Genomic DNA, 55,587 nt, shown 5'->3' with positions numbered 1-55,587 from the left:
TGGCGATTGTGTATGTCTCCCACCGAATGCCCGAAGTATTTGAAATTGCAGATAAAGTGACAGTGTTACGTGATGGAAATAAAATTGCGACAAAGCCTGTGCAGGAGACGACCCAGAGTGAACTGATCAGCATGATGGTCGGGAAGGCGGTGGACGAGCTTTATCCGAGCAAAACGAAAGCGATCAGTGAGGACGTTGTGCTAGCAGTGCAGGATCTGGAAATCACCCCTCGCCATCAGGTGAGCTTTGAGTTAAGGAAAGGTGAGATCGTTGGTCTGTTCGGTCTGGTGGGGGCAGGTACCCACAATGTCGCCCAGCGTTTGTTCGGCTTAAAAAGAGGCGGAGGAACAATCAGCATTAATGGGAAAAAGGTAAAAATCAGCAGGCCAAAACAGGCAAAGAAGAATGATATTGGCTATGTGCCGCCTGACCGTCATCGTCATGGTCTCGTAAAGGAAATGACTGTCCAAGAAAATTTGACGCTAACCATCCTCGAAAAATTATCTTACTATTCGAAACTGAACAAAAAGAAAGAAAAAGAAATCATTCAAACATATATTCAGGATTTGCAAATTAAAACACCACACGAGAAACAGGTCGTCAATTTACTCAGTGGAGGAAATCAGCAGAAAATTGTTCTTTCAAAATGGCTCGTCACCCATCCAAAGATTTTAATTTTGGAGGAGCCGACGCGTGGGGTTGATGTCGGAGCAAAAGCGGAAATCTATGCACTGATTCAAAAGCTGGCAAATGAAGGGATGAGTATCCTCTTTATCTCGACTGAAATGCCAGAGGTCATAGGGATGAGTGACCGGATTCTCGTGATGCACGAAGGAGCAATTGTGAAGCAATACAGCTATGGCGAAGTCGAGCAAAATGAGCTTTTGGCGATTGCTTCGAGCCCGGGCGGAATTGAGGTGAAAACAACATGAAAAGAATTATGAGCATTCATGAGGCACCGATTATCTTGTTTACATTGATTGTCTTTTTCATCTTTACGACCCTCTCTCCCAACTTTCTACAAATGTCGAACTTGCAGACGATTCTCCTGCAAATTACGATAACGGGAATTATTGCGATTGGGATGACAATGGTCATTTTATTAGGAGGGATGGATCTATCCGTAGGAGCGGTGCTTGCCCTTGTCGCGACTATTGTTGGTCTGCTGGTGAATGCGGGAGTGAATATGTGGCTCGCTGTCTTACTCGGTATTGTGGTAGGGGCATTATGTGGGGCTATTAACGGCTTCATTATTACGATGTTCAATATTCCGGATATTATCACGACACTGGCGACAATGTATATTTTTCGTGGCATTGCTGTATTCGTTAGCGGTGGCGTGTGGGTGACCAACTTTCCAAAGGAATTCGAATTTCTGGGACAGGGAAAATTACTCGGCATTTCTTTTCCGGTGCTTGTCCTGTTTGTCTTGGCGTGTGGCTTTATCCTGATCCTCGGATTTACGAGATTCGGCCGACGAATCTATGCGATTGGCGGGAATAAGAATGCAGCCCGTCTTTCCGGGATGGCGATGAAGCGGACAAAGTTTTTTGTCTATTTGTACAGTGGGATGCTCAGTGCGGTTGCCGCGGCGATCTATGCTTCAAACGTCGGAAGCATACAGGCGTCCACTGCCGCGTTAAATATCTCCTTTGATGTGATTGCTGCCGTTTTAATTGGCGGTGCGAGCATTTTCGGCGGAACTGGTACAATCGTCGGCTCGATGTTTGGTATTTTATTGCTCGGCATTATTCAGAACGGTGTGATCATCAGCCAGTTTTCTCCCTATTGGGTTGATGCGATTACCGGTTTGCTAATCATTGTCGCGATTATTATTAATTCATTAAAGAGGTGGAAGGATAGCTTGAAACTGGAGGGTAAGCTCAAATGATCACGATAATGAAAAAAACGATCCACCCTTTCGTCAATAATCAAATTGTGATATTGTTACTGCTTTTAGTTGGACTGAGTCTTTTCTTCCGCCTTCAGTCTCCGTACTTCCTGACACAGGGAAATATTTTCAACATTTTAAGCCAAATTGTTGAAATTGGACTGATTGCAATTCCGATGACCTATGTGATTATTTCAGGAAACATGGATTTGTCGGTGGGCTCGATTATGGGATTAGCCGCTGTTGCTTTAGGGATGTTTCATACGATGGCCGGTCTTGATATTTGGCTTAGTGTGATCCTCGCTCTTATCGTCGGGATTTTATGCGGGGCTTTAAATGGATTGCTCATTGCCAAGTTCAAAATGCAGGCAATCGTTGTCACCATCGGAACAATGGTTATGCTGCGCGGCTTCATTTATGTTCTGACTGAAGGAAGGCCGATCAGCGGCTATCCGCCGGAATTTTACTTTTTAGGACAAGGTCAGCTGGGCGGTCTCCCGTTTAATACGATTGTACTCGTTATTGCCTTTGTATTAGCGTATTACCTCATACGTCAGACGCGCTTCGGCCGCTATACGTATGCGCTAGGGAACAACGAAGAGGCTGTTCATTTTTCCGGAATTAACGAAGTTCGAACTCGCTTTATCATTCTAGTCTGTAATGGCTTCTTTGCTGCTCTTGCCGGGGTCTTTCTCGTTTCACGCCTTGCTACGGCAGAAGCGACAACTGGAAGCGGGATTGAGCTTTCTGTCATTACAGCCGTTTTAATCGGTGGTACCCATATTTTCGGCGGAAGAGGAAGTCTGGTCGGAACAATGATCGGTGTTGTCATTATCGGTGTATTAAATAATGGTTTGAACTTAATGGGTGTCTCAAGTTTGTTCCAAATGGTTATTTTAGGGTTGTTTATTCTAATTGCTGTAAGCAGGCAAAAATCATAAACGAAATGAGGAAGAAAAAATGAAAAAATGGTTAGTTGCTAGTCTATCAATCTTTACTGCTTTTACATTAGTAGCGTGTGGGTCTGAGGATCAGCCAAGTCCGGCAGAAGAAGGCGCCGGTGAAGAGGTGGCAGAGGGAACAAACTCTTTCTTTATTAATCCGAAATCAATTGGTCCGGCTTATTTTACAGCAGCTGAACGAGGTGCTGAACAGGCTGGGGAAGATCTAGGTGTGGAAGTTATTTTTAACGCTCCAACGGAAACGAGCTCTTCTGATCAAATTAATATGATTCAGGACATGATGATCCGGGAAGTCAGTGGGATTGGGATTTCACCGAATGATGGAGAAGCGGTTGTCCCGGTCATTGGGAGAGCGATCGAACAGGGGATACCGGTTGTCACATGGGACAGTGACGCGCCTAATTCAGAGCGGGCGTATTATGTCACACCAGCGACTGATGCAGAATTAGGAGAAGCATTTGCAGAAGAAATTGCTAATCAGATTGGCGGAGCCGGAGATGTGGCATTTATGGTTGCAGGATTGGGCTCGACAAACCAAATCGATCGTGTCGATGCGGCGGAAGCTTATTTTGAGGCAAACTATCCGGACATCAATATCGTCACTGTAGTAGCAAGCGACGACGATCAGCAACGTTCTTATGATAATGCACAAAATCTGTTAAATACGTATCCAGAGCTTGATGGAATTGTCGGCTTCGCCGGTGGAGAGCCTCCGGCAGCTGCCCAGGCTGTTGCTCAGGCGATTCAAAATGGCAGTATCGAAGCTGGTTCGATTGCAATCACAGGTTTTGCCGTCCCTAGCTTAGTTGAAAATTACATTGAAGAAGGGATCATTGAAAAGATTATTACATGGGACCCGGCCATGCTTGGTTACGTTTCTGTATATGTTTTAAATGAATTAGCGAATGGAAACGAAATTCCGGAAGGTGAACTGGAAATTGCGAATATCGGCAGCGTCAGAGTGGAAGGACAGAACATCTTTACTGGAACGATTGATTTAACAGAAGAAAATATCGGCGAATTTGATTTTTAATCCGGAGGTGATGAATGATGGAAACGATTCAGGTCGAACCGCTTACAGATTCAAGCTTTGAACCATACGGGCGCTGCTTCGAAATCCCCGACGCCCCTCCTTCAAAAGAAGGAGAGGGGTGGGATTGCTGGAGTTATCTTGCGAATATGGAAGCCACAACCCGCGTCGGGGTCGGGATGGTCAGAACGCAGAAAAGAGAGCTGATTGTCGATTCAATGGAACGGCATGTCAGCCGTGAGGAAATTTTGCTTCCTTTGTATGATGAGATTATTCAGCCGGTCGGATTATATCGTGATCTTGCAGATCCTGAGGAAGCACCGGATATTCAAACAGTGAAATGCTTTCTCTTAAAGCCCGGTCAAGGCATTATAATCGGAAAAGGAATTTGGCATAGTCCGGCCTATCCGGTAAACAGGGATACTGATTATTTATTTATGATCGAGAACAAAAAGGATGCTTTCGGGGATGAAATGATCAACCCGTGGGAGAGGTTCATCGGTGAGCGGAAATTTAAAATGAGAGTATAGAAAAGAGGATGTCATATGAATGAAAAAGAGAGAGTGCTAAGTTGGATTGATGAGCATCACGATGACATTTTGACGACGTTAAAAGAACTCATCAACATTCCCAGTGTCAACCCCTGGTTTGGAGAAGCGACAGAGCTTTCGGACGAAAAAGGGGTGCAGGCGTATATTGCAGATAAGATGAAAAAGCTTGGGGCAGAAGTAGAGCAATGGGAGCCAAATGCGGATGCTTTGCGTGAATATGAAGGAAGAGCAGGCTACTATCCAGGAAGAGACTTTACGAACAGACCGAACCTTGCGGCGACCTTCAAAGGAGAAGGTGATGGAAACTCTCTGCTCCTGTTTGGACATATTGATGTCGTGAAGGAAGGATCAAATTGGACGAAGCCGGCATTTGCCGCCGAAATTAGTGATGGTAAACTATATGGCCGCGGTGCTGTCGATATGAAGGGTGGCGTCGCCTCCATGATCTCGGCGGTAGAGGCTTTAAAAAAGACGAATGTGCCATTAAAAGGCGATGTAGTAGTCGGTACCGTTGTTGACGAGGAAGCCGGCGGGATGGGCGCTCTCGATTTTATCGCCCAGGGCTATCGCACTGACGGATGCATTTTGACAGAGCCGACCTCGCTGCAAATTGCGCCATTATGCCGCGGCATCTTATGGGGGAAGCTGATTATCAAAGGACGGGCTGGTCATATTGAAATGCCGAAAGCCGACTGGAAAGATGGCGGAGCAGTTGATGCGATTGAGAAGGCTAAGCTGGTGATGAAAGGGATTGATGAGTTAAATGAAAAATGGAGTGTGGAAAAAACACACCCACTTTTGCCCATCCCTTGTCAAATTTATCTTGCTCAAATCCAGGGCGGTGAATATCCAACGGCTTATGCGAACCGTGTTGAAATTACGTTTAATGCGCAATACTTGCCATCTGAGAGGGATGCCAATCTTCTTGGTGGCAAGGTGAAGGAAGAAATCGAGACCTTGATGAAAAAAGTTGCGGAGCAGGATTCCTGGTTACAAGCCAATCCAGTTAAAATTGAATGGCTGATTGATGCCGATTGTGCTGAGACAGACAGTGAACATCCATTTGTTCAACAGTGTGCTCATTCCCTTGAGCAGTTGGACAGAAAACCCGTTATCGAAGGGCTTTGTTTTCATACCGATATGGGCTGGCCGGTGAACGTGGGCATTCCGACGATTAACTTCGGCCCAGGGGACCCGCGAATGGCTCACCATAGTGATGAATTTGTTCCGGTCGACGAAGTGATTGAGGCGACGAAAGTGATTGCGCTGACGATGATAGACTGGTGCAAGGTGAAAGAAGAAAGCGACTAACAATAAAGGAGTTAAACAAGATGAAACTATTATTTATTGGTGAATCATGGGTGATTCATATGATTCATACGAAAGGTTATGACAGCTTTACTTCAACAAAGTACGAAGAAGGAGCGACACAGTTGCTAACTTGTTTAAAGGACGAAGGGATTGATGTCACTTATGTCCCGGCTCATGAGGTGCAGGTTCGCTTCCCGTGTACACTCGAAGAACTGAAAGACTATGATGCAATCGTGATCAGTGATATAGGAGCCAACTCATTCCTTTTGCAAAACAGCACCTTCTATCAGATGGAAATCGTCCCAAATGCATTGGAACTGATCAAGCAGTTTGTCGCAGAGGGCGGCGGATTGGCGATGATTGGCGGTTATCTATCGTTTATGGGCATCGAAGGAAAAGCGAATTACAAAAACTCTCCATTGGCCGAAGTGCTGCCGGTACTGATGGAAGATGGTGATGATCGTGTTGAAATGCCACAAGGTTTCCGGCCCGAGTTGGCTAAGAAGCATCCGCTCGTGGACGGATTTGGACAATGGCCAACCTTGCTTGGCTATAATCGCTTGAGCGCCAAAGAAAATACAGACATTCTATTACAACATGAAGCAGACCCTATTTTAGTGCTCGGCTCATATGAAAAAGGGAAAACGGCGATATTCGCCAGTGACTGCGCACCTCATTGGGGTTCCCGTGAATTTGTAGAGTGGAAGCATTACTCCACGTTTTGGGGAGGGTTGATGAAGACGTTGGTTAAATAGATTTTTGAATGAAGGAACAGCAGGCGGGAACAAAGCCGAGTGTAGGCCCGGGTCAAAAGGTGGAATCCACTTTTTGACCCGGGCTCTTTTCGCGGAGCTTTAAGCCCTTTGTCGAAACGACGGTTCTGTGCCATAATGATTTTGGACAAAGAGGTGACAACATGCAAAAGATTATGATTATCGAGGACGATCCGAAAATTGCCGAGCATTTGCAGTCTTATCTGCTTAAGTATGGCTATGATGTGAAAGTGGTTGAAGATTTTTTACGAGTATTGAATGCGTTTACCGAATATCAGCCTGATTTGGTGCTGCTTGATATTAATTTGCCGAGCTATGACGGCTACTACTGGTGCCGGCAAATTCGCAAGGAATCGATTTGCCCTGTTATTTTTTTGTCTGCGCGAATTGGTGAAATGGATCAGGTGATGGCATTGGAAAATGGAGGCGATGATTATATTACGAAGCCGTTTCACGCCGAAGTGGTGGTCGCCAAAGTACGAAGCCAGCTGCGCCGCGCCTATGGGGAGTATGCGGTGCAAAGAGAAGAACGGGTATTAACGAAAGAGGGGTTAACCCTTTATCTTGAGAGGCTGGAATTGACGGTTGCCGATAAGACGGCATCGTTATCCAAAAAAGAAGCGGATATTATTGAAAGCTTGCTGGAACGTTATCCGCGCATTGCCGGCCGGGAGGATCTGCTGGAGAAGCTGTGGGACGATCAGGCCTATGTCGACGAAAATACATTAAACGTTAATATCGCCCGAGTCAGGAAGAAATTTCAGGAACTGGGCTTGCCTGATGCTGTGGAAACGGTAAGAGGCGCGGGATACCGGCTAAACGTTTCCTCGTTAAAAGGAGAAGAGCAATGATATTATTCCTCAGAGAGCATTTTCTTCTGGTTCTTGTTCAAGTCATTCAGTCCGCTATCATCTTCGGCCTTTATTGGCTTGCTGGAAATCGCAATTTAAGTGTCGCCCTTTATGGGGTTTTTCTCGGCTTCTTTTTTTTAACGTGCTATTTGATTTATCACTACTACAGTCGCCGGTTGTTTTACAAAAGACTGAGCGAGTCGCTTTTATCGCTGGACGATTCCATCCGCAGTACGGAACAAAGCCCGATCTCCGTCGCGCTAGATACGTTGTTGAAAAATCAGTACAAGCATTACGAGACACAGATTAAAAAAGTAGAGCATCAGCAGGAAGAACATCTCAAGTATATCAATCAATGGGTTCATCAAATGAAAACACCTCTCTCTGTGATTGAATTAACAGCGCAAGCACTGGACGAACCGGATTCCTCAAATATTCGTGAAGAAACGCAGCGTATGCAGACGGGATTAAATACTGTACTTTATATGGCGCGGCTCCGCTCGATTGAGCAGGATTTTCATATTAAGCCGGTGTTATTGACCAAGATTGTCAATGAGGTGAACGGAGAGAATAAGCGGTTTTATATTCGTAATAAAGTCTACCCGAAGCTGGACGTGGAAAGTGAAGGAATCGTTGTCGAAACGGATGAAAAATGGCTGCTTTTCATCGTATCCCAGCTTATTCATAATGCGGTGAAATATTCGAGTGGCAAAAGCAATAACATCATCATTTCGATTTATGAGAGAGGGAAAGAGGCTGTCCTCGAAGTGAAGGATTTTGGTGTCGGGATTCCGGAAGTAGATAAAAAGCGGGTTTTTCAGCCTTTCTTTACCGGAGAAAACGGCCGTCTTTTTCGGGAATCGACAGGAATGGGACTCTATGTCACGATGGAGGCTGCGAAACACCTTGATCACCGGATCGAGCTGGAGTCGGAACAGGGCGAAGGGGCGACTTTCCGAGTTGTTTTTACGCCGACGCAAAACCTTACAAGCATGTAAGGAAAGTGAAAGCTGAATCAATAGTACGGGAGAGGGCAGCGGCGCTATACTAAATCACAGATCAAATGAATGGAAGCGAAAGGAGATTCTGTGATGCTGGATGTGAAACAAGTAAGTAAAATCTATGATGGCAAAATGACATACCGCGCGTTAACAGATATTAACCTAACAATTGAGACAGGAGAATTTGTCGGGATCATGGGTCCGTCAGGCAGTGGAAAAACGACGTTGCTGAATTTAATTGCGACCATTGATGAACCGACAGCCGGCGAGGTGCTGATTGATGGGAAAAATCCTCATCAGTTAAAAAAAGATGAGTTGGCTAAGTTCCGCCGTCGTGAATTAGGCTTTGTCTTTCAAGAGTTTAATCTTCTTCATACATTAACGGTAGAGGAAAACATTGTCCTCCCGCTAACATTGGATGGACATAAGGTGAAGGACATGAAGCAGAAGGCGGCTGAAATTGCTGAAAAGCTCGGGATTACCGGTATTATGAGCAAAAGAACCTATGAAATTTCCGGTGGGCAGGCACAGCGGGCGGCTGTGGCGAGGGCAATGATTCACACGCCGAAATTGCTGCTTGCGGATGAACCGACGGGCAATCTTGATTCAAAATCATCGAAGGATGTCATGAGCATGCTGGAATCAATCAATCAGCAGGAGCGGACGACGATGATGCTCGTTACCCACGATCCTCAAGCGGCGAGCTATTGCAACCGCGTCGTCTTTATCCGTGATGGTAAGTTGTATTCGGAAATTCACCGCGGCGAGAACCGGCAATCGTTTTTCCAAAAAATAATCGATACACTTTCGCTCATGGGAGGGGATGCACATGACTTTTCGCAAATTCGCGTTTAACAATGTGCTCCGCAATAAACGGCTTTATGCGGCCTACTTCCTGAGTAGCATGTTTACGGTGATGGTCTTTTTTACGTTCGCTATTTTTGCTTATCACCCCGCCTTGAGCGGCAGTGAGATGAATTCGAATGTCCAGCAGGGAATGAATATTTCCGCAGGGATCATCTATGTTTTCTCGTTTTTCTTTATTCTCTATTCAATGAGCTCTTTTTTACAGTCGCGCAAAAAAGAATTCGGTTTACTAATGCTCCATGGGATGGCGGTCAGGCAAATCCGCATGATGGTTTTTTTGGAGAACATGCTCATCGGCTTCTTTGCGACAATTGGCGGAGTTGGCCTTGGGCTCGTATTCGCCAAAGCGATCCTGCTCGTTGCGGAAAATATTCTCGTCATCGGGGACGAATTGCCGTTCTACCTCCCGACGCAGGCGGTTGGGTTAACATTCGTTTCCTTTATCGTGCTCTTCTTTGTCATTTCTCTATTTGTTTCTTATGTACTCCGGACTAAGAAGCTGATTGAATTAATAAAGGGTGCTAAAAAATCAAAGGGCGAGCCGGCAGCCAACCGTTTCTTGGTTATATGTGCCGTCGTTTTGCTCGGAGCGGGATATGGAGTTGCCTTGCTCGTAGAAGGCGTGGTCGTCCTGGCGGCGATGCTGCCAGTCATTATTGTCGTGACGATCGGAACGTACTTGCTATTTACGCAATTAAGCGTGTTTATCATTCGCCGCTTGAAAAAAAACGAAGCGATGTTTTGGCATAAAACGAATATGCTGTTATTTTCTGATCTTTCCTTTCGCATGAAAGACAATGCCAGGACGTTTTTTATGGTCGCGATGGTCTCGACCGTCGCATTCAGCGCGATGGGAACGTTGTACAGCTTCCAAAGTGTTTCTACGAGCTATACAGAAATGAGATATCCGAATACCTTTGCCTATTTGGAAAGTGATGAGGGGGATGTCGAGAAAGACATTGCCTTGGTAGAAACCGTGCTGGCTGAGGAAAAGGTTGAAACGGACAAGGCGCAGATGGTGCTTAGCTATTATGAAGTTGCTGGAGACCAGATTTTACTAGCGAGACAGTCTGATTTTAACCGCTTTGCCGAACTGATTGGTGAAGAGGAGCTTGAATTGGAAAATGGACAAATGATGGTCGTCGAATTTGAAGGGATGGCTTATGACCAAACAGAGGAACTGCTCGGCCAGACAGTACCTTTAGCAACGGGTGTTCATGTGACGGCCACTGATTCGATTGAATCGAGAGCGCTTCCGGAAGTCGATTCTTATTTTGTTGTAACGGATCATGATTTTTCGGAGCTTCTTCCTGCTCCGGTAGAGGAAAGAAGCTATCATGTCTGGCAGGCCGCAGATGGAGACCAGAGGATACTGAATGTGGCTGAAAGAGTGTATGAGGAGCTTCCGCTTTCCTCTATTTCCTCTGGAGATTACGAAGTGTATCAAACGAAAAGAGGCTATGCGCCGATCATGTTTGTCGGGCTGTTCATCGGACTTGTCTTTTTTGTGGCTGCCGGGAGCTTTCTCTATTTCAGGCTTTATATGGATGTGGCTGAAGATAAAGAGAAGTTCAGGGCGATTGCCAAAATGGGATTAAGTGTAACAGAATTGAAAAAGGTGCTCAGCCGGCAAACCGCCCTGCTGTTTTTTGCGCCGATCGTGGTCGCTTTGATTCACGGTGCTGTCGCGCTCACAGCTTTATCACATTTGTTTTACGAAAGCTTGGTCAGGGAATCGGCAATTGTCCTCGGCTCGTTCCTGGTGATCCAAATCATTTATTTCTTTATCGTCCGCTTCTTCTATACGAAACAAATTCAGGCGGAAATTACGTAATTTCGATGGGGAAAATATGATCATACGCCGAAAGGTAATGCTATAATGAAGGAAAACGTTCAGAGGGTAGGGAAAGTGTTGAAGAAAGTTTGGGCATGTTTACTAGGATGTTTATTTATAGTTTGCAGTGGCGCGGCTGCAGCGTATGCAGCACCGAAAGAAATCGCCGTGTTTATCGAGGCAGACCGCCATCAATTTGACCAGGCTCCAGTCATTGAGCAGGGAAGGACTCTTGTTCCTTTAAGAGGAGTCTTTGAAGCATTAGGGGCAACGGTGAAATGGAATCAAAAGGCCCAAACCGTAACCGCTAAAAAAGGAGACCAAACGATTGAGCTGGTGATTGGAAAGAAGCAGGGCAAACGAAACGGACAAGCTTATTTCCTCGATGTACCGCCAAAAGTAATTCATGGCCGGACAATGGTGCCGCTTCGATTTATTAGCGAAGCGTTAGGCTATGAGGTGAAGTGGGATTCGTCGATCCAAACTGTTTTTATAGGAACGGATGACGCTGCGATAAAAGTAATTAAACAGAAGCTGCAAAAGGAAACAGATGATGTAAGGGCATGGCTTGGGCAAAAGGATCCTGTTCTTGTGACTGACGAGGTAAATGGAAACGGCCAGGAGCCGGACGGCATTCTGTTTTGTGAAAAAAATGTCAAGCAAACGATGAAGCCTTTATGTTTATAGTATGAAGTCCAACTCCGGAGCGGACATCCCGCTTACCGTTGAGGCAAAGCCAACAGTGTACCTATCCTGGTCGCTGTTGGCTGTTTTTATTTTGACATCGTTTCTTTCAAAGAAGGATCGGCTTCATTGAGGAATTTTCATGAAATTTATCATTCAAAAATAGGTAGAGGCATAAGATAGAAAACCGTCATTTTCATATCTATATAAGGAAAAGAAAAAACGTAAGGTGAGGGATGAATGGATGGCGATGGGAGAAGGCACAAGGCCGGAATACGAATATACAGTGAAAACGTCCCATTCGAAAGCGTGGATTGAACAGGCGAAACAGGTAATGCCTGGCGGGGTAACGGCCAATATTAAGCATTTTGCGCCCTATCCACTTGTGATGAAAAAAGGCAAAGGAGCCTTTATTACGGATGTCGACGATCGACAATACGTCGACTATTTACTTGCTTACGGGGCATTAATGCTCGGGCACGGTCATCCTGAGATGAAACAGGCGATAGATGAGTTGCTCGCAGATGCCGGAACATTCTTGTTTGGTGCCCCGCATCCGTTGGAAGTGACGTTTGGTCAGGAAATTCAACGGCTTTATCCGAGTATCGAGCGGCTCCGTTACACGAACTCCGGAACCGAAGCAACGCTTTTAGCCGTGCGGCTTGCGAAGGCCTACACAAATAAAACGCGGCTTGCCAAGTTTGAAGGGCATTATCATGGGGGATACAATGACGTTCTTTACAGCGTCAATCCGCCGCTTTCAGAAGCCGGACCGGCAGATGTCCCCTGCGCTGTCCAGGAATCGATGGGCATTCAGGAAAAGGAGCGAGAAGCGCCGCTTATTTTACCGTTTAACAATCTAGCTGCCTGTGAGCGCTTATTGCGGGAACATCAGGCTTCGCTTGCGGCTGTAATCATTGAACCGTTACAGGGCGGATTTATCCCGGCGACACCCGGGTTTATCACAGGTTTACGAAACATAACGAAAAAGCTTGGCATTTTGCTCATTTTTGACGAAGTGAAAACGGGCTTTCGCATTACGCTTGGCGGTGCTGAGGAATGGTATCAGGTGAAGCCGGATCTGACAACGCTTGGGAAAGTGATCGGCGGCGGATTTCCGTTCGGCATTACAGGAGGCCGGAAAGAGATTATGGAGCTGACGTCTCCGGCGGCAGGAGCGGATCTGTTTGAGCAATCCGGTAGTCGCTTTTCACGGGCAAAGGATGTTGTTTTTCACAGCGGCACGTACAATGGTCACCCGCTAATTTTAGCAGCAGGACTAAAAACGATTGAAGTGCTTCAAAGAGAGATCGACAGTGTCTTTGCCGTTACCGATACGCTTAAGCAGGAACTGGAAGCTTTGTTTAAGCGAAAAGGAGTACCGATGAAGGCGGTTGGCACCGGTTCGATCTTTAATGTCGTCCTAACAGAACATGACATCCTCAATTATCGCGATCTTCAAGCGTCCGATCTTGCCATCCGGAAAATGATCGACCTGCTTTTGTTAAATGAGGGCATCTATACGAAGCCTCTGAATCGCTACAGTTTATCCACGGCGCATACGGAGCGGGAGGTGGAGCGGACAATCGCGGCGTATGACCGGGTTTTATCGCGGCTCGTGGGAGGGTGACGCAAAGGAGTGATGCCTGTGTTAAGCAATGATGTGTATAGACGGATTATGGAGCGGCAAGAAAACATGAGCAAATCACAAAAGAAAATTGCCGGTTATTTGGTTCAGCACCCGGATACTGCCCCTTTTTTGACAGCATCCAAATTGGCAAAGCATGCAGCGGTGGGCGAAGCGACGGTGATCCGCTTTGCGGTTTTCTTAGGCTACGAGGGCTATCCGGATATGCAGCGCCATTTGCAGGAGGCGCTGCAAAAGAAAATGACATCGGCCGAAGTGTTTGCCCGGACGACGGACCGGGATGAGCGGCCGGCCCACGCCTTCGCAGAAATTGTAACGGATGACATCGCTAATTTGCGGGCGACATTGCGGCAAATTGAGCCGGAACAGTTTGAGCGGGCTGTTGAGCGTATGATAGGGGCGAAGCGGATTTATGTCATTGCTTACCGCAGTGCGGCAAGTCTCGGACATTTTTTAACCTTTTATTTAGATCTCGTTTTACAAAATACTGAATTGGTTGAGCAGGCTGACGGTGTCTCAGAACATCTGCTTGATATTACTGAGGATGATCTTGTCATCGGCTTTGGCTTTGCCCGTTACACGAAACGGACGGTTGAAGTATTAAAATATGTCAAGCAGCGGGGAGCTAACACGATTGTCATTACCGATCACGCCCTATCTCCGCTCGTTCCATACGGCGACCACGTTTTGCTGGCGGCGACAGAAATCAATTCGTTCATCGATTCCTTTGCGGCGCCCCACAGCATTGCAAGCGCGTTGATTACGGCCGTTACGCGCTCAGAACACGAAAAAGTCCAGCTGCGGCTGCAGCAGCTGGAAGAGCTGTGGGCCTCTTTCGACGTATTTTATGAATAATGGAGATATCCTGGCGGTTCCTAATGCCATAGAGCTTGAGACAAAACTAGCTTTGGACCTACTGGCAATGGCTTCACACGCCACAAGCCCGTTGTGAGAAACGGGCTTTAAAAGATCGTGGCGGTTCCGCTCATTGCTTAGAGAGGCTGGGAAAAAGGTCAAACAACAACCTTTTGTCCCAGCCTTGTCATCCACCGCTTCCCCCTTTCTGCGGCTTTAAGCAGTTGCCTGCTTTTCGTCTTTCCCACGTTTCCGTAAAAGCTGGATACCGGCGATGGCAAGCACGACAATCAATCCAGCAATGGAAAGAAGCCCCGGGAAGATTAAGGCAACGCCGGCAATGAATAAGAAAATACGCTCCACTATGTTTGTCGTGTTCACGAAATAGTTCATCATCGCCGCGCTGACTGCGGCCATCCCGAGAAGCGCTGTTCCGAGTGCGATTGCGATATCCAGTACATTCGCGTCGACTAATAAGAGCACTGGATTATACATAAAGGCATACGGAACGATAAAAGCAGCAATCGCCAGCTTAACGGCAGTTGCTCCAGCTTTCATCGGGTTAGCTCTGGCAATCCCGGCCCCGGCATAGGCGGCGAGACAGACAGGCGGGGTAATATCGGCGACAATGCCGAAATAGAACACAAAGAAATGGGCGGCAATCAGCGGAACATTGTCAAACGCCATCAGTGCCGGAGCGGCCATTGAAGCCGTTACGACATAGTTTGCTGTCGTCGGTAACCCCATTCCGAGCAGGATGCAGGCGATCATCGTGAAAAACAAGACAAGCAGGAAAACGCCTCCGGCAAGGTCGATAATCCCTCCGGCAATTTTTCCTCCTAACCCCGTTGTCGTGACGATCCCGGCAATAATTCCGGCGGTGGCACAGGCGGCGATAACAGGTAAGGCGATTCGCGCCCCCTGCTCGAGCGTATCGATGATGTCACGAATACCCATTCGTGTATCTTTGCGGAATAAGCTGACGAAGAAGGCGGCGCCGATTCCAAAAAGAGCAGCCCGTGTCGGTGAGAAACCGAGGTAGAGCATAATGATGATCGCGGCGAGCGGCGCGAGCAAATCGAGCCGTTTGAGAATGCCGTTTAATGAAGGCAGCTGCTCTTTCGGTAACCCATGAATGCCTTGTTTCTTTGCTTCGAAATGGGTACCCATAAACACACCGGAAAAATAGAGAAGAGCAGGAATAATAGCAATTAAAATAATTTCCTGGTAGGGGATGGCCGTATTACTTGCCATAATAAAGGCCGCCGCCCCCATGATCGGCGGCATGATCTGTCCGCCGGTTGAGGCGGAAGCTTCTGCAGCGGCTGAAAATTCCGGCTTGAAGCCAGCGCGCTTCATCATCGGAATCGTAAATGAGCCGGAGCTGACGGTGTTGGCGACAGAGCTGCCCGTAACCATTCCTTGAAGTCCGCTGGCCGTGACGGCAGCCTTCGCCGTTCCACCTGTCATTCGTCCCGTCGCGCCAAAGGCCAGGTCATTGAAAAACTGGCCAATTCCCGTTTTTGTCAGCATCACCCCGAAAAAGAGAAAAAGGAAAATGAAGGTGGACGAAATGCGGATTGGCGTGCCAAAGATCGCTTCCGTATTAAAAAACATTAACGTCATGAGCCGCTCAAAATCAAAGCCGGCATGACGGAATTGGGCGACCGGAAAATGCTGTCCAAACAGCCCGTACAATAAGGCCGCCCCAGCGATAATAACAATCGGCAACCCGACCGCCCGTCGCGTCGCCTCGAGAACGAGCAGCACGCCGAGCGTGGCCACGATTATATCGACGTCACTGTAGCCGAGAATTTGCACCTGATTGCTTGTCAGCCGTTCGTATTCAAACACGATATAAAAGTTTACCGTTAGAGCAAGCAGGGCAAGGACGCCATCATACCACGGAACACCCGCTTTTTTCAGCATCGAACGCTTGAGTGGGTACAAAATATAAATCAACGATAATCCGCCGGCTAAATGGATCGCACCTTGAATGAGGCTGACATAGGCGCCGCGAAATGATGTATACAGCTGAAAAAGAGTGAAGGTGATCGCGAGGATCGAGACGACCCATGCCCATTTTTGCAGGTTCGTGCGGTAGTTTGATTCTTTATCATATTTCCGCAAAATTTCTTCAGCGTTTTCGACCGTTGCCGGTTCGAGCTGTTTTTCTTTCATTCAGCTTTCACCACCTTAATAGTCATGAAATGGATCGACTCTTGGAAAACGACAGGGAAGGAAGAAGAGGCAAAAAAAGACTGGACAGCGAGATGCCCAGTCTCTTTGCGCTCATCAGTCAATCAATCCCTGCTCTTGAAAATACGCTTCGGCACCTGGATGGAATGGCAGGCTTTCAGAGCCGAGCAGAACGTTGTCCATTGTCATATGTTCTCCTTGCGGGTGGGTGATGCTATCCGTATTTTCATATAATCCTTTCACGATCTCATAGCCGAGTTCTTCGCTTACCTGGTCAAGAGAACCGACAAGAATCGCATAAGCAGTAACTGTACTTACAGGTTCGTCAAGGAAATCATAAGCATCTGCCGCGATTTCATAGCCGCCGTAATCACTGTTCTCTTCAACATAGGCGAGCGCCTCTCCTTCAATTGGTAAAATGACAACCTCGCGTTGAAGGGAAAGCTCAGCTGTTGTGCTGTCCGGCAAGCCGAGAAGCCCGAAAGAAGCATCAAGCTGACCGTCCTGAATGCGGGCCGCGGCGTCGCCGAAGCCTTCTTCGAACGGCTCATAGTCGCCGTCTTCAATTCCATAAGCTTCGAGAATCAGACGAGCCGCTGACTGTGTCCCGCTGCCGGCTGGTCCGATCGCGACGCGCTTTCCTCTAAGGTCCTCTATGGAAGTGATTCCCGAGTCGGCCGTTGTGACGACCTGCATCACTTCCGGGTAAATATAGCCTAAGAAACCGAAGTTATCAACGACTGCTCCTTCAAAATCTCCTTCCCCAGCCATTGCTTCAATTGCCGGGATGTGAACCGTCATACCAAGCTGCATTTCACCGCGGAAAATTTGCCCGAGGTTGTCAACCGAGGCGCCGGAGGCCACGGCACTGACGTTAAATCCATCATAGTCGACGTTTGCATTTAAGACGTTGGCGATTTCCTGGCCGAGCGGATAATATGTACCGCCAGTACTCCCTGTTCCTAGCTGCAAGTCTGTTTCGTAGTCACCTGCCGGCTCCTGCTCTTCGCCTGTATCAGCTGTCTCATCACCTACTGGCTCTTGAGGCTCTGGCTCGGCCCCGCCGCCACATGCTCCTAAGATTAGTCCAAGTGAAAGAAAGCCCGCTGATAGAAAGCCCAGTTTTTTCTTCATCAAATTCCCCCTTTTTTCTATTTACTATTTCGTACGCGTTTTCCATCGCCTATATTCCCATTTTAATCTGAATTTTCTTATAATGTCAAAGAAATGGGAAAAGTTTTATGGGAGAAAATCCGACAATTTCCATATGCTGCAATTCCTTTCTTGTTTATAAGTATCAAATGAGCGAAGACGTTCATACTAACACTAACTTTTTTTAAAGGAGTGGGAAAATGGACAGACCCAAAAAAAATCGTTGGTTCATTGCGTTGTCCGCTATTTTCATTCATCTCTCAATCGGGTCTGTGTATGCGTACAGTGTTTTTCAAACACCGTTACATACTGAACTGGGTTGGGAAAGCACAACCGTGACGATCGCCTTTACGATTGCGATCTTCTTTTTAGGGATGTCAGCCGCTTTTTTTGGCAGATTTGTTGAGGAGAAAGGACCGCGTGTTTCCGCCTTTTTATCGGCTATTTTGTTCGGGTTGGGACTAATTGGGACAGGGATGGCGATAAATGTCGGAAATGTCTATCTCTTTTATTTGACGTATGGCGTTCTTGGCGGAATTGGGTTGGGGATTGGCTATATAGCCCCGGTATCGACATTGGTCAAATGGTTTCCTGACCGGCGCGGTCTGGCAACCGGGATGGCGGTGTTTGGGTTTGGAGCCGGGTCGCTGATCGCCAGTCCGGTAGCGGCCCAGTTAATTGAACGAATCGGGACGGCAAATACGTTCTTTCTTCTTGGCGCTGTCTATTTTGCTCTGATGGTTCTTGGAGCTGCCTACATTGTCCGACCGCCTGAAGGATGGATGATGTCCTCGCAAAAGGAAGAAGAGGCTGGCAAGCTCGTCAAAAGGGCGGACTTGTCGCAGTTGACTGCAAACGAAGCGATCAAAACAAAGCGCTTTTGGATGCTGTGGTGGATGATGTTTATTAATATTTCATCCGGCATCATGCTCATTTCTGTCGCCTCGCCAATGGCGCAGGAGAAAGTAGGGATCTCGGCCATCGCCGCGGCGGGAATTGTCGGCGTGATGGGCTTGTTTAATGGAGGGGGAAGAATTGCCTGGGCATCTTTCTCGGATTATTTAGGACGAGAAAACGTCTATCTCATTTTTTTCATCGTCCAGCTTATTTCATTTTTCATCCTGCCAACGATTACGAGCGCGGTTATGTTTCAAATCCTGATGTATGTAATCGTCTCGATTTACGGCGGCGGCTTTGCGTCGTTACCGGCTTTTATCGGCGATTTATTTGGCACGAAGCAATTAGGCGCGATTCACGGCTATTTGCTGACAGCCTGGGCTTTAGCAGGTGTCCTTGGCCCGATGGTCGTTTCGTTTATCCACACAACGACAAACAGCTATGATCAAACATTTTATATCTTTGCCGCTTTAATTGCCTCAGCTCTCGTCGTGACGATCTTTTTAAAGCGGGAGATTAAAGCGATTCGCGCAGGCAACAATGAACCACATGCTAGTGCGACGTGATTGGTCGGCTGGTCGGCAATTGCCAGCCTAGAAGAAATGAAGGGAAGGTGAGAAGATGTCTGCCAATACATTTCAAATCAAGATTAACGGGCAAGCGTACGAGGCGAAAGAAGGTCAATCCATTTTTGAAGTGGCGAAAGAGGGAAGTCTCTATATTCCGGGAATTTGCTCGTCTCAGCCCGATTTAGGAATCGGCGTTATTCAAACATGCGATACTTGTTTTGTCGAGGTCAATGGAGAGCTGAAGCGTTCCTGTTCAACGGAAGCCGCTCCGGATATGAAGGTTGAAACAACCTCGCCGTTCGCCAGAGAAGCCCAGCATGAAGCGATGTCAAGAATACTGGAGAATCATGAACTGTACTGCACGGTTTGTGACAATAACAATGGGAACTGTACCGTTCATAATACAGCTGAATATCTTGAAATTGAACATCAAAAATATGAGTTTACGCCAAAGCCTTACCCGCCGGATAACTCTCATCCCTTTTATCGGTATGAGCCTGATCAATGCATTTTATGTGGGTTGTGTGTCGAAGCCTGTCAAGATTTGCAGGTGAGTGAGGTGCTGTCGATTGATTGGAACAGAGAACGACCACGCGTCATTTGGGATGATGATGTGCCAATTGACGAGTCGTCCTGTGTTTCGTGCGGTCATTGCGTCACCGTATGCCCGTGTAACGCCTTAATGGAAAAATCGATGCTCGGAAAAGCGGGGTATATGACGGCGATTCCTAAAAACGTTCTTGAACCGATGATTGATTTGACAAAAGAAGTGGAGCCGAGCTACCGCGAGATTTTTACGATTTCAAATGTGGAAGCAACGATGAGAGAAGACAGGATTTCACGGACAAAAACAGTTTGCACCTATTGCGGCGTTGGCTGCAGCTTCGAGGTCTGGACAAAGGACCGTGAAATTTTAAAAATCCAGCCATCGCCTGAAGCGCCGGTAAACGGCATTTCGACCTGCATAAAGGGGAAATTCGGCTGGGATTTCGTCAACAGCAAGGAACGGTTAACGAAGCCGTTAATCCGCAAAGGAGAGAGGTTTGTTGAAGCGACATGGGAGGAAGCATTAACGCTGATCAGCTCAAAATTGACCGGGATAAAAGAGCAGTATGGTGCCGATGCGATGGGGTTTATTTCGTCCTCCAAGTGTACGAACGAGGAAAATTATCTTTTTCAAAAGCTGGCCCGTTCCGTCTATGGAACGAACAATGTCGATAACTGTTCGCGTTACTGTCAATCCCCGGCCACGGCAGGTTTAATGAGAACGGTCGGCTTGGGTGGCGATTCCGGAACGATGGAGGATATCGCTCAATCAGACTTGGTTTTTGTGATTGGCGCCAACCCGGCTGAATCACATCCTGTTCTGGCGACCCGGGTAAAACGGGCCCACAAACTGCATAATCAAACGTTAATTGTAGCTGATCTTAGAAAGCATGAGCTGGCTGAAATGGCAGATCTCTTTCTTCACCCGAAGCCATCCAGTGATATCGTCTGGTTAAATGCGGTGACGAAATATATCATTGAGCAAGGCTGGGCTGACGAAGATTTTATTCGGGCAAGAGTAAACGGCTTTGAGAAATTTGTGAAGTCGCTTGAAAAATTCACAATTGATTATGCTGTGGAACATACAGGGCTGACAAAAGAGCAGCTGATTGAACTGGCGACGACGATTTCCAAAGCAAAAAGCATGTGCATTTTATGGGCGATGGGGGTCACTCAGCATTTAGGCGGGACCGAGACAAGCACGGCGATTTCCAATCTGCTGCTTGTAACCGGAAATTATGGCAGACCGGGTACGGGCGCTTATCCGCTCAGGGGACATAACAATGTCCAGGGCGCCTGTGATTTCGGGACGATGCCGGCCTGGATGCCGGGCTATGAGCCGGTGGAGAGCGATGAAGTCCGGGCTCGTTATGAGAAAGCATGGGCGACCCCGCTTCCTAAAAAGCCGGGTTTGAACAACCATCAGATTGTCGAAACGATTCATTCCGGAAAAATAAAAGGGATGTATCTATTTGGTGAGGAAATGGGTCTCGTCGATTCAAATATTAATTACGTCCATGAAGCATTCGAGAAATTGGATTTCTTTGTTGTACAGGATATCTTCTTCTCGAAAACAGCCCAATTTGCCGATGTTGTCCTTCCGGCAGCGCCAAGCCTGGAAAAGGACGGCACGTTTACAAATACGGAAAGACGGATTCAGCGGCTTTATAAAGTGTTTGAGCCTCTTGGCGAAAGCAAGCCTGACTGGGAAATTTTTCAGGAAGTGGCCAACAGCTTGGGCGCTGACTGGTCATACAGTCATCCAAGTGAAATTATGGCCGAAGCCGCGAGTCTGGCTCCGCTTTTTGCCGGGGTCAGCTATGAACGGCTGGAAAATTGGCAAAGCCAGCTCTGGCCTGTGAAAAAAGACGGGACGAGCACCCCGCTGCTTTATGAGGATCAATTTCCTTTTGAAGATGGGAAAGCAAAGCTCTTTCCAGTTGAATGGCGCGAGCCGTACCACCCGGGTGAAGAATATGATTTGCATCTAAACAATGGACGGATGCTCGAGCATTTCCATGAAGGGAATTTGACCTACCAATCTGAGGGCATCACGCATAAAGTGCCTGAACCGTGGCTTGAAGTATCACCTGAACTGGCCGAGGAGCGCGGAATCGAGACCGGGGCGCTCGTCCGGCTCATTTCTCCATATGGAAAGGTTAAATTACGTGTATGGGTAACCGATCATGTGAAAGGAAAAGAGCTGTATTTGCCAATGAACACGAGGGAAGAATCAGAGGCCGTCAATCGCCTGACGAGCAGCTACCATGATTTCATTACCCATACGCCAAACTACAAAGAAATGAGCGTGCGGATGGAAGTCATTGAAAAGACCGGGGAGTCTCCTATTCCGAGACATAACCACCGCTTTGGCAACCGTCAGCCACAGCTTGGGGTAAATGTAGAGAAAAAGTGGAGCAGGGACGATTTCACCTCTATCCCTGACATGGTTGAAAGCGAGGGATTTGGCGATGGCCAGGAAAATCGAGCAAATTGATAAACGGGTGCCGGATCAAGTCGAAGTAAACGCCGAGGCACTAAAGATGCTGACGGAACGAATCGCTGAAAACGAACGCTCTATCACCGTTTTGATAGAGATAGTTGAGGAACTACATGAGGCCGGCATTCTTGATGCACTGAAAGGATTATTAAAAACGAGAGACAAGGTCGGCGCCCTGGCGATTCAGCAATTGAATCAGCCAGGGGCCCATCATATGATAAAAAATGGCATGAGCCTGCTCCAAACTGCCAGTCAAATTGAACCTGAACATTTGACAAGAATAATGAACGGCATGACAAAAGGGCTTCAAGCCATGGCAGAAAACAATAGCAATGAACCGCTCAGCATGTGGCAGATGATGAAAATGATGCGTGATCCGCACGTAAACGCCTCGCTTCAAACGATGCTTGGTTTTATGCAGGGAATGGGCCAAGAGCTAAATAAGAGAACCGTTCATTAGAAAGGAGCTTCCTCAATGATCACCGCGAAAATGATCGTGCAAAATATGAAAACCGAGCAGGACAAGCAGAAAGTCGATGCCGTGTTACACGACGTATGGGGCGTGAGACAAGTCGAAGCCGATCTGACAACAAAGGAAGTGCTAATTTCCTACAACGAAAACGCAGCATCCCTCCACGATTTTGAACAGGCGATAATCGACTGCGGCTATCAGCTCGCCCCTCAAGCAGAATAGCCGGAAAGGAGAGTGACAATAACGATGGCAAGAATTTGTGAAGTTTGCGGCCGGGTCGACAACAACAACCACGAAGACGACATCGATCACGACCTATTAGATGTATGCGCCTCCTGCACGAACGACCGGCAGCATCATAGTATGAGCATGGATGGGGAGGGGGAGTGATCGTTCATTATATTGCTTAAGAGCCGTCTTAAAAAGGAAATTCCCTCTTTGTTGAAATGGCTTCATGCTTAGTAAAAACTAATATTTTTATTGAATTGATTAAAAGTGTCGCCCCTCCTCACTCGGAGGCACTTCGTCAATTCCGCCGGGGTGGAAGGGGTGGCATTTGCAAATGCGTTTGATTGTGAGCCAGCCGCCTTTTAAGGCGCCGAAGCGTTGGATAGCTTCGATGCCGTAATGGGAGCAGGTCGGGTAAAATCGGCATGTTGGTGGTTTGAGCGGCGAGATTACTTTTTGATACATTTTAATGATAAGAAGCAGAAGCTTTTTCATTTTTTTCACCGACTTAAAAAAAATTTAAAAAGATAGCAGGAATTTGCGCTTTCTTGTCTAATTATAGCAACAATTCTGTTAGGAGAGGAGGGAAAGGCCTTGACACGGTAAAATTAACTGACATGTGCCCCCTGCATAGAGCCCTCAATCAAGATTGAAATGAGGTGATACGTATGCAAAGGAAACGGAAAGCTGAAGGCGGCTTCACGCTAATTGAAATGCTCGTTGTGTTGATGATTATCTCTGTATTGTTGTTAATCGCCATTCCTAATATGGCGAAAAACAATGAGGTCGCTGCTGATAAAGGATGTGAAGCGACGATTAAGCTGTTGCAGACACAGGTTCACGCATATGAAATTGAAACAGGAGATGAGCTTAATGAACTGAGTGATCTTGTCTCCGGTCGCTATGTCGAGAGCATTGAATGCCCCGACGGTTCGATCCCCGTGTTTAATGAAGGCATTGTGAGTGAGCCTTCATCCTCATGAAACAGACTCCGAATGGTTTTACTCTGATTGAAAATTTAGTTGTTCTCTCTATTTTGGCAACGCTGATTCTTCTCCCGCTTGTTAGGATTCCCCATGAAATGTCACCTGACTACCAGTCAGATTTTGCTGCGCAACAAATAAAGGCTGATTTGCTTCTTGCTCAGCAAGTGGCGATGTCTTCAGGCCGGCCCACCTCTGTAAGATTTGATAATACGAGGAAAGAATACCTCATTCGCTTTTCCTTTTATGATGTTTATTTATCGAAAGCTTATCCGCTGGATGAGATGAGATTTGAGCAAGGATCGCTTGGAACTCAGTCGATTGGTTTTTTGGCGAGCGGCCATCCGAGCCGTTCTGGTTCTTTTATTATACAGGCTGGTAATGAGCGCTATCACTTTACGATTTATTTAGGGAAAGGGATGATTTCCTATACGAAATTGTAATGGATTCACTTTAATGGAAGTAATGTTTGCCCTCAGCTTCCTCGTTGTCATCAGTGGTACATTCCTGCCATTGCTGGCGGTTGTTTATCAGGAAAGGCTTACTGTCGAAGAAGAGGTGAAAGCATTGGAAGCACTTGAAGCTGAAACCTATCACTATTTGACCGGGACGGCGGGTCAAAAGAGAGATCCGTCCATCAGGAGAGAGGATACGGGCGGCGGCCTGATAAAATTTTGTTCTCAATGGACAGGAGTTAATGGACGTGATTATGAAAAATGTCTTTACGCCGCACGATGAGAAAGGCTTCACCCTACTGGAAATGCTGCTTGTTTTGTCCCTGATTCTCCTCCTTCTTTCCCTTTTTCCCCTTATGATGAATGTCAATCTCAGCGCGAGCAAAGTTTTCCCCGGACAAGATCAGGAGGTGACGATGTTTTTTAACCACTTATCGAAGGACATCAGGGAAGCGACTGAGGTGGTAGGTGGCCGTAACCAATTGCTGATCGAAAAGGGAGGAAACGAGAGCCTTTTCATTGAATTAATGCCGTCGCAACAAATCAGGCGCCTGCGGAATGGGCTTGGGCATGTGTTGCTGCTGGAGCGGGTGCGTTCCTTTTCATGCCGGACAACCGGCCGACTCGTTCACTGCGAGGTCGAGCTGACAGCTGGCGTGAAAAAACAGAGGACGATGGCGATGCTGTATCCCTATGAACGAAGGGAGGCGGAAGGTGATTGAATGCTAAAGGATTTATTTACCCGTTAACGATCTTGCTCAGTCTGCTGTTTTGCGCTGTCTTATTCCAGCAAATCGCCGCCTATGCGACAGCGAAGCAGTTTGTTGAACAGCAGGAAAAGCATCTCGAATTGCAATCGCTGCTGCAAATCGGCATTGCCGAATTTCAAAAAGAACGGTCTGAACCGGTGGAAGGTGAGATTTACACCTTTTCATATCCGTCCGGGACCGTTACACTTGAAGTTAGAGAGAAGGCTGAAGACTTTAGCACAATCAGCGTATTGGCAAGGCTGAAGTCGGGAGAGCAGCGCCAGGCCAGTTTTCAATACAGGTGGCCGGACGCTGTAGTTGAAGGGTATCAGGAGGTCTAAAGGGTGAAGCAGCATTATTATCTTACTGGGTTTATGGGGTCCGGAAAAACAACAATTGGACAAGCTCTGGCAAAGGAGCTGTCTTTTAACGTCATTGACACAGATCAATGGATTGAAGAGCAGGAGAAGCAGAGGATCAGTGAGCTGTTTCAAACAAAGGGAGAACCCTATTTCCGAAAACAAGAAACGAAAGCATTGGAAACAATTGCAGGGCAGCGGCTCATTATTACAACAGGGGGCGGCATTGTCATAAAAGAAGAAAACAGACAGTTAATGAAGGAAAAAGGAAACATTATTTATTTGAAGTGCGATATTGAAGAAATTTTGCGACGTTTGCAAGATGATGAAACAAGGCCGCTTTTGCAAGGGAAGGATAAGGCTAAAATCGAACAGTTATTTCTTGCAAGAAAGGCTTTTTATGAAGACGCCGATATAATTATCGACACGACAGGAAGAACGGTCAACGACATTATAAATGAGCTGAAAATGCTAATAGTTCAGTGAGATTTTGTCCATACTACTAGTAGTATGGACAGGAGTGATCATGATGTCGTTCAATGACTATGTCAAATTTGTAACGCAGCAGGTTGTCATGAAAATGGAGGAACCGAAAACAGAGAAGGAAGACCGGAAAGCAGAGAGGATGCCGTTTCCAGTCCGGGCTTTTGGAATGATTCCGCTTGGATTGTCGATTTTTTGGCGGAAAAGAGTGAAAAAAAGACAGTAAAGGAGGAGGGGAGGTATCCGCTATCTCTTGCTAAGAAGTTGCTTCGGCAGGCGCGATAATCCCTCCTTTTTTTGTGCTTTCACGTCATTGGTCAGTGCCTTTGCAGGTGCTTCTCCCATGCCTCCAGACGAAAAGACACGCGCTTTGAAGGGGGCCGGTGGAGAAATTTCATTTATTTGCCTTGCCAACTGTACTATAATGTAGGTAGATGGTCAGTTGGGGAGTGAAAAAATGGACCAAAATACATTGAAAATCACCAATGTACTGTCTGATCCTACTCGTTTTTCGATTTATCAATTTATCTCTAAGCAACGTGGAGATGTAACGGTACAGGAAATCGCTGATCAGTTCAGTATTCATCCAAATGTCGCGCGGCTTCACCTTACGAAACTTGAAGATGTACAAATGATTGATTCGACAACGAAGAAGACTGGGAAAGGGGGACGCCCCAGTCGTTTTTACCGGCTTTCCGGCGAAGTGATTCAGCTCCAATTTCCGTTTCGCGATTATCAGCGTCTGGCGAATATCGCGTTGCAGTCTTTGGCTGATTTTGGCGAAGCCGGGCTTGAAGCGCTTGAAAAAATCGGCTTCAAATATGGCAGAGAAAGCGCAGAGGCTTATGTTCAGCAATTTCAAGTCGATCATCAGAAGCTGAGCCGGGCGGAAAAAGTAAAGATTATTGAACAAATTGCCGTCAATCAGGGACTCGATCCTGAAGTTCGATATGATGAAAAACGGAATGAGATTCATCTTAGCATTTACAATTGTACATTTAAAGAATTGATGTCCGAGCACTCTTTATCTTTATGCTCGATGCATCATCAGCTGTTTAATGGTATTTTTTCATTCTTTTTTGGGGAGCATACGGTTAAGGAAAACAGCAAGATGACAGATCCGGAAGCCCAGGCGTGCCTGTACTCTGTCATTGCGCTTGCCGATGAATCGTGACACAGTTTTGCCACGGTTCTGGCATTTACAAGTGAAGGAACAGTCGTATATAATAAAAGCTGTACTAATCATTTGCTATCCTAAGCCGTTACTTCCACTGGAAGACAGTAGCTTTTGCAAGAAGGAGGGGAACTCAAATGGATCGTATGTTTCGCGTTTTAGCGTTTTGGACAGGGATCTTTGCTGTCTTGTTCTTTGCCGGGGATATGTTTAATATGTCATTGCTTTTCTTTGCTCAAACAGGAGCGTTATTGGCACTGAGTTATTTAAACTTGTCTGAGCGTGTCTATGTCTATATTTTCGGCGCCTATTTGACGATTTTCTTTGTAGGCTTCACTTACTACTCAACATTCTTGTTAGTACCAAGCTTCGGCGGACATTAAAATAAGGTACATAAGCACATAAAAGAGACTGACATCTGTCAGTCTCTTTTATGTGGCGCGACTTGCAAAAGGCTTTTTTTCCCTTTTGAGAAGGCCCTTCTTATTAGTTGGTTATTACTATTGACATAGTGATAAACTCTTTATAAAATAAAAGACATTGATAGCTCTTTAACATTGATTGGGAGTCCCCCTCCCCCTCATTGTTCATGCATCAATAAGATTTACTCCCCTTGAGGTCTCCAGCTAGTGGAGACCTTTTTTTGCGAGAAGGAAGAGCTTGAGACAAAACGAAATCACGTCCCTTGCCACAAGCCTGCTTCCCTGTTGTTCTTTAGAAGCCGGAGAGAAAAGGGTTGCTGTCCATTTCCTGTCCGATTGTTGTCGTCGAACCATGCCCGCACGCAACAACGGTATTTTCCGGAAGCTCCAGCAGCTTGTCATGAATGCTTTGCAGCAGTTGGGAGTGATTTCCGCCCGGTAAGTCGGTGCGGCCGATGCTGCCGGCAAACAAGGCATCTCCGGAATAGACAATTTCCGCTTCCTCCTGATAGTAGGAGACACTGCCAGGGGAGTGGCCCGGTGTTTCAAGAATTGAGAATTGAAATGGTCCAATTGTTAACTGTTCTTCTTTATCGATCAGTTTTTCGGCGGCCTTTGCTACAATCGGTTCATTTCCCGTAAAGCGGGCAGAGCCGTTTTTGGCCGGGTCCAGAAGCCAGTCCTTTTCAGCGATGTGAAGATAAACAGGACAAGCGAATGTTTCCCTGACGGCGTCGACGGCGCCAATATGATCAAAATGGGCATGGGTCAGTAAAATCGCCAATGGAGTTAATTCCTGATTTTGTAGCCACTTTACAAGCTCATCTCCTTGTGAGCCGGGGTCGATGACAACAGCTTCCTTTTTTTCATTTTCAATAATATAGGCATTCGTTTGCAGGGGACCGAGTGGAATTTGTGTCCATTTCATTAAAAAACCTCCAAGCAAAATAAGATAGCCTAATGATACAACACGAAATCGTTCTCGACAAACGTTAAAAAAGAGAGTAAAATGAAACCAAAATGCCCAACCTATAGAGTGAGAAGAAATGTACCAGCATTGTCAAAATGATAAGCTGCCATGATCCTCAATTTTGTTTATAATAAGACTGTTAAGCTGGGTGCAGAAATTACATAAGGAGGCGAAGTCAAGATGTTCTTATCCATTACACTATTACTTGTCGCGATCTTGAGTGCGATTGGAATCGCGCGTGAGCTTCGTAGAAAGAACTTTTTTGCTGTTGGGTTTGCAGCGATTTCGTTCGTTGTCTTTGGAGCCTTTTCAATTGCTACAATTGTATCCATTCTAACGACTGGTGGAGGCGCACCAACAGGACATTAATTTGAAAGAGGGTGTTCCCGAATATGGGACACCCTCTTTTATTTGTTGGAATGCGCCTCGAACACCTGCTGCTGCAAATAAAACATTCCCCCATTGATGATCGAAACATGAATTTGCGGTTCATATTGCTCGATTAATGCCTGTTTTTCCACCTCGTAGCTTTCCGGTTTTTCCGTCTGGCCTTCATAAAAACTTTCAAGCAGCGCCAAGTCATTTTCCATCCGTGCGATTGCTTCCTTGGCCCATGAGTCATCTTCATTTTCGGCGTAAGTCCGCACCATTTTCTGCATTCGAATCAAGCCGCTTTGGACTTTAATCAGCGGAGTTAAAGTAAAGCAAAAATCCGGTATTTTCGGTGTCAAGTTTTTCTGTGAGACACGATCAAAAAAGTTCTGGACAATTTGCCCGTGAATCAGATTCAGACCGAGGGAAAGCAGGACGTCTTTCTTGCGGTCACACTGAAAGGATACTTTGGCATTGAGGCAGAGCCATGGATGGAGGGGAAGCGATGACTGCCCTGTAGCCTGAACCTGTTCGTAAAGCCGGATAAAGCCGCCGAGGTCACGCGTTGAATGAAACAGCTGGCGAAGCCGCGGCGAACCGAAATGGATTTGCTCTCCCTTGATTCCTTCGGGCGCCGCATGCTGATCGGTAATAAACGTCACTTGCATCGGCTGCGGGACTCCGCCTGTTTTTTCAAGGTAATGCCAGTAAAAAGGCCGGTTCATTAGAAGCTTGTCCAGTTCAATCGAAAGCTGGACGGTCAGATGGCCGGAACCGTTCTCAAGGATCGGACTGTCATTTGCCGAAAAGTACCGCTGCAAAAAATTATGAACCTGAGCCTGTTGCATCGATGTTCTCCTCCTTATCGCGCGCTTCACTTGCCGCTTCGTTCATGATTGCTGCCAAATGATCAAATTTGATCCGCATCTCTCCCTCCGATTCGGATTCGAGCAAAATTTCCTGTACATGCTCTTCGATGCCTGAAAACTCAAGATTGGTCAAAATGTCATCAAGCTCGCCGACGACCGCTTCGAATAAGTGGATTTTCTCATATAATAACGTCAAAATATGCTGCTCGACCGTATCTTCGACAGCGAAATTGTAAATATGAACATCGTTTTTCTGACCGAGGCGGTGAATCCGTCCGATCCGCTGCTCAATCCGCATCGGATTCCAGGGCAGGTCATAATTGATAATATGGCTGCAAAATTGCAGGTTAATCCCTTCACCGCCTGCTTCCGTGGCGATCAGCACCTGGGCGTGATTGCTGAAGAGCTCGCGCATCCAATCCTTTTTCCCACGTTTAAACCCGCCGCGAAACGGAACGGAGGAAATACCATTCTGCTTCAGGAACCATTGTAAATAAAGCTGAGTGGCGCGGTATTCCGTGAAAATGATTACTTTGTCGTTAATGTTTTGAATCAGCTCAAGTGCTTTTTCAGCTTTGGCATGTCCGGTTACATGCTGAATATTGGCGAGCAGTGCTTCGGCCCGGGGCGCGGTTCGTCCTTCTTTATGAGCACGTTCGACGATGTTTTTCAATGTCATAAACGCCGCTTCCCTGCTGCTGCACAGCTCCCGTTTCAAGGTGAGCAGCGCAAAGTGGTTCGAGTCATCCCCGAGCTGTTCGATCTCTTCGTAAAAGGCGCGCTCGCTTTCGCTGAACGTGATCGGCACGGTTTCAACGATGCGCTTCGTCCAGGTAATTCCTGTTTCAGCCCGCCGGTTGCGCACCATCACTTTATTGATCAGCTCCTTTAATTTTTCCTGGTTTTTCGGGGAGCGCTTGGAGGAACGGTATTCCTTTTCGAATGACTGAATATCACCTAAATGACCAGGCTTCAATAAAGAGACGAGATTAAAGATTTCCTCGAGCTTATTTTGCACGGGCGTTGCGGTTAACAGCAGGCAAAACTTCTTTTTTAACAGCCGGATGAATTCATAGTTTTTTGTTTTGGGATTTTTGAGCTTATGCGCTTCGTCAATAATGACGAGATCATAGGGCTGCGCCAGCACGAGATCGCGGTGAGGCTGACGCTTGGCTGTATCGATTGAGGCGACGACAACGTCACACTGCTCCCATACATATGTTTTTTTTTGCGGAATCGCCGGAATGTGGAACTTTGTGTTTAATTCAATCGCCCATTGCGAGACGAGGGAAGCAGGGACAAGAATAAGCACCTTTTTGACGAGGCCGCGAATCATGTATTCTTTTAAAATCAAGCCGGCTTCAATCGTTTTCCCGAGACCGACCTCATCGGCGAGGATCGCTTTGCCGTTCATCTGCTCGATAACGGTGTTGGCGACCTCGATTTGATGGGGAAAAGGACTAAGCTTCGGTAAGTATTTAGGCGCAAGTAGGCCATGAAAATCAGGAATGGCCTGATGGATTTCCGCCTCGTAAGCTAAGGTGAAAAGCTCCCAATTCGACCACGGGCCATCCTGATGTAATCGTTCAAGAAATTCATTATTCCAAGTTTGATCAAAATGGATATTGACCATTGCTGATCCTCCTTCCTTTTGAATAAAATCCGAATGTAACAGCATCATGCTAAATAAATATATGAATTTTAGAAATATGTTATTGCATAAGGGAACGGATCTTGATAGGATATTACTATAAATTCCGAACAAAGTTGTTTATCTTGATTCCTGCTTCTTAGTATGTACCAATTGCAGGAAATCATTCTATCATTGGCGGATGAGAATAAGGGGAGAGACTGCGGATGGATGGCAGCGCCGAAGGAGCAAGCGCCAGCATAGCTGGATGTGTGAATCTCTCAGGCAAAAAGACTCTTATTTGACGCAGCTCTGGAGAGTGCTCAATTGAGCCACCTACGAAGACACTTTATTTGCGGATAAAGGAAACTTTCTGGTTAAAGGACAGAGTTATACACGTTTATTTTCGTGTATAACTCTGTCCTTTTTTTGTACCTGTCGTATAAGAAAAGCCGCTGCGCGGTTTTCGACATTTAAGGAGGGTGAAACATGACAAAGGGAAAACGAACACCGTTATTTACGCAATATGAAAAAAGCGGGGCAAAGACGATTGATTTTGGCGGCTGGGAGCTGCCGGTGCATTTTTCGAGTATAAAAGAGGAGCACGAAGCCGTTAGAAACCGCGCTGGTTTATTCGACGTCTCGCATATGGGCGAGGTCGAAGTGAAAGGCGAGCAGGCGTTGTCCTATTTGCAACATCTCGTCACAAATGATGTCGCAAAGCTGAAGGACGGCCAGGCGCAGTATACGGCGATGTGCTATGAGGACGGTGGGACCGTCGATGATTTGCTGATCTACCGCAAAGCAGAGGATGATTTTTTGCTTGTCATTAATGCGGCGAACATCGAGAAGGATGTTGAATGGATGCGGCGTCATAAGCGTGAAGGTGTGACGATTACCAATGTTTCGGAGGAAATGGCCCAGCTCGCGCTCCAGGGACCGCTTGCGGAGCGGATTTTACAGCGTCTTGCAAAGGATGATCTTTCGGCGATTCGCTTTTTCCACTTTGCCGACGGGCTTGATGTCGCCGGTGTAAAGGCACTCGTTTCGCGCACAGGTTACACGGGCGAGGACGGCTTTGAGCTGTATTGCGCTGCCGGCGATGCGGCTGCTCTTTGGGAGAACATTCTCGAAGCCGGAAAGGATGACGGCTTAGTACCATGTGGCCTTGGGGCACGCGATACGCTGCGCTTTGAAGCGCGCCTGCCATTGTACGGCCAGGAGCTGAGTGAGCAGATCAGCCCGCTTGAAGCCGGAATCGGCTTTGCGGTAAAGCTGAAGAAAGAAGCTGATTTTATCGGCAAGGCGGCGCTGACTAAGCAGAAGGAAGAAGGACTGCGGCGAAAGCTTGTCGGTCTTGAAATGCTTGAAAAAGGCATTCCTCGTACTGGATACGAAGTGTTTGCCGCTGACAAGCAGATCGGCTTTGTCACAACAGGAACCCAGTCACCGAGCCTGCAAAAAAACATTGGTCTGGCGCTGCTTGATCATGCTTACACCGAGCTTGGTACGGAAGTGACCGTTCAAATTAGAAAAAAACGTCTGAAAGCGCAAGTGATCTCAACGCCGTTTTATAAGAAAAAGGACTAACCGGCGCCGGAAATGAATTCAGCCGATATGTTGATTACAAAGTATGAGGAGGAACAAGGATGAACCACCGTTATTTGCCGATGACAGCCGCTGATGAGCAAGCGATGCTTGAAACGATTGGCGTTCAGTCGATTGAAGAACTATTTTCAGATATTCCCGCTTCGATTCGTTTTAAAGGAAAGCTGAACGTGAAGGAAGCATTAAAGGAACCGGAGCTTTTGCACTATTTTGACAAGCTGGCACAAAAAAATGTCTCATTGAAGCAGTATCCATCATTTTTAGGGGCCGGCGTCTATCAGCATTACATCCCGTCGATTGTCGATCACGTCATCTCCCGGTCAGAGTTTTACACGGCATATACCCCGTATCAGCCGGAGATTTCGCAGGGAGAGCTGCAAGCGATCTTTGAATTTCAAACGATGATTTGTGAGCTGACAGGGATGGACCTTGCCAATTCGTCGATGTACGATGGTCCGACGGCGCTGGCGGAAGCGGCGATGCTCAGCGCCGGTCATACGAAAAAGAAAACGATTCTCGTCTCAAAAACGGTTCATCCAGAAGCGAGGGCGGTGCTGCAAACGAACGCGACCGGCCAGCGCTTGAATGTTATCGAAATAGAGGCGAAGAACGGCGTGACCGACCTTGAGCAGCTAAAGGAAGCGTACGGGGATGACACGGCATGTGTCGTCGTTCAGCATCCGAATTTCTTCGGCGCGCTCGAGCCGCTTGCCGAGCTTGAAGCGATCACTCACCAGCAGAAAGCTCTTCTTGTCGTCTCAAGCAACCCGCTTTCGTTAGGAATCCTCGCTCCGCCGGGGCAATTCGGCGCTGATATTGTCGTCGGCGATGCCCAGCCGTTCGGAATTGCGCCGCAGTTTGGCGGTCCGCACTGCGGCTTCTTCGCCACGACGAAGCAGCTGATGCGGAAGGTGCCGGGGCGGCTCGTCGGTCAGACGCAGGATGAGCATGGCCAGCGCGGCTTTGTGCTGACGCTGCAGGCGCGCGAGCAGCATATCCGGCGGGAAAAGGCGACGTCGAATATTTGCTCCAATCAGGCATTAAATGCCCTTGCGGCGTCTGTCGCGATGGCGGCGCTCGGGAAAAAAGGTGTTCGTGAAATGGCTTATCAAAATGTGCAAAAGGCAGCCTACGCGCGAGCGCAGCTTAAAAAGCATGGCGTGAAGCTTGCTTTTGCCCAGCCGAGCTTCAATGAATTTGTCATCGAAGTGAACACTCCTGTGAAAGAAGTGAATGAAAAGCTGTTTGAAAAAGGAATCATCGGCGGCTATGATCTTGCTCAGAATTATCCGGAATTAGCCGGTCATATGCTGGTTGCTGTTACAGAAGTGCGGACAAAAGCGGAAATTGAAGCATTTGCACAAGAAATGGGGGCATTATAATGAAGCGAAAGGATCAGCCATTACTTTTTGAAAGAAGCAAGCCTGGACGAATCGGTCACAGTCTGCCTGATCTTGATGTACCGGAACAGCCGCTTGCGGACTTGCTGCCAAGGGACTATCTTCGCACGGAAGAACCGGAGCTGCCGGAAGTGTCTGAGCTGGAAATCATGCGGCATTACACCGCCTTATCGAAGCGAAATCACGGTGTTGACTCGGGCTTTTATCCGCTTGGGTCATGTACGATGAAATATAATCCGAAGGTCAATGAGGATGTCGCCCGGATCGAGGGACTGGCTCACGTTCATCCGTATCAGCCGGCACATCAAGTTCAGGGCTCACTTGAGCTGTTGTTTGAACTGCAAACCGCACTTGAGGAAATTACCGGCATGGATCAGGTCACGCTTCAGCCGGCTGCCGGTGCTCATGGAGAGTGGACCGGGCTGATGATGATTCGTGCTTTTCACGAGGCGAACGGTGATTTTGAACGGACGAAGGTCATTGTACCTGACTCGGCTCACGGGACGAATCCGGCTTCGGCGACGGTCGCCGGCTTTGAATCTGTCACTGTCCGGACGGACGAGAACGGTCTCGTCGACCTGGAGCATTTGCGGGAAGTGACAGGCGCCGATACGGCAGCTTTAATGCTGACCAATCCGAATACGCTTGGGCTGTTTGAAACCTATATTGAAGAAATGGCGGCGATCATTCATGGCGCCGGTGGAAAGCTTTATTATGACGGGGCGAATTCTAACGCGATTCTCGGGATTACCCGTCCGGGAGACATGGGCTTTGACGTCGTTCATTTAAACCTTCATAAAACGTTCACAGGTCCGCACGGCGGCGGCGGTCCGGGCTCTGGTCCAGTCGGCGTCAAAAAGGATTTGATCCCGTTTTTGCCGAAGCCGCTGATCGTAAAACGCGGTGATGCGTTCGCGCTTGATTATGACCGGCCGCAATCGATTGGCCGGGTGAAGCCGTACTATGGCAATTACGGCATTAACGTCCGCGCCTACACCTACATCCGGACGATGGGGCCGGAGGGTCTGCGGAAGGTGTCTGAATATGCCGTCTTAAATGCCAACTATATGATGCGACGGTTAGAACCGTATTATGACCTTCCTTATCCGCAGCATTGTAAGCATGAATTTGTCCTGTCAGGAAAGCGCCAGAAAAAGCTGGGCGTCAGAACGTTGGATATTGCGAAGCGGCTGCTTGACTTTGGCTATCATCCACCAACGATTTATTTCCCGCTTAATGTGGAAGAGTGCATGATGATTGAGCCAACGGAAACGGAAGCGAAGGAAACGCTTGACGAATTTATTGAGGCCATGATCCAAATCGCCAACGAAACAGAAGAAAGTCCTGAGATTGTCCAGGAGGCTCCGCATGAAACGGTCATCTCCCGCCTCGATGAAACGACAGCGGCGCGAAAGCCGATCCTACGCTATGAAGCGGCGGCCAAGTAAAACGAAGTGAAACGGAAATGAACAAGAAAAGGAGATGCTCAAAAGGCTGAAAAAAGACCTTCTGAGACATCTCCTTTATTTTTTCTTGATTTTGCCTGTCCATTTTTTGAAGCCGCCTTTAAGCTGATAAAGGTCCTCCACGCCGCGCTTCTTTTTCAGAATCTGGGCGGCCTGCTGGCTTCTTGCTCCTGATTGGCAGTATAAATAAACAGGCTGGTCGGTGCGGACTTCATTCATCCGCTGTTTGAGCTGGGACATCGGGATATTTCTTGCTCCGAGTATATGACCGCCCTCATATTCCCGTGGTTCGCGGACATCAATTAATTGGGCTTTGCGGTACCCTTTAATGAATTCTTCCTGCGAAAGGGTCTTTAAATATTTGGGTTTGACAAAACGCCGGAAAAGAAGAGCGGCCAAAAACCCTAAAAGAATCAACCATAAAATTTCCAATTTCTCTCTACACCCCTTTACTTGTTTTCCATGTTGCCAGAAAAAAGCGGCTTAACCATCAGCTTTCTCTCGGTCGGTTTTTCCTTTGTTCATTATAATGGGGATAAGCTATTTCTGCAATCAATTGTATAGAGGCAAGCTGCTTGGCGATGACGGCAGTCTTTGTTAAAATGATGAAGTTGACATTCAGATGGAAAGAAGCGATGCAAAATGAAGGAAATATGGCGTTTTATTGACTCGGGCGCATGTTCACCGGCGTACAATATGGCTTTGGACGAAGCATTGCTGACATGGCATAGCGAAGGTCGGATTCCGCCGACGATCCGCTTTTACGGCTGGGATCCGGCGACGTTATCGATCGGCTATTTTCAGAAGGTGGAAAAGGAAATCCATTTAGATAAAGTTCGCGAGTACGGACTCGGCTTTGTCCGCAGACCGACAGGAGGCCGCGCTGTACTCCACGATCAGGAGCTTACATACAGTGTGATCGTCTCAGAAGAGCACCCGGATATGCCGGCGACGGTCACAGAAGCGTACCGAGTTATTTCACAAGGGATATTGGAAGGCTTTACCGATGTCGGGCTTGAGGCCTATTTTTCCATTCCGCGGACGGAAGAGGAACTGAGCTCATTGAAAAACCCGCGCTCGGCGGTTTGCTTTGATGCGCCGTCATGGTATGAGCTCGTTGTGGAAGGACGGAAAGTGGCAGGCAGCGCGCAAACGAGGCAGAAAGGTGTCATTTTGCAGCACGGCTCGATCATTTTAGATATTGATGAGGATAAACTGTTTGATCTTTTCAAATATCCGAGCGAGCGGGTCCGGGAAAGAATGCAGCGGAACTTCCGCAATAAAGCGGTGGCGATTAATGCGCTGCGCAGTGAGCCGTTGACGATGGAAGAAGCGAAGCAGGCTTTTCGTAAGGGCTTTGAGAAAGGATTAAATATTACGCTTGAACCTTATACCTTATCGAAGGAAGAGGATGAGGAAGTCAGACAAATCGCGCGGAACCGCTATGAACAGGATGAATGGAACTTCAGAAAGTGAAAGAGGCTGGGACTAAAGGTTGTTTTTTTACCTTTTGCCCAGTCTCTAAGCAATGAGCGGAACCGCCACGATCTTTTAAAGCCCGTTGTGAGTGGGTTTCTCACAACGGGCTTGTGGCGTGTGAAGCCATTGCCAGTAGGCCCAAAGCTAGTTTTGTCTCAAGCTCCTTCTTCTAAGGCTTTTGGCGCATTTCTTACTATTTTTGCGGCAGGAGCTGGCGGAATTTCTCCTGCAGGTCTTTTGTTACGGGTCCTGGTACATAGGACGTGCTCAGCTGGCCTTTGATTTGGCTGATCGCGGCGATTTCCATTGTTGTACTTGTTAAAAATGCCTCGTCGGCATGCTCAAGCACGTCAACCGGAAACGGTTCCTCAACAACTTCATAACCATTTTGTTTGGCAAGATCGATCACGACCTGGCGCGTGATGCCGTTTAAGATCAGGTTGGTCGCCGGGTGGGTATAGAGAACCTTGTCCTTCACGAGAAAGAGATTAGAGGAAGAGCCTTCGGTGATAAAACCGTCACGCTGCATGATCGCTTCCTGGCATTGCTGATCAGCGGCCTCCTTTTTGGCGATAATATTCCCAAGGAGGTTGATCGTTTTTATATCACAGCGAAGCCAGCGAATATCGTCCGTAAGCCAGACATGGACCGCTGCGCTTGGAGCAGCCGCTTTTTTTGGCAACGGCTGGGTAAAGGCGGTAAGAACCGGCTTGCAATTTTTGGTATAAAGATGATTTCGTGGTTCTATGCCCCGGGTCACCTGTAAGTAAACAAGGCCATTAACGAGCTCGTTGGCCGCGATTAGTTTATCGAGCAGGTCAATCAGTTCCTGTCCGGAATAGGGCAGTGTCATATCAATTTTCGCGCTGCTTTCTTCCAGACGGTTAAGATGTGCTTCCTTGGCAAAGGGCACGCCTTCATACACGCGGATCACTTCATAAATCCCGTCACCGAAGTAATAGCCGCGGTCATCAATATGAAGATGTGCCGTTTCTTTCCGTACTAAATCAGCATTTTGCAGAATGTAAGTCATGTTTATTCCCCCATCTAAATCTGGATAACAACATATGAACATTAGAAAAAAATTTTGTCAATGCTTTTGCTGAAATTGGGCAATGAAGCTAACGACAGCCAGTTCGAAACCATCTTCATTCTGGCAAGAGACAAAATGGTTCAATTTAGCTCGAAAATATCGGTTTTTTTTTCGGAAACTCATTTTTGCTGCTCTTTTTATCCCTTTTCTCAGTTGACATTTTTCGCTTGGATTAAAATGATTACTATATATAGTGTGATTCATAAAAAAGGGAGTACAATATATTGAATAAGGGTAGAGATATGTGGTAAGCTTACCCATGATATAAAAAACAACAAGAAAAGACGCAATGAAATACTTAACAGGTAATGAATAGCGAATGAAAGAGGAGGAGAGGCGAAATGGCGATGACGATGTCGAACGCAATGCGTGTTAATGTTGCACGTTTAAATGAAGATATCGCCCAATTTGCGCAGGTGCATCCGATCACAGAGGATATGCATATTACAAAAAAAGGTGTGTCGAGATTGGTAATGCTCGATCGGTATACCTTTAAAGATACCGAGAAAAAGACACTCAAGGAAGGGGACTTCGTCGTATTGACGGTGAAGGCAGATCCTAAATTTCCGGCGAGAGGCTATGGCTTTGTGATTGAATTGGATCGCGCGCAAAATCAGGCAAAGGTTTTGGTCGATGAAGATTTCCGCGGCTCGCTTGAGGGCGAGGAAGCAGAAAGTGGGATCGTCGTTCGTTCTCTCGATACGATTGAGAAGCCGCTTGAGCTGTATTACGAACAAATTGCCAAGCGGAATGCAACAGGTTTGGCGTCGGTTGAAACGACTCCGGAAAAGCGCCAGGAAGCATTTGAGCAATTTTATGAGCAGCTTGTGGCGATGAACTTTATTCCGGCGGGAAGAGTGCTCTACGGGGCGGGGGCGGAAACGGATGTAACGTATTTTAACTGCTACGTGATGCCTTTCGTTCAAGATTCGCGTGAAGGGATTTCGGAACACCGCAAGCAGGTAATGGAAATTATGAGCCGCGGCGGCGGTGTCGGCACGAATGGCTCGACGCTTCGTCCACGCAATACGCTGGCAAGAGGAGTAAACGGGAAATCGTCAGGATCGGTTTCCTGGCTTGATGATATCGCCAAGCTGACGCATCTTGTCGAACAGGGTGGATCAAGACGCGGGGCGCAAATGATCATGCTCGCTGACTGGCATCCGGATGTGCTGGAGTTCATTATTTCCAAGATGCAAAATCCGCGGATTTTACGCTTTCTCCTTGAACAGACAGCCGATGATCAAATCAAAAAGCTCGTAAAGGACAAGCTTGCTTTTACTCCGCTGACGCCGGTTGAAGAATCGATGTATCAGGGGATTGTCAATTATAAAACGATTGAGGGCCAGGGCGGCTTTGATCCGAAGGTGATTAAGGATGCCGAAGAAAAGCTGCACATTGGCGGCCATTATTCGGTCAACAATCCGGAGTTTCTGACCGGGGCGAATATTTCCGTCTGCTTGACGAAGGAATTTATGGAAGCTGTTGAGAAGGACGAGGAATATCAGCTTCGCTTCCCGGATGTTGAAAATTACGATGAGGCGGAGATGCGCGCCTATAATGAACTGTGGCATACGATCGGCGATGTCCGTGAATGGGAAGCGCGCGGCTATGCCGTTCGTACGTACCGGACGATTCGCGCGAAAGAATTATGGAACTTGATTAATATTTGTGCGACATACAGCGCGGAGCCGGGAATTTTCTTTATCGACAATGCAAATGACAAAACGAATGCGAAAGCGTACGGACAAAGCGTTGTTGCGACGAACCCTTGCGGCGAGCAGCCGCTTGCGCCTTACTCTGTTTGTAATCTCGCTGCGATCAACCTTGCCGAAATGGCCGATAAGAAGGCGAAGCGGATTGATTTTGCGAAATTGAAGCGCACTGTTGAAGTCGGCGTGCGGATGCAGGACAATGTCATTGACGCGACACCTTACTTCCTTGAGGAGAACACGAAACAGGCGAAAGGAGAGCGTCGCGTCGGACTTGGCGTGATGGGGCTGCATGACCTGCTGATCTATTGTGAAACGGTCTATGGCTCAGAGGAAGGAAACAAGCTTGTCGATCAAGTATTTGAAACAATTGCAACAACCGCTTACCGGACAAGCATTGAGCTGGCGAAAGAAAAAGGCAGCTTCCCGTTCCTGGTAGGCAAGACGGAAGAAGAAACACAACAGCTGCGTCATGCTTTTATCAATACAGGCTACATGAAGGAAATGCCTGAGGATATTCGTCAGGGCGTGTTGGAGCACGGCATCCGCAATTCCCACCTCCTAACGGTTGCCCCGACAGGAAGTACGGGGACGATGGTTGGCGTCTCTACCGGGCTGGAGCCATATTTCTCCTTCTCCTATTTCCGCAGCGGCCGTCTCGGGAAATTCATCGAGGTGAAAGCGGAAATTGTCGAAGAGTATTTGAAGGCGAATCCGGATGCTGATCCGAATCATTTGCCAGAATGGTTCATCTCGACGATGGAACTGTCTCCGGAAGCTCATGCCGATGTTCAATGCATTATTCAGCGCTGGGTAGACAGCTCTTTATCGAAGACGGTCAACGCGCCAAGAGGCTATACGGTGGAACAGGTTCAGGCTGTTTATGAGCGTCTGTACCGCGGTGGCGCCAAAGGCGGAACGGTTTATGTTGATGGCAGCCGTGACGCGCAAGTGCTTTCCTTAAAAGCGGAGGATAACCGTTTTGATGAAGAGGAAGAAACGCCGGCTCCTGCGAAGGAGCAAAAGGTTGTTCTTGTTAATACGGTCGCTGATCTAAGATCAACGAATGTGACGATCGGTTCAGAGGTCGGCAATACATGCCCGGTCTGCCGTGAAGGTACGGTTGAAGACTTAGGCGGCTGCAATACGTGTACAAGCTGCGGCGCTCAGCTGAAGTGTGGACTATAAACGTAACATCAGGCCCGGGAAAAGGCTGGTTTTCACCTTTTCCCGGGCTTTTGTTTTGCAAGGTTTACAACATAGCCAGGGGCCAGGCTTCGTACATTGCTTCTAAGCAGGGCTAGCCGGCAAGGCAAGCGACAATCGTTAACGCAAAGATGGAATCGTTTTACATGAATTTCCACGGCGACATTGTCCTGCTCCTATAGTTTGTAGTAAAATAAAAATGCTTATGTATGAAGAAAACGCACGAGTACGATGAATGGCTGCAAAATGGAGGAGACTTATGCCAACACCTAGTATGGAAGATTATTTAGAACGCATTTATATTTTAATAGAGGAGAAGGGCTATGCCCGTGTCTCCGATATCGCCGAGGCATTAGAAGTCCATCCTTCATCGGTTACGAAAATGGTTCAGAAGCTTGATAAAAGTGATTATTTAATATATGAGCGGTACAGAGGCCTGATCCTGACAGCAAAAGGGAAGAAGGTCGGGAAAAGATTAGTCTACCGCCATGAGCTTCTTGAGGATTTCTTACGTTTGATCGGAGTGGATAACACTCATATTTACCGGGACGTCGAAGGGATTGAACATCATCTGAGCTGGGATGCGATTGACCGGATCGGCGATCTTGTCCAATACTTTCAGGAAAGTGAAGGACGGGTCAAGCAGCTGCGTGAAATTCAAAAAAGAAATGAAGACCATTAAAATATGAGCTTGGGACAAAACTAGCTTTAGACCTACTTGTAATGGCTTCACACGCAAGAGTAATGGCTCCGCACGTTGCGCCCCTTACTTCGACAAACCCGCTCGCAGCAAGGCTTTCAAAATCAGGCAACGGTTCCGCTCATTACTTGGAGGCTGGGCAAAAGGTAAAAAAACCTTTTGTCCAGCCTCTTACATCATGAACAGTACATAACAACTTAGCAAAAAACATAGGCTTGGTTCCCTTCTCCTCTCACATAGGATGGAGAAGGGGGTGTGTACACATGAAGGTTGATGGAGTGTTTGCGGGAGGTGGCGTGAAAGCATTTGCCTTTGTCGGCGCGCTGCAGGTGATGGAGGAAAAGGGGTATGCCTTTGAACGTCTGGCCGGAACGAGTGCCGGCTCGATTATTGCTGCGCTGATAAAGGCCGGCTATCAGAGCGGAGAGCTTTACACCCTACTAGATGAACTCGATGTCGAATCGTTGAAAGATGAGCGGATGTCTTATTTGCCGTTCCCGATGATGAAATGGATTCATCTCTATTTCAAATTGGGCTTATACAGAGGGGATCGCCTTGAAGCCTGGATGAAACAGCTGCTGGATGCAAAAGGAATCAGAACTTTTGCTGATTTGCCGCATGGCTCGCTTCGCATCATTGCTTCGGATTTATCAAGGGGAAGGCTGCTTGTGCTGCCCGATGACCTAAAGGAATACGGCGTCATTCCGGAGAAGTTTCCCGTGGCGCGGGCTGTCCGGATGAGCTGCAGCATCCCGTTTTTCTTTGAACCTGTGAAAATGTATAATCGGACGGATGGCGGCAAAGGTTCTTATATTGTCGATGGCGGCGTGTTGAGCAATTTTCCGATGTGGCTGTTTATGGACGGGAAAAAAAGAAAAGGGAAACGGCCGGTGATCGGCTTTCAGCTGACCCCCGAATTGAAGGAAATGCCGACGAATGATATTAAAAACGCGATTTCGATGTACCGCGCGCTTTTTGAAACGATGAGCTCGGCCCATGACACACGGTACATTGTCGCTGATCATGCGAAAAATATCGTCTTTATCCCGATTCTGGATGTGAAGGCGACGGATTTTGAGCTGTCCGAGGAGCAGAAGGAACAGCTCATTACTCTTGGAAGAACAGAGACGGAGGACTTTATTAGAAAATGGTGTTATTAAACGCAAAAAACCGGGAGCGATTAAAATAAAGCCCGGTTCTTTTTTTTATTTTTCTTGCCCTCAATCACCGTTAAATGAGGGTTGGCTGTTCTATGTTTTGCAAGCCGTGCAGGCTTGGATTTAGATGCTCGTAATGTTTTGCCTCGTGCGAGAAAGGATGGGGGTGCGGACTCTGCTTTCTTCGAGCTTGTTCGCTTCGCTTTACGGAGCTGGGCCCGCGTCGGTCCAGTTCGAGAGGGAAACAGGCTGGTGCCGTAGCGTCGCGCCATCACCCAGCGGATCACGAGAAAAAGCAGTCCGGCAAACCCGGCAATGACAAGCAAATTAACAAGAAAACCGGCAGCATTAAAGATCAGTTGATACCCAAGCCCGATTAGAGCAAACAGAAAAACGACCGGAATGATATATTTCATAAATGAACGCATGTGCCCACCTCCGTAGAAAATAGATGCGTTACCACCTGTTTTAGAGCATGCTTCTTCTTAGTAAATTCCCATTTTTCATGTGGTTTAAACAGAGAATCCTTTCATTATAATATATATGCTTTATGATGAAAAGGGAATCACATTCGTGGAGTTTGTATAGTATTTCGCTAAAATAGGGAAAAAATCCTTTTTACAAGCTGTGACAACTTTTTGAGAAACAGACTGTTCATAGAAGGCTATGGAAATCCTGTCAGGCGGACATACTAAACCCGTGGAGGTGAGATGATTGGGAAAACAGCATCTGGAACAGAATGAGCAGGAAATGCAAATGTCATTTCCGGCCAAAGTGGCGCTGATCGGGATATTTGGCGGGATCATTTGGTCGCTTTTAGGCTATTTTGCCTTCTTTTTTCATTTCATTCGTGTCGGGCCGGCTCTGGCCTTGATGCCGTTTGCGTTAGGCGACTGGAAAGACACCTATATCGGCCAGTTTGTCGGAGTGGCGGTCATCGCTGTCTTATCAATCGGAGTGGCGTTTACTTACAAGCTTCTTTTGCAAAAACAGCATAAGATGTGGGTTGGTGTCGTCTTTGGTCTCGTTCTTTGGGGCCTCGTGTTCTATGTTCTTAATCCTATCTTTCCGGGACTTAAACCGATCGGGCAATTGGATTCAAATACGTTGATTACGTCGCTTTGTTTGTATGTGCTTTACGGCGTGTTTATCGGCTATTCGATTTCATATGAATATGAGCAGCAGCGTCGAAACTAATTCAATCAGCGGTTTAGTTTGTGCTACAATGAAAGCGTACAAATGATGGAAAGAGGGGAAACGATTTGAAGCATTTCTATGTGATTAATGGGCCTAACTTAAACCGTTTAGGAAAAAGAGAACCGACTGTATACGGGAAGGAAACGCTTGAAGATCTGGAAGCGTATGTTTCGACGAAGGCTGAGGCATTAGGGTGTAAGGTGACATGTTTTCAATCGAATATCGAAGGCGAGATTGTCAACTGGATTCACCAGGCGGAAGATGAGCAGGCTGCTGGGATTCTGCTTAACCCGGCAGCCTTTACGCATTATAGCTACGCCATTCGCGAAGCAATTTCCAGCGTTGCGGTTCCCGTGATTGAAATTCACCTTTCTAATGTGCACGCCCGTGAACCGTTTCGCCATCAATCTGTGACGGCGGCTGTCACGAAGGGGCAAATTGTCGGATTTGGCTTTAGAGGCTACGAGCTTGCCTTACGTGCTTTACTTGAAGAGGAGTGATGAAGATGGATCGATTAACGAAGCTGAGAGAGCAGTTTACCACGTATAACATTGACGGGCTTTTGATTACAAGCAGCTACAACCGCCGCTACATGGCCCGCTTCACAGGGACGGCAGGCGTTGTCCTGATCGCGGCCAAGGAAGCGGTGTTTATTACCGATTTCCGCTACGTAGAGCAGGCGAAAGAACAGGCCGCAGGTTTTACGATTGTCCAGCACACTGGTCCGATTTATGAGGAGGTCGCGCGGCAGGTCGAGCGGCTTGGCATCACGAAGCTCGGTTTTGAACAGGCGCAGCTTACATACGAGGCGCACTCGATTTACAATAATGTTATTAAAACGGCAGAACTTGTCCCGGTTGGCGGACTCGTCGAGGACATTCGCTTGAAGAAGGATGATGAGGAAGTTAAAATCATCCAGGAGGCGGCGGATATTGCCGATGCCGCTTTTGCGCATATTACCACGTTCATCCGGCCGGGTGTAACAGAGCTTGAGGTCGCCAATGAGCTTGAATTTTTTATGAGAAAGCAGGGGGCGCAAAGCTCTTCCTTTGATATTATTGTCGCCTCCGGTTATCGTTCAGCTCTTCCGCACGGCGTCGCCAGTGAGAAGGTCATTCAAACGGGAGAACTTGTCACGCTTGATTTCGGCGCCTATTATAAAGGCTACTGCTCTGATATTACCCGCACCGTTGCGGTCGGACAAATCAGCGAGGAGCTTCATACGATTTACCATACCGTGCTCGAGGCTCAGCTCCGTGGAATGGCGGGAATCAAAGCAGGGATGACCGGCAAGGAGGCCGATGCGTTGACGCGCGACTATATTACGGAGAAAGGCTACGGGGAGTATTTCGGTCACTCGACAGGCCATGGGTTAGGCTTGGAAATCCATGAAGGACCGACGTTATCGATGCGTTCTGAAACCGTGCTTGAACCGGGGATGATCGTCACCGTGGAACCGGGTATTTATATTGCCGGTGTCGGCGGGACGAGAATTGAGGATGATATTCTCATTACGGAGGATGGCAACTCGACCTTTACCCACTCGCCAAAGGAATTGCTTGTCATTGGTGGATGATCTCTTGAAAAAGCAGGGTGAAATAGTAAAGGAAACTTTTTCAAAGCTGTGGTATAGTAATGGTTGTGAGTGAACATCTGATGATGCAGATGGAAGATGGAGGAAACGAATATGATTTCAGTAAACGATTTTAAAACAGGTTTAACGATTGAAGTGGATGGTGGAATTTGGCAGGTTATCGAATTCCAACATGTAAAACCGGGTAAAGGGGCCGCCTTTGTTCGTTCAAAGCTGCGCAACCTGAGAACGGGAGCGATTCAGGAAAAAACATTCCGCGCGGGCGAGAAAGTGTCAAAAGCCCATATTGAAAATCGCCGTATGCAATATTTATATGCCAGCGGTGATATGCACACGTTCATGGATAACGAATCCTACGAGCAAATTGAACTGCCGAGTGCGCAAATTGAGCGGGAGCTGAAATTTTTAAAAGAAAACATGGAAGTGCAAATCATTACGTATCAAGGGGAGACCCTTGGTGTCGAAGTCCCTAACACAGTACAGCTTGAAGTGACGGAAACGGAGCCGGGTATTAAAGGGGATACAGCGTCTGGCGGCACGAAGCCGGCTACGCTGGAAACCGGATTAACGGTTCAGGTGCCTTTCTTTATCAATCAAGGGGACGTCCTTATTATTGATACGCGCAGCGGCGCTTACGTATCACGGGCATAACATGATAATACAGGAAAAGAAATCTCCATCAGGTCATGTGCTTGATGGAGATTTCTTTGTTTGCGCGACAAAAGCAGGAAAATAGGGGGCGGGGCTGTTCTAGCGCTTCAGGGCTGTGTCTATCAAGAGGTAAGCGCAGAGAAGAATCGGACGGCGGCTTGCTTTAAGCTTGAGAAAAAGGTGGAAAACGACCTTTTTTCTCAAGCTTTTTTTTAAGTTCTAAACCGGGGCCGCCCACTCATAGGTTGTACAAAGAAAGAATGTCGAGGTGAAGGTATGAAGACATGGTTTCACGCGGTGGAAATGACGCTGTTGGTCATGGTCGGGTTACGCGTTCTTTCAGGCTTAATAGAACTGACCGCGGCCGGTTTGATGCTTCGTTTTAATAGTGTTGAAAAAGCGATTGGCTTAAATGCGATGCTTGTCATAATTGGTCCGACTATTTTTATTACTTCGATTGCAGTTGGACTGATCGGGATGTCGGATCGTTTATCGTTTTCAAAATTTGCTTTTATTGGAGCTGGTGTCCTGCTTATTTTAATCGGGATCAGAAAGTGACGAAAAGGAGAGAGGGCTATGCTTGAGGATGTGCTGCGCATCTTGCCGGAAACGATACGCCAATTGCTGAAAAACATCGAACCTGCTTTGCAGAATAAAATCGAAGAGATCCGGGTCCGTGTCTCAAGGCCGCTGGAGGTGATGATTGCCGGCAAGCCTTATTATCCGACCAGTTCTGCCGGTGTTTATCAAGTAAAAGGTGATGATGCCGCTTTTTTGTTAAGCCAGCTTAGTCAATATTCGATTTATGCCTTTGAAGAAGAGTTGCGCAGAGGCTTCATTACGATAAAGGGGGGGCATCGCGTCGGTCTCGCCGGAAAGGTCGTTCTTGATAAAGGACAAGTCAAAACATTGCGCGATATTAGCTCGTTCAATATCCGGATTGCCCGCGAAACGATTGGCGCAGCGGAGCGGCTGGTGTCCGAGCTTTATCAGGGTAGGTGGCTTAACACGCTGATCATCGGGCCGCCGCAGGCCGGAAAAACCACTTTGCTGCGTGATTTGGCGCGATTGATCAGCGAAGGGATGCCGGAGCGGCAGATTCCGTCATTAAAGGTCGGAATCGTCGATGAGCGCTCTGAAATCGCCGCCAGTATGAAAGGCGTTCCCCAGCTTCAGCTAGGAGGCCGGGTCGACGTGCTTGATGGTTGTCCGAAGGCTGAGGGAATGATGATGATGATTCGTTCGATGAGTCCGGATGTGCTCGTCGTTGATGAAATTGGGAGAAAAGAGGACGTCATCGCCGTTCAGGAGGCGCTGCATGCCGGGGTGAACGTCATGACAACAGCACACGGCTTTTCCGTTGAGGATGTGAAGCGGAGGCCGGCGCTTCAGGAACTGCTTGCCCAAGGCGCATTTGAACGGCAAATCGAGCTGACAAGGCGAACAAAACCGGGAGTCGTCAAGCGGATTCATCAGCAGAAGCGAAATGACGTGATCATCCAATGAAGCTGCTCGGTGCGATTTTCATTCTGTTGGCGACGACAAGCATCGGCTTTGAATATGCGAAGCGGCTGAGCGAACGGCCGCGTCAGCTGCGCCAGCTGAGGGTGGCGATTCAATCATTGGAGGCTGAAATGATGTATGGTCTGACGCCGTTGGCCGAGGCGAGCAGGCATATTGCCGAACAGCTGCCAAAGCCGCTTTCACTCTTTTTCATGAGCTTCTCGGAGCGGCTTTCCCACTACGAGCAAACGGCGTTTGACGCATGGAAGGAAAGCGTGGACGAGACATGGCAGAGGACGTCTTTGTTGGATAGTGAACGGGAAATCATGCTGCAATTTGGCACGACGCTCGGCCAGCATGATCGGGACCAGCAGCAGAAGCAAATTAAGTTGACCCTCGCTCATTTAGAAAGAGAAGAGCTGGAGGCGAAGGACAGACAAACACGGTATGAACGGATGATTAAGAGCCTCGGCTTTCTTAGCGGCTTATTGATTGTTGTACTGATGTTGTAGGCGGACGAAGGAGGAGAGGTTGTGATGTATGATGTAAACACCATTTTCCAGATTGCCGGAATCGGCATTGTTGTCGCGATGATCCATACGGTTTTAAAGCAGATGGGAAAAGAAGATTGGGCGCATTGGGTGACATTGATCGGCTTTATCATCGTCCTTTACATGGTGGCGACAATGGTTGATGACTTATTTCAAAAAATCAGGGGTGTTTTTTTGTTCCAAGGGTGAAGGAGTGGGTTGCGATTGACATCATTCAAATTGTCGGGTTAGGGCTGATTGCGACCTTCCTAGCCCTCGTTGTCAAAGAGCAAAAACCGATATTTGCTTTCATGCTAACAGTTTTTGTCGGCGTTTTGATTTTTCTTTTTTTAATTGATGAAATTACAAAAATTATCGCGATGCTCTCCGGGATTGCCGAGCAGGCGAATATGAATATGATGTACTTGCAAACGATTTTGAAAATCATCGGAATTGCCTACATTGCGGAGTTCGGGGCGCAAATTGCCAAGGATGCGGGACAAGCCGCCATCGCCTCGAAGATTGAACTGGCAGGGAAAATTTTAATTCTTGTGATGGCAATTCCGATTTTGACGGCGGTGATCGAAGTCGTTCTTACGTTGATTCCGAATTGAAGCTTCTAAGCGATGGACATGATGACCACCTTCGTACGTGGAATGGAAGTGAGATCAAAATGAAGAAAATCATCTTTATACTGAGCTTTACGCTCCTGCTCTTTATCGTATGTCAGCCGGCGGCAGCCGAGGAAGAGAGAATGGACGAGAATGGCTTTGTCGAGCAGCAGCTTGAGCAGCTTCAGCTTGACGAAGTAAGAAGCTATTGGGAGCAAATTTCGAACGAATATGGTGGTTTTTTGCCGGAGAGCCAAAAGGGTTCATTTCTGGAATTCGTCCGCGGTGAAAAGCAATTCTCGCCCAAAGAATGGGGCGTTGGCGCAGTAAAGTTTTTGCTGCATGAGCTGTTAGTCAGCGGCAAGCTGCTCGGTTCGCTTATTTTGCTGACGGTGTTCTGCATGATTCTCCAATCGCTGCAAAACGCTTTTGAACAGCATACGATCAGTAAGGTCGCCTATGCGGTTACGTATCTCGTGCTGATGATTATTGCGTTAAACAGCTTTCATGTCGCGATCAGCTATGCCTCTGACGCGATCAGCAGCATGATTCATTTTATGATCGCGCTCCTCCCTTTGCTGCTGGCGATCATGGCTTCGATCGGCTCGATTACATCGGCCGCTTTGTTTCATCCGCTGATTATTTTTTTCGTCAATACGAGCGGCCTCCTTATTCAGCATCTTGTGCTGCCGCTATTGTTTCTGTCAACGATTCTGAGTATTGTCAGCACGTTGACCGATCATTACAAGGTGACGAAGCTGGCGACTTTTCTCCGCAATTTGGCGGTCGGCATTCTCGGTGTTTTTCTGACGATTTTCCTAGGGGTTATCTCGGTCCAGGGAGCATCGACGGCGGTCACGGATGGCATCACGGTACGTACGGCTAAGTTTCTCGCCGGAAATCTGGTGCCTGTCGTTGGCCGGATGTTTACCGATGCCGCCGATACGGTACTGAGCGCCTCGCTGCTGTTAAAAAATACAATCGGCGTCGCCGGGCTTGCGATTCTTTTATTGCTTTGCGCGTTCCCGGCGATGAAGGTCCTCTCACTGGCGCTGATTTTTTCGATTTCCTCAGCCGTGCTGCAGCCGCTTGGCGGGGGGCCGATTATCGATTGTTTAAGCATCATCGGCAAATCAATGATGTTTGTCTTTGGCGCAATGGCCGTCGTTTGTCTGATGTTCTTTCTGGCGGTGACGATTATGATTGCTGCGGGAAATGTCTCGTTAATGATCAGGTGAGGAGGATAAGGGGATGGAATATATCACGGAATGGCTAACGACGATTATTTTGCTCATTTTGTTTGCGACCGTACTGGAGCTGATGATCCCGAATTCAGCGATGCAGCGCTATGTCAAAATGGTCGTCGGCCTTATGCTTCTTGTCGTCATGCTCCAGCCGCTTCTCTCGATTTTTCAGGACGATGTCGACAGCTGGCTCTTTGCTTTAACAACCGAGGAGACAAATCGTGCCGAGCAGAACGTCACGAATTCGATAAATTTGCAAAAAAGAGAAATAGAGCTCGGACAGCGTGCATATATTTCTGAACAGGTGGCTGTCCAATTAGAGAGTCAGGTGGAAGACATGCTGGAAGAGGAGCATCACTTGAATATTGCGCAGGTCGAGGTGGAACTGGCGGAGGATGCCGGTGCAGAGGAGCCTTTCACAGAACAGCAGATCAAAGCGGTCCATGTCGAGGTGCAGGAGCGCGAGCGGGAGGATGAGCTTGAGCCGTCCGACGCGGTTGATGCTGTGGAAGTTGTTCGGATTGACACATCTCTGTCAGTGGAAAGTCAAGCTTCGCCCCGCACCGACGAGCTTAGTAACATCGTGCCGCTGCTCTCCGAATATTGGGACATCCCTGAAGAAATGATTTCAATCGCGTGGGAAGGGGGGAAACGAGCCGAATGAATCAGGATGAACAGAAGGATCGCCAATGGCTGACGGCGTTATTCAAAAAGACGGATAACGGCAAAGGCCGGAAATGGCCTCTCCACTATGTGCTGCTTGTAGGCTGCATTGGAGTCGCGCTGATGATCACAGGCAACCTTCTGACAAACACTACAGATGAAGAAGAACCATCCTTGCCCGTCTATCAGGAAGATCAGGAGGATGAAGCAGTCTTTGGATCAAGATCCTCAGCTGAGCCGAATTCAATGGAAGATTATGAGATTCAATATGAAAATCAGCTGAAGGAGGCGCTTGAGCAAGTGGTTGGCTTATCGGATGTTTCCGTCATGATCAACTTGGCCGAGACGGAACGTTATGTTTACGAAAAGGATACGAATACAAAGGTTCAAAACACCGATGAAACGGATCGTGAAGGGGGAACACGACAGGTGGAGGATCACAGCAGGGAGGAGCAGGTTGTGATTATCCGAAATGGCGATAAAGAGGAGCCGCTTCTCATTCAAAAAGAAAAACCGGAAGTCCGGGGAGTGCTGATCGTCGCCAAAGGCGTTGAAAATGCTCAGATTAAAAGCTGGGTCGTAGAAGCCGTTAGTCGGGTGCTGGACGTTCCGTCTCATCGAGTATCGGTCATGCCGAAAAAAACAAGGGAGGATTCATAATGGTCTTGAAGAAACAAACGGTTTGGTTGTTAACAATGTTGAGCTTAATTGTCGTGCTTTCTGTCTATTACGTCACGTCTCCTGATCAAATTCCGGGTGATGAGGTCGCGTATGTGGGGGATGAAGAAAATGGCGAGATGACACTGGAGCAGATGCCGCATGATGATCAGGGATCTGTCGTCGATATGGAAGAAGAGCTTGCAGAAGCAATGGAAGGGGAAAATGAAGAAGGAGAGGCAGCGGGAAGCGAAGAAGAAGCAGCGGGAAGTGAAGAAGAAGCAGCAAGTGAGACACTCTCAAATGCGGCCGGCAATGACACGTTCTCGACCATTCGCATGGATCTTCAGGCATCAAGAGACCGGATGGCTGAGGAGCTGACGCAAATCGTCGCTTCCGCTGATGCTTCGGCTCTGATGAAGAGTGAAGCCCATGATAAGCGGATGGAGCTCCAGCGACTGGCGCAAAACGAAGCGACATTAGAGACGCTGATCAAAGCGAAAGGCTATGAGGATGTCCTCGTTATGACAGAGGAAGACAGAGTCCGCGTGATCGTCCAGACGGATGAATTATCACGGGCTGAAGCGAATGAAATTTATCATATGACCTTTGATCAGCTTGGCGCAGGGATGGATGTCGCGGTAACGCACCAGGCGGCAGCTCAATAATAAAGCCCGATTGAAAAAAAAGCGGTTTTGCTGTGGAGCGGGTCTCCGCCGCGAAGCCGCCTTGCTCATTTCGACCCTTCTTTTAGCCGGATCTTTCGTCAGAAGGTGCATCTCCTTATTTGTCTATGATATAATACGCAACGTAACTTACTCGTGAGGAGAGATTGCCATGGAATGGACGGATTTAACGGAAGGTGCGAAGGCAGTACTTGAGCAAACACGCAATATGAAAAATGATAATATTCAAATCGTCGAATTTGAAATTGGATTTGAACAGGAATTTGAAGCCGGGGATCAAGACACCTACAAGGTTTCCATCCAAGAAGAGGATTATGAGAATTTAAAGCGTTACACGCAGGAAAATGAATATGGTGATAAATACCATATGGCCCGCAATAAGAATATCGTCAAAATCATTTTGTTGGAGGATGGGAAGATTCCGGATAACTTATCTGAGTTTCCCGTGTTTCGTCAATACAAAAAGGACGCGCTCGTAAAAGCAGAGGAAGAGAAGGAAATCACTGTCGACAGCGAAGAATAATCAAAAAGGGGAAGAGGGAGGCCGCCAGAAGCAGAGGCGACTCCGCCCGCTGTCATAAAGAGGTGTGTTAAAAAGGAGAGACGACCTTTTAACGCACCTCCTTCTTTCTGTCATGTTTTTTTGTTTGACGAATGTCAATCGAAAAAAGGGATATGAAATTTCCTGACGAAGATAAATAGGGTCAGCCGAATTGTATGATATAATATGAAAAAATAAGATTAGGAGTGTACATATATGTTGAAAGTGCAAGAAATAAAAGAGTTAATCAGAGCGCTTGATCAATCGGATGTAGATGAGCTGAAGTTTGAGCAGGATGGAACAAAGCTCGTTTTGAAAAAGCAGCAGGCAATACCTGTACAAGTACAAGCACCAGCTTCACCTGCTCCTGCCGTGGTAAGCCAGCCGCCGCTGAAACAGGTGGAAAACGCCGTGTCAGAAGCACCTGCTGCAGAAAAAGAAGCGGGTTCAGAAAGCAAGGCCAATGATGACAAGCTTCACACGATTACATCACCAATGGTTGGAACATTTTATGCAGCACCTTCGCCTGATGCCGATCCGTATGTCGCTAAAGGAGACCAAGTCAAAGAAGAAAGCGTTGTCTGCATCGTCGAAGCGATGAAGCTGATGAATGAAATCGAAGCAGAAGTAAACGGAAAAATCGTCGATATTCTTGCTGAGAATGGGGAGCTTGTTGAGTATGGACAACCCCTGTTTGTTGTGGAGCTTAGCTAATTAGGAGAGATATGATGATAAAAAAGGTATTAGTTGCAAATCGAGGAGAAATTGCTGTCCGGATTATCCGCGCCTGCCGGGAGCTTAACATCGAAACAGTCGCGATCTACTCAGAAGCAGATAAGGATTCGCTTCACGTCCGCCTGGCTGACGAAGCTTATTGCATCGGACCGACAGCATCCAATAAGAGCTATCTTAATATCACAAATATTATGAGCGTTGCCACATTGACAGAGGTTGACGCGATTCACCCGGGCTATGGCTTTTTAGCTGAGAACGCTGATTTCGCTGAAATTTGCGGCGCCTGCAATATTACGTTTGTCGGGCCGAGCCCTTTTGCGATTAATCAAATGGGAACGAAGGATGTTGCCCGGAAAACGATGGAGAAAGCCGGCGTGCCGATTGTCCCGGGATCTGACGGAATTGTCGCCAATACGGAAGAGGCTGTGAAAATAGCGGAGGAGATCGGCTATCCGGTCATTATTAAAGCGACAGCCGGCGGCGGCGGAAAAGGAATTCGCGTGGCGCGCAACGAAGAGGAACTGAAAAAAGGAATGAATGTCACTCAGCAGGAAGCGGCAACGAATTTCGGGAATCCCGGCGTTTACCTGGAAAAATTCATCGAGGACTTCCGGCACGTTGAAATTCAGGTGCTGGCAGACAATCACGGAAACGTCATTCATCTTGGCGAGCGTGATTGCAGCATTCAGCGCCGGCTGCAGAAGCTGGTCGAGGAAACGCCTTCTCCGGCCCTGACACCGGAAAAGCGGGCGGAAATGGGTCTGGCAGCGGTAAACGCAGCGAAGGCCGTCAACTATTCAGGAGCAGGGACAGTGGAATTCATTTACGACCATACAAATGGAAACTTCTATTTTATGGAAATGAATACACGGATTCAAGTTGAGCATCCTGTAACAGAAATGGTGACGGGGATCGATTTAATTAAAGAGCAGCTTCGCGTCGCAAGTGGAGAGGTGCTTTCTTTGAGGCAGGAGGAGGTTACCTTCCAGGGCTGGGCGATGGAATGCCGGATTAACGCGGAGAACCCGCGGAAAAATTTCATGCCGTCTCCAGGTAAGATCACGAATTATTTAGCGCCGGGAGGCTACGGAGTTCGCGTTGATTCAGCTGTTTATCCCGGCTACGTCATCTCGCCATTCTACGATTCGATGGTAGCCAAAGTGATTACGCATGGGGCGACGCGTGAAGAGGCCGTGGCGAAAATGAGAAGAGCGCTTGAAGAATTTGAAATCGAAGGGGTAGAAACGACGATTCCTTTCCATCTTCGTCTTCTGCATCATGATACGTTTCTCTCAGGTGATTTCAATACGAAATTTCTTGAACAGCATGATGTGATGTCCGTCCAACTAAAATCCAACAGTGCAAAAATGGAGGAATAATGATGAACGAGAATCATATTTTAGAGCTTGAAGAGCAAAAATCAGAGCTGGGAAAAGTTGAAATTTCACCGGAAGTCATCGAAGTTATTGCCGGCATTGCCGCTTCGGAAGTCGAAGGCGTCGCCACGATGCGCGGCAACTTTGCGACGGATGTCGCTGAAAAGCTTGGCCGCAAAAATCACGGCAAAGGCGTCAAGGTCGAGCTTGGCGAGGATGGCATTACCGTCGATGTATCGGTCGTGATCACATACGGCGTGGCCGTCCCTGAGGTGGCGAAATTTATTCAATCGAACATTAAGCAGGCGCTGCAAACGATGACCGCAATCGAGCTTCAGGCTGTGAACGTCCATGTCGTCGGCGTTCAGTTTGAATCTACTGAAGCAGAAGCCGATGAATAATAAGTAATCCGGTTTGAGGATGTTTCCAAAGAGAAATTTGCTTCCCTTTGGAAATATCCTCTTTTTTCTGGGTAAACTATACCATTAGAA

General features: G+C 47.6%; 62 protein-coding genes and 1 riboswitch (1 of these 63 cut by a window edge). Of the genes, 53 read left to right on the top strand and 9 right to left on the bottom strand.

From position 1 onward, the window contains the following. From M3202_RS14540 to M3202_RS14475, 14 genes are all read left to right on the top strand, one after another. Positions 1-932: the 3' portion of a sugar ABC transporter ATP-binding protein gene (locus M3202_RS14540; RefSeq protein ID WP_251224053.1), read on the top strand. 580 nt of this gene lie to the left of the window's left edge; 932 of the gene's 1,512 nt are visible here — the last part of the coding sequence; its start codon lies off the left edge, out of view; the stop codon is at positions 930-932. Continuing rightward, positions 929-1,891, top strand: a complete 963-nt coding sequence (locus tag M3202_RS14535; protein WP_251224052.1) for an ABC transporter permease — start codon at positions 929-931, stop codon at positions 1,889-1,891. Before M3202_RS14540 ends, M3202_RS14535 begins: the two co-directional genes overlap by 4 nt. Continuing rightward, positions 1,888-2,832, top strand: a complete 945-nt coding sequence (locus M3202_RS14530) for an ABC transporter permease (protein WP_251224051.1) — start codon at positions 1,888-1,890, stop codon at positions 2,830-2,832. The genes M3202_RS14535 and M3202_RS14530 overlap by 4 nt, the downstream gene beginning before the upstream one ends. A 19-nt stretch (positions 2,833-2,851) precedes the next feature. Next, positions 2,852-3,886, top strand: coding sequence for an autoinducer 2 ABC transporter substrate-binding protein (locus tag M3202_RS14525; RefSeq protein ID WP_251224050.1), 1,035 nt, complete (start codon positions 2,852-2,854; stop codon positions 3,884-3,886). Positions 3,887-3,900: 14 nt separating this feature from the next. Next, positions 3,901-4,413, top strand: a complete 513-nt coding sequence (locus tag M3202_RS14520; protein ID WP_251224049.1) for an ureidoglycolate lyase — start codon at positions 3,901-3,903, stop codon at positions 4,411-4,413. A gap of 15 nt (positions 4,414-4,428) precedes the next feature. After that, on the top strand, positions 4,429-5,745 hold the full coding sequence (locus M3202_RS14515; protein ID WP_251224048.1) for an ArgE/DapE family deacylase: 1,317 nt from the start codon (positions 4,429-4,431) through the stop codon (positions 5,743-5,745). Positions 5,746-5,765: 20 nt separating this feature from the next. Next, positions 5,766-6,500 (top strand): glutamine amidotransferase, encoded by a 735-nt coding sequence (locus tag M3202_RS14510; protein ID WP_251224047.1) that lies wholly within the window; start codon positions 5,766-5,768, stop codon positions 6,498-6,500. Positions 6,501-6,661: 161 nt separating this feature from the next. Beyond that, positions 6,662-7,369, top strand: a complete 708-nt coding sequence (locus tag M3202_RS14505) for a response regulator transcription factor (RefSeq protein WP_251224046.1) — start codon at positions 6,662-6,664, stop codon at positions 7,367-7,369. After that, positions 7,366-8,367 (top strand): sensor histidine kinase, encoded by a 1,002-nt coding sequence (locus M3202_RS14500; RefSeq protein ID WP_251224045.1) that lies wholly within the window; start codon positions 7,366-7,368, stop codon positions 8,365-8,367. The genes M3202_RS14505 and M3202_RS14500 overlap by 4 nt, the downstream gene beginning before the upstream one ends. Before the next feature lie 93 nt (positions 8,368-8,460). Continuing rightward, complete coding sequence (locus tag M3202_RS14495) at positions 8,461-9,225, top strand: ABC transporter ATP-binding protein (protein WP_251224044.1); 765 nt, start codon at positions 8,461-8,463, stop codon at positions 9,223-9,225. Then, positions 9,200-11,071 carry an ABC transporter permease gene (locus tag M3202_RS14490; protein ID WP_251224043.1) on the top strand — a complete coding sequence of 624 codons (1,872 nt, stop codon included), beginning with the start codon at positions 9,200-9,202 and terminating at the stop codon, positions 11,069-11,071. Before M3202_RS14495 ends, M3202_RS14490 begins: the two co-directional genes overlap by 26 nt. A gap of 45 nt (positions 11,072-11,116) precedes the next feature. Then, complete coding sequence (locus M3202_RS14485; RefSeq protein WP_251224042.1) at positions 11,117-11,758, top strand: copper amine oxidase N-terminal domain-containing protein; 642 nt, start codon at positions 11,117-11,119, stop codon at positions 11,756-11,758. A gap of 241 nt (positions 11,759-11,999) precedes the next feature. Next, positions 12,000-13,385, top strand: a complete 1,386-nt coding sequence (locus tag M3202_RS14480; RefSeq protein ID WP_251224041.1) for an aspartate aminotransferase family protein — start codon at positions 12,000-12,002, stop codon at positions 13,383-13,385. An 18-nt stretch (positions 13,386-13,403) separates the two neighbouring features. Then, complete coding sequence (locus tag M3202_RS14475) at positions 13,404-14,258, top strand: MurR/RpiR family transcriptional regulator (RefSeq protein WP_251224040.1); 855 nt, start codon at positions 13,404-13,406, stop codon at positions 14,256-14,258. 216 nt (positions 14,259-14,474) lie between these two features. Here M3202_RS14475 and M3202_RS14470 read toward each other — a convergent pair whose 3' ends face one another. Continuing rightward, entirely contained in the window at positions 14,475-16,439 is a 1,965-nt protein-coding gene (locus M3202_RS14470; protein WP_251224039.1) for a TRAP transporter permease, read from the bottom strand. Positions 16,440-16,553: 114 nt separating this feature from the next. Next, positions 16,554-17,591, bottom strand: a complete 1,038-nt coding sequence (locus M3202_RS14465; RefSeq protein ID WP_251224038.1) for a TAXI family TRAP transporter solute-binding subunit — start codon at positions 17,589-17,591, stop codon at positions 16,554-16,556. A 218-nt stretch (positions 17,592-17,809) separates the two neighbouring features. On the opposite strand from M3202_RS14465, the gene M3202_RS14460 reads away from it, so the two are divergent. From M3202_RS14460 to M3202_RS14440, 5 genes are read left to right on the top strand one after another with little or no spacing between them, the layout of a single operon-like run. Beyond that, positions 17,810-19,072: an L-lactate MFS transporter gene (locus tag M3202_RS14460; protein ID WP_251224037.1), complete on the top strand. Its 1,263-nt coding sequence runs from the start codon at positions 17,810-17,812 to the stop codon at positions 19,070-19,072. A gap of 55 nt (positions 19,073-19,127) precedes the next feature. Beyond that, positions 19,128-22,118 carry a formate dehydrogenase subunit alpha gene (gene fdhF, locus M3202_RS14455; RefSeq protein WP_251224036.1) on the top strand — a complete coding sequence of 997 codons (2,991 nt, stop codon included), beginning with the start codon at positions 19,128-19,130 and terminating at the stop codon, positions 22,116-22,118. Beyond that, a complete protein-coding gene (locus M3202_RS14450; protein ID WP_251224035.1) occupies positions 22,093-22,581 on the top strand; it encodes a helical membrane plugin domain-containing protein in 489 nt (162 codons plus the stop codon). The genes fdhF and M3202_RS14450 overlap by 26 nt, the downstream gene beginning before the upstream one ends. A gap of 15 nt (positions 22,582-22,596) precedes the next feature. Then, positions 22,597-22,815 carry a heavy-metal-associated domain-containing protein gene (locus M3202_RS14445; RefSeq protein ID WP_251224034.1) on the top strand — a complete coding sequence of 73 codons (219 nt, stop codon included), beginning with the start codon at positions 22,597-22,599 and terminating at the stop codon, positions 22,813-22,815. Positions 22,816-22,839: 24 nt separating this feature from the next. Then, positions 22,840-22,983 (top strand): hypothetical protein, encoded by a 144-nt coding sequence (locus M3202_RS14440; RefSeq protein WP_251224033.1) that lies wholly within the window; start codon positions 22,840-22,842, stop codon positions 22,981-22,983. 99 nt (positions 22,984-23,082) lie between these two features. Here M3202_RS14440 and yidD read toward each other — a convergent pair whose 3' ends face one another. Next, positions 23,083-23,316 carry a membrane protein insertion efficiency factor YidD gene (yidD, locus tag M3202_RS14435; protein WP_251224032.1) on the bottom strand — a complete coding sequence of 78 codons (234 nt, stop codon included), beginning with the start codon at positions 23,314-23,316 and terminating at the stop codon, positions 23,083-23,085. Between the two features lie 173 nt (positions 23,317-23,489). Between yidD and comGC the strand changes: the two genes are divergently transcribed. From comGC to M3202_RS14390, 9 genes are all read left to right on the top strand, one after another. Beyond that, positions 23,490-23,804, top strand: coding sequence for a competence type IV pilus major pilin ComGC (comGC, locus tag M3202_RS14430; RefSeq protein ID WP_251224031.1), 315 nt, complete (start codon positions 23,490-23,492; stop codon positions 23,802-23,804). Further along, a complete protein-coding gene (gene comGD, locus M3202_RS14425) occupies positions 23,801-24,247 on the top strand; it encodes a competence type IV pilus minor pilin ComGD (protein WP_251224030.1) in 447 nt (148 codons plus the stop codon). The genes comGC and comGD overlap by 4 nt, the downstream gene beginning before the upstream one ends. A 13-nt stretch (positions 24,248-24,260) precedes the next feature. Beyond that, on the top strand, positions 24,261-24,542 hold the full coding sequence (locus M3202_RS14420; protein WP_251224029.1) for a hypothetical protein: 282 nt from the start codon (positions 24,261-24,263) through the stop codon (positions 24,540-24,542). Beyond that, positions 24,514-24,981 (top strand): competence type IV pilus minor pilin ComGF, encoded by a 468-nt coding sequence (gene comGF, locus M3202_RS14415; protein ID WP_251224062.1) that lies wholly within the window; start codon positions 24,514-24,516, stop codon positions 24,979-24,981. Before M3202_RS14420 ends, comGF begins: the two co-directional genes overlap by 29 nt. Continuing rightward, positions 24,978-25,349 carry a competence type IV pilus minor pilin ComGG gene (gene comGG, locus M3202_RS14410; RefSeq protein WP_251224028.1) on the top strand — a complete coding sequence of 124 codons (372 nt, stop codon included), beginning with the start codon at positions 24,978-24,980 and terminating at the stop codon, positions 25,347-25,349. Before comGF ends, comGG begins: the two co-directional genes overlap by 4 nt. A 33-nt stretch (positions 25,350-25,382) precedes the next feature. Next, positions 25,383-25,853 carry a shikimate kinase gene (locus M3202_RS14405; RefSeq protein WP_251224061.1) on the top strand — a complete coding sequence of 157 codons (471 nt, stop codon included), beginning with the start codon at positions 25,383-25,385 and terminating at the stop codon, positions 25,851-25,853. Between the two features lie 40 nt (positions 25,854-25,893). Beyond that, complete coding sequence (locus tag M3202_RS14400) at positions 25,894-26,076, top strand: YqzE family protein (RefSeq protein WP_432805977.1); 183 nt, start codon at positions 25,894-25,896, stop codon at positions 26,074-26,076. Between the two features lie 231 nt (positions 26,077-26,307). Next, a complete protein-coding gene (locus M3202_RS14395) occupies positions 26,308-27,024 on the top strand; it encodes a helix-turn-helix transcriptional regulator (protein WP_251224027.1) in 717 nt (238 codons plus the stop codon). Between the two features lie 137 nt (positions 27,025-27,161). Beyond that, positions 27,162-27,407, top strand: a complete 246-nt coding sequence (locus tag M3202_RS14390) for a DUF2626 domain-containing protein (RefSeq protein ID WP_251195693.1) — start codon at positions 27,162-27,164, stop codon at positions 27,405-27,407. A 331-nt stretch (positions 27,408-27,738) separates the two neighbouring features. Here the strand turns inward: M3202_RS14390 and M3202_RS14385 are convergent, their stop codons facing one another. Next, positions 27,739-28,374, bottom strand: coding sequence for an MBL fold metallo-hydrolase (locus tag M3202_RS14385; RefSeq protein WP_251224026.1), 636 nt, complete (start codon positions 28,372-28,374; stop codon positions 27,739-27,741). 222 nt (positions 28,375-28,596) lie between these two features. Here M3202_RS14385 and M3202_RS14380 point away from each other — a divergent pair, with 222 nt between their 5' ends. Next, positions 28,597-28,785: a DUF2759 domain-containing protein gene (locus M3202_RS14380; RefSeq protein ID WP_251224025.1), complete on the top strand. Its 189-nt coding sequence runs from the start codon at positions 28,597-28,599 to the stop codon at positions 28,783-28,785. Between the two features lie 38 nt (positions 28,786-28,823). Here M3202_RS14380 and M3202_RS14375 read toward each other — a convergent pair whose 3' ends face one another. Together M3202_RS14375 and M3202_RS14370 are read right to left on the bottom strand one after the other, a co-directional pair. Continuing rightward, positions 28,824-29,636, bottom strand: coding sequence for a YqhG family protein (locus tag M3202_RS14375; protein ID WP_251224024.1), 813 nt, complete (start codon positions 29,634-29,636; stop codon positions 28,824-28,826). Then, positions 29,614-31,290 carry a DEAD/DEAH box helicase gene (locus M3202_RS14370; RefSeq protein ID WP_251224023.1) on the bottom strand — a complete coding sequence of 559 codons (1,677 nt, stop codon included), beginning with the start codon at positions 31,288-31,290 and terminating at the stop codon, positions 29,614-29,616. The genes M3202_RS14375 and M3202_RS14370 overlap by 23 nt, the downstream gene beginning before the upstream one ends. 199 nt (positions 31,291-31,489) lie before the next feature. After that, positions 31,490-31,594: riboswitch (glycine riboswitch) on the top strand. A 182-nt stretch (positions 31,595-31,776) separates the two neighbouring features. On the opposite strand from M3202_RS14370, the gene gcvT reads away from it, so the two are divergent. Genes gcvT through gcvPB form a run of 3 tightly spaced genes read left to right on the top strand, consistent with a single transcriptional unit; the run spans position 31,777 to position 35,743 of the window. Continuing rightward, the gene (gene gcvT / locus M3202_RS14365; RefSeq protein WP_251224022.1) at positions 31,777-32,877 is read left to right on the top strand and encodes a glycine cleavage system aminomethyltransferase GcvT; all 1,101 of its coding nucleotides are present in this window, start codon (positions 31,777-31,779) and stop codon (positions 32,875-32,877) included. A gap of 59 nt (positions 32,878-32,936) precedes the next feature. Continuing rightward, positions 32,937-34,277, top strand: coding sequence for an aminomethyl-transferring glycine dehydrogenase subunit GcvPA (gene gcvPA, locus M3202_RS14360; RefSeq protein ID WP_251224021.1), 1,341 nt, complete (start codon positions 32,937-32,939; stop codon positions 34,275-34,277). Next, positions 34,277-35,743 carry an aminomethyl-transferring glycine dehydrogenase subunit GcvPB gene (gcvPB, locus tag M3202_RS14355; RefSeq protein WP_251224020.1) on the top strand — a complete coding sequence of 489 codons (1,467 nt, stop codon included), beginning with the start codon at positions 34,277-34,279 and terminating at the stop codon, positions 35,741-35,743. Before gcvPA ends, gcvPB begins: the two co-directional genes overlap by 1 nt. Positions 35,744-35,818: 75 nt before the next feature. On the opposite strand, the gene M3202_RS14350 is transcribed toward gcvPB, so the two are convergent. After that, complete coding sequence (locus M3202_RS14350; protein ID WP_251224019.1) at positions 35,819-36,193, bottom strand: rhodanese-like domain-containing protein; 375 nt, start codon at positions 36,191-36,193, stop codon at positions 35,819-35,821. A 210-nt stretch (positions 36,194-36,403) separates the two neighbouring features. Here M3202_RS14350 and M3202_RS14345 point away from each other — a divergent pair, with 210 nt between their 5' ends. Continuing rightward, entirely contained in the window at positions 36,404-37,237 is an 834-nt protein-coding gene (locus M3202_RS14345; protein WP_251224018.1) for a lipoate--protein ligase family protein, read from the top strand. Between the two features lie 196 nt (positions 37,238-37,433). Here the strand turns inward: M3202_RS14345 and dat are convergent, their stop codons facing one another. Further along, positions 37,434-38,273, bottom strand: a complete 840-nt coding sequence (dat, locus tag M3202_RS14340; protein WP_251224017.1) for a D-amino-acid transaminase — start codon at positions 38,271-38,273, stop codon at positions 37,434-37,436. Between the two features lie 401 nt (positions 38,274-38,674). On the opposite strand from dat, the gene M3202_RS14335 reads away from it, so the two are divergent. The 3 genes from M3202_RS14335 to M3202_RS14325 all read left to right on the top strand — a co-directional run bounded on the left by M3202_RS14335 (position 38,675) and on the right by M3202_RS14325 (position 43,111). After that, positions 38,675-41,233 carry a vitamin B12-dependent ribonucleotide reductase gene (locus M3202_RS14335; protein ID WP_251224016.1) on the top strand — a complete coding sequence of 853 codons (2,559 nt, stop codon included), beginning with the start codon at positions 38,675-38,677 and terminating at the stop codon, positions 41,231-41,233. A gap of 277 nt (positions 41,234-41,510) precedes the next feature. After that, complete coding sequence (gene mntR / locus M3202_RS14330; RefSeq protein WP_251224015.1) at positions 41,511-41,933, top strand: transcriptional regulator MntR; 423 nt, start codon at positions 41,511-41,513, stop codon at positions 41,931-41,933. Between the two features lie 281 nt (positions 41,934-42,214). Next, entirely contained in the window at positions 42,215-43,111 is an 897-nt protein-coding gene (locus M3202_RS14325; protein ID WP_251224014.1) for a patatin-like phospholipase family protein, read from the top strand. Positions 43,112-43,131: 20 nt separating this feature from the next. Here the strand turns inward: M3202_RS14325 and M3202_RS14320 are convergent, their stop codons facing one another. Continuing rightward, entirely contained in the window at positions 43,132-43,536 is a 405-nt protein-coding gene (locus M3202_RS14320) for an SA1362 family protein (protein WP_251224013.1), read from the bottom strand. Positions 43,537-43,822: 286 nt separating this feature from the next. Here M3202_RS14320 and M3202_RS14315 point away from each other — a divergent pair, with 286 nt between their 5' ends. From M3202_RS14315 to M3202_RS14235, 17 genes are all read left to right on the top strand, one after another. After that, entirely contained in the window at positions 43,823-44,305 is a 483-nt protein-coding gene (locus M3202_RS14315; RefSeq protein ID WP_251224012.1) for a YqhR family membrane protein, read from the top strand. A 65-nt stretch (positions 44,306-44,370) separates the two neighbouring features. Continuing rightward, entirely contained in the window at positions 44,371-44,805 is a 435-nt protein-coding gene (gene aroQ, locus M3202_RS14310; protein ID WP_251224011.1) for a type II 3-dehydroquinate dehydratase, read from the top strand. A gap of 5 nt (positions 44,806-44,810) precedes the next feature. Beyond that, the gene (locus tag M3202_RS14305; protein ID WP_251224010.1) at positions 44,811-45,881 is read left to right on the top strand and encodes a M24 family metallopeptidase; all 1,071 of its coding nucleotides are present in this window, start codon (positions 44,811-44,813) and stop codon (positions 45,879-45,881) included. A 111-nt stretch (positions 45,882-45,992) separates the two neighbouring features. Beyond that, positions 45,993-46,550: an elongation factor P gene (gene efp / locus M3202_RS14300; RefSeq protein ID WP_251224009.1), complete on the top strand. Its 558-nt coding sequence runs from the start codon at positions 45,993-45,995 to the stop codon at positions 46,548-46,550. Positions 46,551-46,826: 276 nt separating this feature from the next. Continuing rightward, positions 46,827-47,108: a YqhV family protein gene (locus M3202_RS14295; protein ID WP_251224008.1), complete on the top strand. Its 282-nt coding sequence runs from the start codon at positions 46,827-46,829 to the stop codon at positions 47,106-47,108. An 18-nt stretch (positions 47,109-47,126) separates the two neighbouring features. Further along, positions 47,127-48,056: a stage III sporulation protein AA gene (gene spoIIIAA, locus M3202_RS14290; protein WP_251224007.1), complete on the top strand. Its 930-nt coding sequence runs from the start codon at positions 47,127-47,129 to the stop codon at positions 48,054-48,056. Next, positions 48,053-48,565 (top strand): stage III sporulation protein SpoIIIAB, encoded by a 513-nt coding sequence (spoIIIAB, locus tag M3202_RS14285; RefSeq protein WP_251224006.1) that lies wholly within the window; start codon positions 48,053-48,055, stop codon positions 48,563-48,565. The genes spoIIIAA and spoIIIAB overlap by 4 nt, the downstream gene beginning before the upstream one ends. A gap of 21 nt (positions 48,566-48,586) precedes the next feature. Next, positions 48,587-48,793, top strand: a complete 207-nt coding sequence (gene spoIIIAC / locus M3202_RS14280) for a stage III sporulation protein AC (protein ID WP_251195445.1) — start codon at positions 48,587-48,589, stop codon at positions 48,791-48,793. Positions 48,794-48,807: 14 nt separating this feature from the next. After that, complete coding sequence (spoIIIAD, locus tag M3202_RS14275; RefSeq protein WP_349775623.1) at positions 48,808-49,197, top strand: stage III sporulation protein AD; 390 nt, start codon at positions 48,808-48,810, stop codon at positions 49,195-49,197. Positions 49,198-49,256: 59 nt separating this feature from the next. Then, on the top strand, positions 49,257-50,432 hold the full coding sequence (gene spoIIIAE / locus M3202_RS14270) for a stage III sporulation protein AE (RefSeq protein WP_251224004.1): 1,176 nt from the start codon (positions 49,257-49,259) through the stop codon (positions 50,430-50,432). A 13-nt stretch (positions 50,433-50,445) separates the two neighbouring features. Continuing rightward, positions 50,446-51,102, top strand: coding sequence for a stage III sporulation protein AF (gene spoIIIAF, locus M3202_RS14265; protein WP_251224003.1), 657 nt, complete (start codon positions 50,446-50,448; stop codon positions 51,100-51,102). Continuing rightward, positions 51,099-51,761: a stage III sporulation protein AG gene (gene spoIIIAG, locus M3202_RS14260; protein WP_251224002.1), complete on the top strand. Its 663-nt coding sequence runs from the start codon at positions 51,099-51,101 to the stop codon at positions 51,759-51,761. The genes spoIIIAF and spoIIIAG overlap by 4 nt, the downstream gene beginning before the upstream one ends. Then, positions 51,761-52,426: a SpoIIIAH-like family protein gene (locus tag M3202_RS14255; RefSeq protein WP_251224001.1), complete on the top strand. Its 666-nt coding sequence runs from the start codon at positions 51,761-51,763 to the stop codon at positions 52,424-52,426. Before spoIIIAG ends, M3202_RS14255 begins: the two co-directional genes overlap by 1 nt. Before the next feature lie 169 nt (positions 52,427-52,595). Continuing rightward, positions 52,596-52,967, top strand: a complete 372-nt coding sequence (locus M3202_RS14250) for a hypothetical protein (protein WP_251224000.1) — start codon at positions 52,596-52,598, stop codon at positions 52,965-52,967. 234 nt (positions 52,968-53,201) lie between these two features. Beyond that, positions 53,202-53,699, top strand: coding sequence for an acetyl-CoA carboxylase biotin carboxyl carrier protein (accB, locus tag M3202_RS14245; protein WP_251223999.1), 498 nt, complete (start codon positions 53,202-53,204; stop codon positions 53,697-53,699). A gap of 14 nt (positions 53,700-53,713) precedes the next feature. Next, complete coding sequence (accC, locus tag M3202_RS14240) at positions 53,714-55,099, top strand: acetyl-CoA carboxylase biotin carboxylase subunit (RefSeq protein WP_251223998.1); 1,386 nt, start codon at positions 53,714-53,716, stop codon at positions 55,097-55,099. Between the two features lie 2 nt (positions 55,100-55,101). Further along, positions 55,102-55,497 carry an Asp23/Gls24 family envelope stress response protein gene (locus M3202_RS14235; RefSeq protein WP_251223997.1) on the top strand — a complete coding sequence of 132 codons (396 nt, stop codon included), beginning with the start codon at positions 55,102-55,104 and terminating at the stop codon, positions 55,495-55,497. Positions 55,498-55,587 lie beyond the last annotated feature (90 nt).

It is taken from the genome of Halalkalibacter oceani (assembly GCF_023715605.1).
GTDB classification, from domain to species: Bacteria; Bacillota; Bacilli; order Bacillales; family Bacillaceae_D; genus Halalkalibacter; species Halalkalibacter oceani.
The sequence above is the reverse complement of the archived record's forward strand: the minus strand, read 5'-3'. Positions and strand labels throughout refer to the sequence as shown.

Excerpts from the sequence above, each read along its gene's own strand:
- M3202_RS14535 (WP_251224052.1), top strand. The coding sequence starts at position 929 with ATGAAAAGAATTATGAGCATTCATGAGGCACCGATTATCTTGTTTACA.
- M3202_RS14530 (WP_251224051.1), top strand. The coding sequence starts at position 1,888 with ATGATCACGATAATGAAAAAAACGATCCACCCTTTCGTCAATAATCAA.
- M3202_RS14525 (WP_251224050.1), top strand. The coding sequence starts at position 2,852 with ATGAAAAAATGGTTAGTTGCTAGTCTATCAATCTTTACTGCTTTTACA.
- M3202_RS14520 (WP_251224049.1), top strand. The coding sequence starts at position 3,901 with ATGATGGAAACGATTCAGGTCGAACCGCTTACAGATTCAAGCTTTGAA.
- M3202_RS14515 (WP_251224048.1), top strand. The coding sequence starts at position 4,429 with ATGAATGAAAAAGAGAGAGTGCTAAGTTGGATTGATGAGCATCACGAT.
- M3202_RS14510 (WP_251224047.1), top strand. The coding sequence starts at position 5,766 with ATGAAACTATTATTTATTGGTGAATCATGGGTGATTCATATGATTCAT.
- M3202_RS14505 (WP_251224046.1), top strand. The coding sequence starts at position 6,662 with ATGCAAAAGATTATGATTATCGAGGACGATCCGAAAATTGCCGAGCAT.
- M3202_RS14500 (WP_251224045.1), top strand. The coding sequence starts at position 7,366 with ATGATATTATTCCTCAGAGAGCATTTTCTTCTGGTTCTTGTTCAAGTC.
- M3202_RS14495 (WP_251224044.1), top strand. The coding sequence starts at position 8,461 with ATGCTGGATGTGAAACAAGTAAGTAAAATCTATGATGGCAAAATGACA.
- M3202_RS14490 (WP_251224043.1), top strand. The coding sequence starts at position 9,200 with ATGACTTTTCGCAAATTCGCGTTTAACAATGTGCTCCGCAATAAACGG.
- M3202_RS14485 (WP_251224042.1), top strand. The coding sequence starts at position 11,117 with ATGAAGGAAAACGTTCAGAGGGTAGGGAAAGTGTTGAAGAAAGTTTGG.
- M3202_RS14480 (WP_251224041.1), top strand. The coding sequence starts at position 12,000 with ATGGCGATGGGAGAAGGCACAAGGCCGGAATACGAATATACAGTGAAA.
- M3202_RS14470 (WP_251224039.1), bottom strand. The coding sequence starts at position 16,439 with ATGAAAGAAAAACAGCTCGAACCGGCAACGGTCGAAAACGCTGAAGAA.
- M3202_RS14465 (WP_251224038.1), bottom strand. The coding sequence starts at position 17,591 with ATGAAGAAAAAACTGGGCTTTCTATCAGCGGGCTTTCTTTCACTTGGA.
- M3202_RS14460 (WP_251224037.1), top strand. The coding sequence starts at position 17,810 with ATGGACAGACCCAAAAAAAATCGTTGGTTCATTGCGTTGTCCGCTATT.
- fdhF (WP_251224036.1), top strand. The coding sequence starts at position 19,128 with ATGTCTGCCAATACATTTCAAATCAAGATTAACGGGCAAGCGTACGAG.
- M3202_RS14450 (WP_251224035.1), top strand. The coding sequence starts at position 22,093 with ATGGCCAGGAAAATCGAGCAAATTGATAAACGGGTGCCGGATCAAGTC.
- M3202_RS14445 (WP_251224034.1), top strand. The coding sequence starts at position 22,597 with ATGATCACCGCGAAAATGATCGTGCAAAATATGAAAACCGAGCAGGAC.
- M3202_RS14440 (WP_251224033.1), top strand. The coding sequence starts at position 22,840 with ATGGCAAGAATTTGTGAAGTTTGCGGCCGGGTCGACAACAACAACCAC.
- yidD (WP_251224032.1), bottom strand. The coding sequence starts at position 23,316 with ATGAAAAAGCTTCTGCTTCTTATCATTAAAATGTATCAAAAAGTAATC.
- comGC (WP_251224031.1), top strand. The coding sequence starts at position 23,490 with ATGCAAAGGAAACGGAAAGCTGAAGGCGGCTTCACGCTAATTGAAATG.
- comGD (WP_251224030.1), top strand. The coding sequence starts at position 23,801 with ATGAAACAGACTCCGAATGGTTTTACTCTGATTGAAAATTTAGTTGTT.
- M3202_RS14420 (WP_251224029.1), top strand. The coding sequence starts at position 24,261 with ATGGAAGTAATGTTTGCCCTCAGCTTCCTCGTTGTCATCAGTGGTACA.
- comGF (WP_251224062.1), top strand. The coding sequence starts at position 24,514 with ATGAAAAATGTCTTTACGCCGCACGATGAGAAAGGCTTCACCCTACTG.
- M3202_RS14405 (WP_251224061.1), top strand. The coding sequence starts at position 25,383 with ATGGGGTCCGGAAAAACAACAATTGGACAAGCTCTGGCAAAGGAGCTG.
- M3202_RS14400 (WP_432805977.1), top strand. The coding sequence starts at position 25,894 with ATGATGTCGTTCAATGACTATGTCAAATTTGTAACGCAGCAGGTTGTC.
- M3202_RS14395 (WP_251224027.1), top strand. The coding sequence starts at position 26,308 with ATGGACCAAAATACATTGAAAATCACCAATGTACTGTCTGATCCTACT.
- M3202_RS14390 (WP_251195693.1), top strand. The coding sequence starts at position 27,162 with ATGGATCGTATGTTTCGCGTTTTAGCGTTTTGGACAGGGATCTTTGCT.
- M3202_RS14385 (WP_251224026.1), bottom strand. The coding sequence starts at position 28,374 with ATGAAATGGACACAAATTCCACTCGGTCCCCTGCAAACGAATGCCTAT.
- M3202_RS14380 (WP_251224025.1), top strand. The coding sequence starts at position 28,597 with ATGTTCTTATCCATTACACTATTACTTGTCGCGATCTTGAGTGCGATT.
- M3202_RS14375 (WP_251224024.1), bottom strand. The coding sequence starts at position 29,636 with ATGCAACAGGCTCAGGTTCATAATTTTTTGCAGCGGTACTTTTCGGCA.
- M3202_RS14370 (WP_251224023.1), bottom strand. The coding sequence starts at position 31,290 with ATGGTCAATATCCATTTTGATCAAACTTGGAATAATGAATTTCTTGAA.
- gcvT (WP_251224022.1), top strand. The coding sequence starts at position 31,777 with ATGACAAAGGGAAAACGAACACCGTTATTTACGCAATATGAAAAAAGC.
- gcvPA (WP_251224021.1), top strand. The coding sequence starts at position 32,937 with ATGAACCACCGTTATTTGCCGATGACAGCCGCTGATGAGCAAGCGATG.
- gcvPB (WP_251224020.1), top strand. The coding sequence starts at position 34,277 with ATGAAGCGAAAGGATCAGCCATTACTTTTTGAAAGAAGCAAGCCTGGA.
- M3202_RS14345 (WP_251224018.1), top strand. The coding sequence starts at position 36,404 with ATGAAGGAAATATGGCGTTTTATTGACTCGGGCGCATGTTCACCGGCG.
- dat (WP_251224017.1), bottom strand. The coding sequence starts at position 38,273 with ATGACTTACATTCTGCAAAATGCTGATTTAGTACGGAAAGAAACGGCA.
- M3202_RS14335 (WP_251224016.1), top strand. The coding sequence starts at position 38,675 with ATGGCGATGACGATGTCGAACGCAATGCGTGTTAATGTTGCACGTTTA.
- mntR (WP_251224015.1), top strand. The coding sequence starts at position 41,511 with ATGCCAACACCTAGTATGGAAGATTATTTAGAACGCATTTATATTTTA.
- M3202_RS14325 (WP_251224014.1), top strand. The coding sequence starts at position 42,215 with ATGAAGGTTGATGGAGTGTTTGCGGGAGGTGGCGTGAAAGCATTTGCC.
- M3202_RS14320 (WP_251224013.1), bottom strand. The coding sequence starts at position 43,536 with ATGCGTTCATTTATGAAATATATCATTCCGGTCGTTTTTCTGTTTGCT.
- M3202_RS14305 (WP_251224010.1), top strand. The coding sequence starts at position 44,811 with ATGGATCGATTAACGAAGCTGAGAGAGCAGTTTACCACGTATAACATT.
- efp (WP_251224009.1), top strand. The coding sequence starts at position 45,993 with ATGATTTCAGTAAACGATTTTAAAACAGGTTTAACGATTGAAGTGGAT.
- M3202_RS14295 (WP_251224008.1), top strand. The coding sequence starts at position 46,827 with ATGAAGACATGGTTTCACGCGGTGGAAATGACGCTGTTGGTCATGGTC.
- spoIIIAA (WP_251224007.1), top strand. The coding sequence starts at position 47,127 with ATGCTTGAGGATGTGCTGCGCATCTTGCCGGAAACGATACGCCAATTG.
- spoIIIAB (WP_251224006.1), top strand. The coding sequence starts at position 48,053 with ATGAAGCTGCTCGGTGCGATTTTCATTCTGTTGGCGACGACAAGCATC.
- spoIIIAE (WP_251224004.1), top strand. The coding sequence starts at position 49,257 with ATGAAGAAAATCATCTTTATACTGAGCTTTACGCTCCTGCTCTTTATC.
- spoIIIAF (WP_251224003.1), top strand. The coding sequence starts at position 50,446 with ATGGAATATATCACGGAATGGCTAACGACGATTATTTTGCTCATTTTG.
- spoIIIAG (WP_251224002.1), top strand. The coding sequence starts at position 51,099 with ATGAATCAGGATGAACAGAAGGATCGCCAATGGCTGACGGCGTTATTC.
- M3202_RS14255 (WP_251224001.1), top strand. The coding sequence starts at position 51,761 with ATGGTCTTGAAGAAACAAACGGTTTGGTTGTTAACAATGTTGAGCTTA.
- M3202_RS14250 (WP_251224000.1), top strand. The coding sequence starts at position 52,596 with ATGGAATGGACGGATTTAACGGAAGGTGCGAAGGCAGTACTTGAGCAA.
- accB (WP_251223999.1), top strand. The coding sequence starts at position 53,202 with ATGTTGAAAGTGCAAGAAATAAAAGAGTTAATCAGAGCGCTTGATCAA.
- accC (WP_251223998.1), top strand. The coding sequence starts at position 53,714 with ATGATAAAAAAGGTATTAGTTGCAAATCGAGGAGAAATTGCTGTCCGG.
- M3202_RS14235 (WP_251223997.1), top strand. The coding sequence starts at position 55,102 with ATGAACGAGAATCATATTTTAGAGCTTGAAGAGCAAAAATCAGAGCTG.